This is a genomic window from Pseudomonas sp. 21615526 (assembly GCF_013386245.1).
Classification (GTDB): domain Bacteria; phylum Pseudomonadota; class Gammaproteobacteria; order Pseudomonadales; family Pseudomonadaceae; genus Aquipseudomonas.
Map to the genome: position 1 here is coordinate 1 of NZ_JACAOM010000089.1, position 41,834 is coordinate 41,834.

35 protein-coding genes are annotated in these 41,834 nt (G+C 60.4%); 25 read left to right on the plus strand and 10 right to left on the minus strand.

Translation table 11 applies throughout. From position 1 onward, the window contains the following. The 3 genes from HX786_RS23965 to HX786_RS23975 all read right to left on the minus strand — a co-directional run. A partial coding sequence (locus HX786_RS23965; RefSeq protein WP_372847349.1) for a putative RNA methyltransferase occupies positions 1–222 on the minus strand: 222 nt, incomplete at its 3' end. Further along, positions 222–1,373: a succinyl-diaminopimelate desuccinylase gene (gene dapE, locus HX786_RS23970; RefSeq protein ID WP_008430488.1), complete on the minus strand. Its 1,152-nt coding sequence runs from the start codon at positions 1,371–1,373 to the stop codon at positions 222–224. The genes HX786_RS23965 and dapE, both read right to left, overlap by 1 nt. Positions 1,374–1,610: 237 nt before the next feature. Further along, the gene (locus tag HX786_RS23975; RefSeq protein WP_003219347.1) at positions 1,611–4,202 is read right to left on the minus strand and encodes a glycosyltransferase; all 2,592 of its coding nucleotides are present in this window, start codon (positions 4,200–4,202) and stop codon (positions 1,611–1,613) included. Positions 4,203–4,421: 219 nt separating this feature from the next. Here HX786_RS23975 and tcdA point away from each other — a divergent pair, with 219 nt between their 5' ends. Beyond that, a complete protein-coding gene (tcdA, locus tag HX786_RS23980; RefSeq protein ID WP_003219345.1) occupies positions 4,422–5,231 on the plus strand; it encodes a tRNA cyclic N6-threonylcarbamoyladenosine(37) synthase TcdA in 810 nt (269 codons plus the stop codon). 117 nt (positions 5,232–5,348) lie between these two features. Here the strand turns inward: tcdA and HX786_RS23985 are convergent, their stop codons facing one another. The 4 genes from HX786_RS23985 to HX786_RS24000 form a co-directional block, all read right to left on the minus strand. Then, the gene (locus tag HX786_RS23985; RefSeq protein WP_177069010.1) at positions 5,349–5,762 is read right to left on the minus strand and encodes a SufE family protein; all 414 of its coding nucleotides are present in this window, start codon (positions 5,760–5,762) and stop codon (positions 5,349–5,351) included. Next, on the minus strand, positions 5,759–6,964 hold the full coding sequence (locus HX786_RS23990) for an aminotransferase class V-fold PLP-dependent enzyme (RefSeq protein ID WP_177080994.1): 1,206 nt from the start codon (positions 6,962–6,964) through the stop codon (positions 5,759–5,761). The genes HX786_RS23985 and HX786_RS23990 overlap by 4 nt, the downstream gene beginning before the upstream one ends. A 69-nt stretch (positions 6,965–7,033) precedes the next feature. Beyond that, positions 7,034–8,068: a 2,3,4,5-tetrahydropyridine-2,6-dicarboxylate N-succinyltransferase gene (dapD, locus tag HX786_RS23995; RefSeq protein ID WP_003219342.1), complete on the minus strand. Its 1,035-nt coding sequence runs from the start codon at positions 8,066–8,068 to the stop codon at positions 7,034–7,036. A gap of 33 nt (positions 8,069–8,101) precedes the next feature. Then, on the minus strand, positions 8,102–8,464 hold the full coding sequence (locus HX786_RS24000; RefSeq protein ID WP_003219341.1) for an ArsC family reductase: 363 nt from the start codon (positions 8,462–8,464) through the stop codon (positions 8,102–8,104). Between the two features lie 213 nt (positions 8,465–8,677). On the opposite strand from HX786_RS24000, the gene HX786_RS24005 reads away from it, so the two are divergent. Then, positions 8,678–10,321, plus strand: a complete 1,644-nt coding sequence (locus HX786_RS24005) for a Na+/H+ antiporter (protein ID WP_178912675.1) — start codon at positions 8,678–8,680, stop codon at positions 10,319–10,321. Positions 10,322–10,441: 120 nt separating this feature from the next. Here HX786_RS24005 and dapC read toward each other — a convergent pair whose 3' ends face one another. The 3 genes from dapC to map all read right to left on the minus strand — a co-directional run bounded on the left by dapC (position 10,442) and on the right by map (position 15,234). Continuing rightward, positions 10,442–11,641: a succinyldiaminopimelate transaminase gene (dapC, locus tag HX786_RS24010; protein ID WP_178912676.1), complete on the minus strand. Its 1,200-nt coding sequence runs from the start codon at positions 11,639–11,641 to the stop codon at positions 10,442–10,444. A 46-nt stretch (positions 11,642–11,687) separates the two neighbouring features. After that, entirely contained in the window at positions 11,688–14,390 is a 2,703-nt protein-coding gene (locus HX786_RS24015; RefSeq protein ID WP_178912677.1) for a [protein-PII] uridylyltransferase, read from the minus strand. Positions 14,391–14,451: 61 nt separating this feature from the next. Then, a complete protein-coding gene (map, locus tag HX786_RS24020) occupies positions 14,452–15,234 on the minus strand; it encodes a type I methionyl aminopeptidase (RefSeq protein ID WP_003219332.1) in 783 nt (260 codons plus the stop codon). Between the two features lie 385 nt (positions 15,235–15,619). Between map and rpsB the strand changes: the two genes are divergently transcribed. The 23 genes from rpsB (at position 15,620) to ispD (ending at position 41,798) form a co-directional block, all read left to right on the plus strand. Then, on the plus strand, positions 15,620–16,357 hold the full coding sequence (gene rpsB, locus HX786_RS24025) for a 30S ribosomal protein S2 (RefSeq protein ID WP_003219330.1): 738 nt from the start codon (positions 15,620–15,622) through the stop codon (positions 16,355–16,357). Positions 16,358–16,549: 192 nt separating this feature from the next. Next, positions 16,550–17,413, plus strand: coding sequence for a translation elongation factor Ts (gene tsf / locus HX786_RS24030; RefSeq protein ID WP_008432237.1), 864 nt, complete (start codon positions 16,550–16,552; stop codon positions 17,411–17,413). 211 nt (positions 17,414–17,624) lie between these two features. Beyond that, entirely contained in the window at positions 17,625–18,368 is a 744-nt protein-coding gene (gene pyrH, locus HX786_RS24035) for a UMP kinase (RefSeq protein WP_003219327.1), read from the plus strand. After that, on the plus strand, positions 18,365–18,922 hold the full coding sequence (gene frr, locus HX786_RS24040; RefSeq protein ID WP_003219325.1) for a ribosome recycling factor: 558 nt from the start codon (positions 18,365–18,367) through the stop codon (positions 18,920–18,922). Before pyrH ends, frr begins: the two co-directional genes overlap by 4 nt. Before the next feature lie 17 nt (positions 18,923–18,939). Next, the gene (uppS, locus tag HX786_RS24045) at positions 18,940–19,695 is read left to right on the plus strand and encodes a polyprenyl diphosphate synthase (RefSeq protein WP_003219323.1); all 756 of its coding nucleotides are present in this window, start codon (positions 18,940–18,942) and stop codon (positions 19,693–19,695) included. Beyond that, positions 19,695–20,501, plus strand: coding sequence for a phosphatidate cytidylyltransferase (locus tag HX786_RS24050; RefSeq protein ID WP_177020595.1), 807 nt, complete (start codon positions 19,695–19,697; stop codon positions 20,499–20,501). The genes uppS and HX786_RS24050 overlap by 1 nt, the downstream gene beginning before the upstream one ends. Beyond that, positions 20,498–21,688 carry a 1-deoxy-D-xylulose-5-phosphate reductoisomerase gene (gene ispC / locus HX786_RS24055; RefSeq protein ID WP_087694925.1) on the plus strand — a complete coding sequence of 397 codons (1,191 nt, stop codon included), beginning with the start codon at positions 20,498–20,500 and terminating at the stop codon, positions 21,686–21,688. The genes HX786_RS24050 and ispC overlap by 4 nt, the downstream gene beginning before the upstream one ends. 53 nt (positions 21,689–21,741) lie before the next feature. Beyond that, positions 21,742–23,094 (plus strand): sigma E protease regulator RseP, encoded by a 1,353-nt coding sequence (gene rseP, locus HX786_RS24060; RefSeq protein ID WP_178912678.1) that lies wholly within the window; start codon positions 21,742–21,744, stop codon positions 23,092–23,094. Positions 23,095–23,168: 74 nt separating this feature from the next. Beyond that, positions 23,169–25,556: an outer membrane protein assembly factor BamA gene (gene bamA / locus HX786_RS24065; protein ID WP_178912679.1), complete on the plus strand. Its 2,388-nt coding sequence runs from the start codon at positions 23,169–23,171 to the stop codon at positions 25,554–25,556. Between the two features lie 45 nt (positions 25,557–25,601). Continuing rightward, positions 25,602–26,105: an OmpH family outer membrane protein gene (locus tag HX786_RS24070; RefSeq protein WP_003219314.1), complete on the plus strand. Its 504-nt coding sequence runs from the start codon at positions 25,602–25,604 to the stop codon at positions 26,103–26,105. A 3-nt stretch (positions 26,106–26,108) separates the two neighbouring features. Next, on the plus strand, positions 26,109–27,164 hold the full coding sequence (gene lpxD, locus HX786_RS24075; RefSeq protein WP_102368229.1) for a UDP-3-O-(3-hydroxymyristoyl)glucosamine N-acyltransferase: 1,056 nt from the start codon (positions 26,109–26,111) through the stop codon (positions 27,162–27,164). A 110-nt stretch (positions 27,165–27,274) separates the two neighbouring features. After that, positions 27,275–27,715 (plus strand): 3-hydroxyacyl-ACP dehydratase FabZ, encoded by a 441-nt coding sequence (gene fabZ, locus HX786_RS24080; protein ID WP_003219309.1) that lies wholly within the window; start codon positions 27,275–27,277, stop codon positions 27,713–27,715. After that, entirely contained in the window at positions 27,712–28,488 is a 777-nt protein-coding gene (lpxA, locus tag HX786_RS24085) for an acyl-ACP--UDP-N-acetylglucosamine O-acyltransferase (RefSeq protein WP_003219308.1), read from the plus strand. The genes fabZ and lpxA overlap by 4 nt, the downstream gene beginning before the upstream one ends. A gap of 2 nt (positions 28,489–28,490) precedes the next feature. Then, positions 28,491–29,630, plus strand: coding sequence for a lipid-A-disaccharide synthase (gene lpxB / locus HX786_RS24090; protein ID WP_087694922.1), 1,140 nt, complete (start codon positions 28,491–28,493; stop codon positions 29,628–29,630). Next, entirely contained in the window at positions 29,627–30,259 is a 633-nt protein-coding gene (gene rnhB / locus HX786_RS24095; protein ID WP_003219305.1) for a ribonuclease HII, read from the plus strand. The genes lpxB and rnhB overlap by 4 nt, the downstream gene beginning before the upstream one ends. A gap of 75 nt (positions 30,260–30,334) precedes the next feature. Beyond that, the gene (dnaE, locus tag HX786_RS24100) at positions 30,335–33,856 is read left to right on the plus strand and encodes a DNA polymerase III subunit alpha (protein WP_178912680.1); all 3,522 of its coding nucleotides are present in this window, start codon (positions 30,335–30,337) and stop codon (positions 33,854–33,856) included. A gap of 139 nt (positions 33,857–33,995) precedes the next feature. Next, entirely contained in the window at positions 33,996–34,943 is a 948-nt protein-coding gene (locus tag HX786_RS24105; RefSeq protein ID WP_003219302.1) for an acetyl-CoA carboxylase carboxyltransferase subunit alpha, read from the plus strand. A gap of 176 nt (positions 34,944–35,119) precedes the next feature. Then, positions 35,120–36,439, plus strand: a complete 1,320-nt coding sequence (gene tilS, locus HX786_RS24110; RefSeq protein ID WP_178912681.1) for a tRNA lysidine(34) synthetase TilS — start codon at positions 35,120–35,122, stop codon at positions 36,437–36,439. A 273-nt stretch (positions 36,440–36,712) separates the two neighbouring features. Further along, positions 36,713–38,344 (plus strand): CTP synthase, encoded by a 1,632-nt coding sequence (locus HX786_RS24115; RefSeq protein ID WP_003219298.1) that lies wholly within the window; start codon positions 36,713–36,715, stop codon positions 38,342–38,344. Positions 38,345–38,349: 5 nt separating this feature from the next. Continuing rightward, complete coding sequence (gene kdsA, locus HX786_RS24120; protein WP_003219295.1) at positions 38,350–39,195, plus strand: 3-deoxy-8-phosphooctulonate synthase; 846 nt, start codon at positions 38,350–38,352, stop codon at positions 39,193–39,195. Positions 39,196–39,351: 156 nt separating this feature from the next. Continuing rightward, positions 39,352–40,641: a phosphopyruvate hydratase gene (gene eno, locus HX786_RS24125; protein WP_003219294.1), complete on the plus strand. Its 1,290-nt coding sequence runs from the start codon at positions 39,352–39,354 to the stop codon at positions 40,639–40,641. 171 nt (positions 40,642–40,812) lie between these two features. Continuing rightward, the gene (gene ftsB, locus HX786_RS24130; protein WP_003219292.1) at positions 40,813–41,091 is read left to right on the plus strand and encodes a cell division protein FtsB; all 279 of its coding nucleotides are present in this window, start codon (positions 40,813–40,815) and stop codon (positions 41,089–41,091) included. After that, a complete protein-coding gene (gene ispD, locus HX786_RS24135; RefSeq protein WP_003219291.1) occupies positions 41,088–41,798 on the plus strand; it encodes a 2-C-methyl-D-erythritol 4-phosphate cytidylyltransferase in 711 nt (236 codons plus the stop codon). The genes ftsB and ispD overlap by 4 nt, the downstream gene beginning before the upstream one ends. Positions 41,799–41,834 lie beyond the last annotated feature (36 nt).

Here is a 41,834-nt window from a genome sequence, read left to right on the forward strand (position 1 = left end):
GGCCAGGCGCCTGGCCACCGGGGCGTAATGCCCGGCGTTGAGAAAGTCGCGGCGCGCTTCCACCATCGCCAGGTTGTCGCCCGGGTCACGGCTGTTCTTGTGCTGCACCGGCAACAGGTTCAGGTAACCCTGGCGCGCCCGGTCGAAACGGTGCCCGGCCGGGCAGGCTACGCCGTTGTCCACTTCATGGAGCGGTGCGCTGCAAATGGGGCAAGCGAGCATCAGGCGAGCAACTTGATCAGGGTCTGGTAGTAGATTTCGGTCAGCACATCGAGGTCGCTGGCGAGGATGCGCTCGTTGACCTGATGGATCGTCGCGTTGACCGGGCCCAGCTCCACCACCTGAGTGCCGAGGGTCGCGATGAAGCGCCCATCGGAGGTGCCGCCGCTGGTGGACGCCTGGGTCTCGCGACCGGTGACGGCCTTGATGCTGGCGGAGACCGCATCGAGCAACGCGCCCGGTTCGGTGAGGAACGGCAGGCCCGACAGCGCCCACTCCACATGCCAGTCCAGGCCATGCTTGTCGAGAATCGCCGCGACCCGCTGCTGCAGGCCTTCGACGGTGGACTCGGTGGAGAAGCGGAAGTTGAACACCGCCGTCAGGTCGCCCGGGATCACGTTGGTGGCGCCGGTGCCGGAGTTGAGGTTGGAAATCTGGAAGCTGGTAGGCGGGAAGAAGGTGTTGCCATCGTCCCAGTGCTCGGCGGCCAGTTCGGCCAGGGCCGGAGCCGCCAGGTGGATTGGGTTCTTCGCCAGGTGCGGGTAGGCCACATGGCCTTGCACGCCGCGCACGGTCAGGGTGGCGCCGAGGGAGCCGCGACGGCCGTTCTTGACCACGTCGCCCACCAGGGTGGTGCTCGACGGTTCGCCGACGATGCACCAGTCCAGGCGCTCCTTGCGGGCTGCCAGGCGTTCGATCACGGCCTTGGTGCCGTGGTGCGCCGGGCCTTCTTCGTCACTGGTGATCAGGAATGCGACCGAACCCTTGTGGTCCGGGTAGTCGGTCACAAAGCGCTCGGAAGCGACCAGCATCGCCGCCAGGCTGCCTTTCATGTCGGCTGCGCCACGGCCGCAGAGCATGCCGTTTTCATCGATCAGCGCGTCGAACGGGTCGTTCTGCCAGGCCTTGACCGGGCCGGTCGGCACCACGTCGGTGTGGCCGGCGAAGCACAATACCGGGCCTTCGTGTTTGCCGTGGGTGGCCCAGAAGTTATCCACATCCTCGATGCGCATCGGCTCAAGCGCAAAACCGGCGTCGCCCAGGCGCTGCATCATCAGCTTCTGGCAATCGGCGTCGACCGGCGTCACCGACGGGCGGCGGATCAGGTCGATAGCGAGTTGGAGGGTCGGCGAAAGGTCGGCGTGGGCCGTCATGTAAAAACTCCAGAAGCATGTCAGGGCGCAAGGCTTATGTGGGAGGGGGGCTTGTGTGGGAGCGGGCTTGCTCGCGAATACGGAGTGTCAGTCAACAATGTATGAACTGACCCGGCGCATTCGCGAGCAAGCCCGCTCCCGCACAAAGCAATGGCCTGGGCCAAGTCTCACAAAATGGCCGTTATCTTATAGCAAAACGGCGGCCAGAGGCCGCCGTTTAGTGCATTGCGCAGGATTTTAAGCAGCGGCCACAGGCTCTTGCTTCGGTGCCGGTTTCGGCAGCGACGACAGGAACGCCATGATCAGCGCCGCCACATACGGCAGCGACTGCACCAGCAACATCACCACCCAGAAGCGCATGTCATTGCTCGGCAGGCCCTGCACCAGGTAAATCCCCAGTGCCGCACCCCACAACAGCAGCATGATGAACATCTCTTCCCGGGCTTCGGAAATCGCCACCCAGAAACCGTGGTTATCGGCGTTCTTCGGTGTACGGAAGAACGGAATGCTGGTGGTGAAGAACCCGTACAGCACCGCCTTGGCGATGGTGTGCGACAACGCCAGCCCGGCCAGTGCCGCGCAGAACGCATCTTTCAGGTTCACACCCACCGCACGACGGTAGAGGAAGATGATCTTGCCGACCTTGAACACGAACAACGCCAGTGGCGGGATCGCGAAAATCAGCAGCGGCGGGTCAACCCGCGTCGGCACGATAATCATCGCCGCCGACCACAACAAGGCGCCCACGGTGAAGAAGATGTTCATGCCGTCGGCCACCCACGGCAACCACCCCGCGAGGAAGTGGTAGCGCTGGCCACGGGTCAGCTCGGTGTCCTTGCCTCGCAAGAGGCTCGCAGTGTGGCGCTTGATGATCTGGATCGCGCCGTAGGCCCAGCGGAAACGCTGTTTCTTGAAGTCGATAAAGGTATCGGGCATCAGGCCCTTGCCGTAGCTGTCGTGGTAGTACGCCGCCGACAGGCCCTTCTCGAAGACCCGCAGGCCCAGCTCGGCATCCTCACAGATGCACCAGTCGGCCCAGCCCAGCTCTTCCAGCACCGAGCGACGGGTCATGGTCATGGTGCCGTGCTGGATGATCGCGTCACGGTCGTTGCGGGTGACCATGCCGATATGGAAGAAGCCTTTGTATTCCGCGTAGCAGAGCTTCTTGAAGGTGCTTTCGTTCTGGTCGCGATAATCCTGTGGCGACTGCACCACGGCGATTTTCGGGTCGGCGAAGTGCGGCACCATGTGCTTGAGCCAGTTTGGCGACACGCAGTAATCGGAGTCGATCACCGCGATCACTTCGGCATCCTTGGCGGTGTGCGGGATCAGGTAGTTCAGTGCGCCGCCCTTGAAACCGGCCAGGGGCGAGACGTGGAAGAACTTGAAGCGCGGGCCGAGGGTTTCGCAGTAGTCGCGCACCGGCTCCCACACGGCCGGGTCCTTGGTGTTGTTGTCGATGATCAGGACTTCGTAGTCCGGATAATCGAGGGCGGCCAGGGCGTCGAGGGTCTGTTTGACCATCTCCGGCGGCTCGTTGTAGCACGGCACGTGGATCGAGACTTTCGGGCGGTAGTCCGAATCCCCTTCAACCGGCAGGAATTCACGCCGGCGTTTGTGGGTCCAGACTGCTTCGGCCAGCTCATGGGCTTCGGTCAGCAACACGATAAATACGCCCAGGGCGCCGAGTGCCAGCAGGAAGCCCACCGTCAAGCTGAACCAGGTGCTGTATTGCTGGCTGTAGTCATAACCGATCCACACCAATACCGACCCGCACAGGAACGCGATAAAGGTCAGGAACGTACGGCCGCGCTGGCGCAGGGCCGAGCCGTCGATCATCAGCAGGGTCAGGGACAGCAGCGCAAGCACCACCGAGCCGATCGCCAGCACTCGCCATTGCGGAATCGCGACCACCGGGCCATCAAAGTTGAATTTCTGCTGGCGTGCGGCGTTGAACACGCCCCAATAGGCGCCTACAGAGCCTTCGTCGCTGGCTTTCCATGGCTGGTCAAACGCTTCGATCACGAAGTAGTTGTAGCCCTGGCGGTTCAGCGTGTTAACCAGCGTGCGCAGGTAAATCGCCTGGTCGGCGGGGGAGGCGTCAGCACCGCCACGCATCCGGCCGTTGCTCGGCCAGCCAACCTCCGACAGCAACAGCGGCTTTTTCGGGAAGGTCTTCTTCAGGTCCCGTGCGCGATCGAGGACGAACTGGCCGGCCTTGTCCACCGGGATATGTTCCCAGTACGGCAGGATGTGCGCGGCGATCAGGTCGACGTGCTTGGCCAGTTGCGGGTTGTGTTCCCAGATGTGCCATTGCTCGGAGGTGGTCACGGGCACCTTGACGGCGGCCCGTACCCGATCCAGCAGCACGATCAGCGCTTCCGGAGTGATTTCCTCACGGAACAGCGCCTCGTTGCCCACCACTACCCGCACTACGCTGCGGGAGCTGTTGGCGATTTCGATGGCGCGCTGGATCTCGCGCTCATTGCGCTCGAGGTCCGGACTGATCCAAATCCCCAGGGTCACCCGCAGGCCGAATTCTTCCGCCAGCTTGGGGATATCCCCCAGGGTGCCGTCGACCGAGTAGGTACGGATGTTGTCCGTCAGCTTGCTCATGATCGCAAGGTCCTGACGCATTTGATCGTCGGTCGGATACTGGTCTTTCTGTGGGTACTGGCCTTGCTGGAACGGCGAGTACGAAAAACCGGAGATCTGCTCGGGCCAGTTAGGGGCATTGACCGGGCGGTTGATCAGCGCCCAGAAGCCGGTGAACAGCGCGGCAATTGCCAGCACCACCACCAGGTTGAGTCCAAATTTACGCGATGACATGGCTATTTCGGGTTCCAAAGGGTGTGGAACGAAAAGAGGTGTCGGCCTGCGCCGAACGGCGCGCATCCTACACTGGCCTTTCACCGACCGTACAGCAAGCCGGGAAAAACCGGACATTGGGCAGTGCAACTCGTCGTAAGTTCTCTTACTTGTAGCTTGTAGTTTAAAACTTGTCGCTGTGTAGCCCTATAATGCGCGCCGGTTTTTGGGGTAATGGTCATGAGTACAGAAGATCCACGGTTTGCCGGCGTCGCCCGCTTGTATGGCATTGAAGGCCTGGAGCGCCTGAAGGCGGCCCATGTGGCCATCGTCGGCGTGGGCGGGGTGGGTTCGTGGGCGGCGGAAGCCATCGCTCGCTGTGGCGTGGGCGAGATTTCGCTGTTTGACCTCGATGATGTATGCGTCAGCAACAGCAACCGTCAGTTGCATGCGCTGGACAGCACGGTGGGCAAGGCCAAGGTCGAGGTCATGGCCGAGCGCCTGAAAGGCATCAACCCGGATTGCACCGTGCACGCGGTGGCGGATTTCGTGACCCGCGAGACGATGGCCGAGTACATCACGCCGAACATCGACTGTGTGATCGACTGCATCGACAGTGTGAACGCCAAGGCCGCACTGATTGCCTGGTGCAAGCGGCGCAAGATCCAGATCATCACCACCGGCGGCGCGGGCGGACAGATTGATCCGACGTTGATTCAGGTGTGTGACTTGAACCGTACGTTCAATGACCCGCTGGCGTCGAAGGTACGCTCCACGTTGCGTCGCGATTATGGCTTCTCCCGCACTGTGACCCGCCATTACAGCGTGCCCTGCGTGTTCTCCACCGAACAGCTGCGTTACCCGAAGCCGGACGGCAGCATCTGTTTGCAGAAGAGTTTTGTCGGGGATGGCGTGAAGCTGGACTGCGCCGGCGGGTTTGGCGCGGTGATGATGGTGACTGCGACCTTCGGCATGGTGGCCGCGACCAAGGCGGTGGACAAGATAGTGGCCGGGGTGCGCCGGCCTGCTGACAGGGTCAAGGCCCCTTAGATCTCAGTCTGGAATGAAGATCAAAATGTGGGAGCGGGCTTGCTCGCGAAAGCGGTGTATCAGTCGACATCTCCGGTGACTGACACGCCGCCTTCGCGAGCAAGCCCGCTCCCACATTTAGTTTTGTGTGAGGCTCAGATGCCGCATGCGCTGCAACACCGCATTCAACCCATTGCTGCGCGACGGCGATAACTGCCGCGACAGGCCCAGTTGCTCAAACCAGCCGGGCAAGTCGACGGCTTGCAGTTCGGCGGCAGACACACCGTTGACCCGTGCCAGCAACAACGCCACCAGCCCGCGTATCAGCCGTGCATCGCTGCTGGCGGCAAACTGCCAATGCCCATCCTGCAAGCGCCCCACCAGCCACACCAGGCTTTCACAGCCCTGCACCAGGTTGGCGTCGACCTTGTCTTCATCCGGCAAGGCGGGCAGCCGCTCGCCCCATTGCATCAGCAGGCGGGCTCGTTGCTCCCAACTGCCGACTGCCTGGAACGCTTCCAGCGCGACAACGGCCTCAGTCGGCAAGCTCATCGCAACATATCCAGGGCTTGATCCAGCGCTTCAAAAAAGCGCTCCAGGTCATCGGAGTCGTTGTACAGCGCCAATGACACCCGAATCGCCCCCGACAATCCCATCTGCTTGAGCAGCGGCATCGCACAATGATGGCCGGCGCGCACCGCAATCCCTTGTTCGGTCAGCAAGTGGGCGAGGTCGGCGTTGTGCACGCCTTCCACCACGAAGCTGGCCAGGGCGACGTGCGGCGACCCCAGCAAGCGCACGCCATTGCGCGCTTGCAAGCCACGCAACAGGTAGTCGTGCAGGGCGGCTTCGTGAGCCGTCACCGCCTGCTGGTCCAGGGAACTCAGGTAATCCAGGGTTGCCCCCAGGCCGATCACGCTGGCGATCGGCGGAGTCCCGGCTTCGAAGCCGAGGGGCGCCGGGCGGAAACTGGCGCTTTGATAATCAGCCTGCTGCACCATCTCGCCCCCAAACTGCCAGTGGCGCAGGTGATGCAGGGCTTCGGTGCGGCCATACAGCACGCCGACGCCGTCCGGCCCGTAGAGTTTATGGCTGGAAAACACGTAGAAGTCGCAGCCCAGGGCCTGCATATCATGGCGACCATGCACGATGCCCTGGGCGCCATCGACCACCGTCAGGGCGTCGTGGGCCTTGGCCAGTGCCAGCAAATGCGGCAACGGCTGCCAGGCGCCGAGTACGTTGGACAGTTGGCTCACCGCCAGCAGGCGGGTGCGCGGGCCGATCAGTTGGGCGGCGGCTTGCAGGTCGATCAAGCCGTCAGCGTCAAGCGGCAGTACCACCAGCGCCAGCTCGCGACGCTTGGCCAGTTGCTGCCACGGCAGCAGGTTGGCGTGGTGCTCCAGGGCGCTGATGACAATCTCGTCGCCCGGGTTGAATAGGTGCTCAAGGCCATAAGCCAGGAGGTTCAGCGCCGATGTCGCGCCGTGGGTGAAGATGATTTGCCCCTCGTCACCGACGTTCAGCCACTGTGCCACCTTGCTGCGACTGTCCTCGAAAGCCTGGGTCGCATGGGCGCCCGGCAAGTGCTGTGCACGGTGCACATTGGCTGCGCCATTGGCGTAGTAATGGCTGATGGCGTCCAGCAGGGCTTGAGGTTTTTGCGTGGTGGCGGCGTTGTCCAGATAGGTCTGGTCTTGCCGTTGCAGGGTGGCGATGGCCGGAAAATCGGCGCGCCAGGGAGAGGGCACAAGCATGGTGATCAAGACTCGTATAAACGGCCCGCACCGGTCAGGCGCGGGCCGTTAGTGGCATCGAGTCGCTGCTTAGTTGTGAGCGTGCAGCGCTGCGTTCAGTTCGATGGCCGATTTGTGGGTTTTGCACTCCACGGCACCGGTCTCGGAGTTGCGGCGGAACAGCAGGTCCGGTTGGCCGGCCAGCTCGCGGGCCTTGACCACCTTGACCAGCTGGTTCTGCTCATCCAGCAGCGCAACCTTGGTGCCGGCGGTCACGTACAGGCCCGACTCCACGGTATTGCGGTCGCCCAACGGGATACCGATACCGGCGTTGGCGCCGATCAGGCAGCCTTCGCCGACCTTGATCACGATGTTGCCGCCACCCGACAGGGTGCCCATGGTGGAGCAACCGCCGCCCAGGTCCGAACCCTTGCCGACGAACACGCCAGCCGACACGCGGCCTTCGATCATGCCCGGGCCTTCGGTACCGGCGTTGAAGTTGACGAAACCTTCGTGCATCACGGTAGTGCCTTCGCCCACGTAGGCGCCCAGGCGGATGCGCGCGGCATCAGCGATACGCACGCCGCTCGGCACCACGTAGTCGGTCATCTTCGGGAACTTGTCCACCGAGAACACTTCCAGCAGGTCGCCACGCAGGCGCGCTTCCAGTTGACGCTCGGCCAGCTCATTGATGTCGATTGCGCCCTGGCTGGTCCAGGCCACGTTCGGCAACTGCGGGAACACACCGGCCAGGCTCAGGCCGTGAGGCTTGACCAGGCGATGGGACAGCAGGTGCAGCTTGAGGTAGGCCTCAGGCGTGGAGGTCAGTGCGGCGTCTTCGGCCAGCAGGGTGGCGACCAGCGGCGTGTGGCTTTCAGCCAGGCGGCTCAACAGGGCGGCTTGGGCAGCGTCGACGCCCTTGAGCGCGTCAGCCAGTTGCAGGGCCTGGGTGACGGTGAAAGTGATCGCCTGGTTGCCTTCGGTGTAACCGAGGATCGGCGCGATGGCCGCGATGATTTCAGCCGATGGATTGAGCAGCGGTTGTGCGTAAAACACTTCCAGCCAAGCACCTTGGCGGTTCTGAGTGCCGACGCCGAAGCCCAGGCTGAACAGGGAATTGGACATGCTGTTACCTCTACAGAAATGGAGTGGGCTGGCCTACTTGAGGGCCGCCGAATAGCTATCTGGCTTGAAGCCAATCAGGGTTTTGTCACCGAGATCAAGCACCGGGCGCTTGATCATCGAGGGTTGCGCGAGCATCAATTCAATGGCTTTCGCTTGGTCGAGATCGGCTTTGCGTTCGTCTTCGAGTTTGCGAAAGGTGGTGCCCGCACGGTTCAAAACCACCTGCCAACCGTGCTCATTGCACCATTGGGTCAAGTGTTCGCGGTCGATACCGGCCGTCTTGTAGTCATGAAACTCATACTGGATAGCGTGCTCATCGAGCCAGGTGCGCGCCTTTTTCATGGTGTCGCAGGCTTTGATGCCGAAAAGGTGCAACGTTTTGCTTGAAGCGGTCAAGGAATTGCCCCCCTTTGGGCTCACGCAGATTAAAGGTCACGGATTATGCCATGGCCAGCGGCTTTCGGCGCCGCTCGTCACACTTACGTTTTGCTCGTGTGCGACTTTTGTGCAAAGGCCATCGCGCAGCATAGGCGGCTAATATGGCACTTCAACGGCGAGTTGTTGCCTGATGTGTGTTGTTGCAAGTTGATTGTCTGGGAATCCCGCGTTATGCAAACCGCCTACACCGTACTTATCCTGCTGATGCTGGTCAGCGTTTCGCGCCTTGTCGGGCGTGTGATCCCACTGCCGTTGCCACTGGTGCAGATCGCCGCCGGTGCGTTGCTGGCCTGGCCGACCCTGGGGCTGCATGTCGCCCTGGACCCTGAGTTGTTTCTTTTCCTGTTTCTGCCGCCGCTGCTGTTCTCTGATGGCTGGCGCATGCCCAAGCGTGAATTGTGGCGCCTGCGCGGGCCGATCCTGACGCTGGCGGTGGGGTTGGTGCTGTTTACGGTGGTGGGGGCCGGTTACTTCATTCACTGGTTGTTGCCGAGTATTCCCCTGCCGGTGGCCTTCGCCCTGGCGGCCGTGTTGTCGCCGACGGATGCCGTGGCGGTGTCGGCCATTTCCCAGAATCGGTTGCCGACGCCACTGATGCACATGCTCCAGGGCGAGGCGTTGATGAATGATGCCTCGGGCCTGGTGACCTTCAAGTTCGCCCTGGCGGCGGCGCTGACCGGCGTGTTCTCGCTGGCGGATGCGAGCCTCACCTTTGTGCTGGTGGCCGTGGGTGGGCTGGCGGTCGGTGTGGCGTTGAGCTGGCTGGTGGGCCGCCTGCGTGCCTGGATGATCGCCCGGGGCTGGGACGACCCGGCGACGCACGTGGTGTTCATGTTGTTGCTGCCATTCGCCGCCTACGTGCTGGCGGAACGCCTTGGCGCCTCGGGCATCCTGTCGGCGGTGGCTGCGGGCATGATGCAAAGCTGGCTCGACCTGCTGCCGCGCCAGACCAGCACCCGGTTGCTCAACCGCAGCGTCTGGTCGCTGCTGGAGTTTGCGTTCAACGGCTTGATCTTCCTGCTGCTGGGCCTGCAACTGCCTGACATCATCAAGGCGGTGGTCAGTCACGAGCCGACGCTGTGGCCGACCTTGTTGTATCGCTGCCTGGACGTGATCGCGATTTTCCTGGTGCTGGTGGTGTTGCGGTTTATCTGGGTGCAAAGCATCTGGCGACTGTCGGGTTTATTGCGCCGGATTCGTGGGAAAAGTGAGCTGACGCTGGTGCCCACCGCGCGGTCCTGCTGGTTGCTGACCGTCGGTGGCGTACGCGGTGCCGTGACCCTGGCGGGTGTGATGTCGGTACCGTTACTGCTTGCGCCGGGGCAGGATTTTCCCGAGCGCGACCTGCTGATCTTCATCGCCGCTGGTGTGATCCTGCTGTCGTTGGTCGCGGCCTGCATCGCTTTGCCGCTGCTGTTGCGCGGCATCGAGAAGAGCCCGGATGAGAAACGCCACAATGAAGTGCGCGAGGCCTGGAAGAAGACCGCCGTGGCTGCTATCCATGCCCTGGAAGCCGAAGAACCCGCTGAAGCTGCACCCCAGGATGCCGCCCAGGCAGCCTTGGCCGCCGAGCTCAAGGCGCGGTTGATGTCGGAGTATCGTCATCAACTGGAAGTGTTCAACGATTCGGCCGAAGCCCAGGCGCTGGCGTTGCAGATGGATCAACTGGAGCGCAAGTTGCGGCTCAAGGCCCTGCGGGCGCAGCGTCTGGAACTGTATAGCCTGAGCCGTCACCATCAGATTGGTGATGATGTGCTACGGGAGGTGTTGGCGGATCTGGATATGAGCGAGGCGAATCTGGGTCATATCAAATAACACTGCGGTGCTTACTTGTGGCGAGGGAGCTTGCTCCCGCTGGGCTGCGTAGCGGCCCCAAAAAAGCGGGAGCGCTGCGCACTCCAGCGGGAGCAAGCTCCCTCGCCACATTCAGCGCAGTTATTTATTGCGGGTAATAAAGTCGCGAATCCGCGTCGCCGCTTCCACGCACTCCGCCAGCGGCGCGACCAGCGCCAGGCGCACACGCCCGGCGCCCGGGTTGACCCCGTCCACTTCCCGCGACAGGTACGAGCCCGGTACCACGGTCACGTGTTCTTCCACGAACAAGTCCCGGCAGAACGCCGCATCGTCGCCCTTCACATTCGGCCACAGGTAGAAGCCGCCGTCCGGGTTTTGCACGTCCAGCACCGGCTTCAGGATCGCCAGCACGGCATCGAACTTTTCCCGGTACAGATCACGGTTGGCCTGCACGTGGGCTTCGTCCTGCCAGGCAGCAATGCTCGCCAGTTGGGTTTGCACCGGCATCGCGCAACCGTGGTAGGTGCGGTACAGCAGGAAGCCCTTGAGGATATCGGCATCGCCGGCCACAAAGCCCGAACGCAGGCCCGGCAGGTTGGAGCGCTTGGACAGGCTGTGGAACACCACGCAACGCTTGAAGTCCTGGCGGCCCAGTTCCACGCAGGCGCTGAGCAGGCCTGGCGGCGGGGTTTGTTCGTCGAAGTACAGCTCGCTGTAGCACTCGTCGGCGGCGATCACGAAGTCGTATTCGTCGGCCAGGGCGATCAGCTTTTTCAGGGTGTCGACGGGAATCAGTGCACCGGTCGGGTTGCCTGGCGAGCACAGGAACAGGATCTGGCAGCGTTTCCAGATGTCCGGCGATACGGCGTCGAAATCCGGGTTGAAGCCGTTTTCATCCAGGCACGGCAGGTAATGCGGCTTGGCCCCGGCGAGGAACGCAGCCCCTTCGTAGATCTGGTAGAACGGGTTCGGGCTGACCACCAGCGCGTCGTCGCCACGGTTGACCACGGTCTGGGTGAAGGCGAACAGCGCTTCACGGGTGCCGTTCACCGGCAGGATGTTGCGCGCCGGGTCCAGCCAGCCCGTGGGCACGCTGAAACGGCGTTCACACCAGGCGCCAATGGCTTCGCGCAGAGCGGGAATGCCCAGGGTGGTGGGGTACACCGCCATCTGGTCCAGGTTGTTGGCCAGCGCCTCGGCGACAAACTGCGGGGATTTGTGCTTCGGCTCACCGATGGACAGGGCGATGGGGCGTTTGTCCGGGTTCGGCGTGACGCTGCCCAGCAGGACGCGCAATTTCTCGAACGGGTAGGGCTGCAGCTGGTTCAGGGCGTTGTTCATCGATAAATCTCGTTCAATTCATTGGAAGCTGAAAATGGGCGGTCGGTCAGATGCTCAAGCGTGACATCTCGACGCCGGTCTCCTGATTGACGCTCAACTGCTGGACGATGGCTTCCTGCAAGCGTCGGCACAGTTCAGGGTCGGAAAGCGGCTGGTTGTCGGCATCGGTAATGAAGAACACGTCTTCCACCCGCTCGCCCAGGGTCGCAATCTTGGCGTTCTGCAACGACAGGTCGAACTCCAGGAATATCGTGCCGATCCGTGCCAGCAGGCCCGGGCGGTCCGGCGCGCTGAGTTCCAGCACCGTCACCGGGCGCTGGGCGTCGTTGTGGATGGTCACCTCGGGGGCAAAAGCAAAGTGCTTGAGCTGGCGCGGCACCCGACGCTGGATGATGGTCGGGTAGTCGTCAGGATTGCGCAGCGCGTCGGTCAGGCCTTTGCGGATCTTTTTCACCCGCTCCGGGTTGTCGCCGATGGACTCGCCTTCTGTGTCGAGCACGATGTAGGTGTCGAGGGTGAACTGGCTGCTGGAGGTGATGACCCGGGCGTCGTGAATGTTCAGGTTGAGCTGGTCCATCGCCGCCACGGTCACGGCGAAGAAGTCGTGCTGGTCGGGTGCGTAGATGAAGATCTGGGTGCCACCCTCGAACTCGCGCTGGGTGGTTTCCTTGATCAGCACCAGCGGGCCGCCATCGGCCGGCTGCTGCAGGATCGCGTCGCTGTGCCAGGCCACGTCGCCGGCGGTGTGGCGCAGGAAGTAGTCGTCTCCCAGTTGCGACCAGAGTTGCTCGACGTCGTCCGGGTCATTGCCGCCACGCACCAGAATATCCAGGGCCGCGCTTTGGGTGCGGCGGATCTGTTCTTCGCGGTCCACCGGGTTCTCCAGGCCGCGACGCAGCGCGCGCTTGGTCTCGGTGTAGAGCTGGCGCAACAGGCTGGCGCGCCAGGAGTTCCACAGCGTCGGGTTGGTGGCGTTGATGTCGGACACGGTGAGCACGTACAGGTAGTCGAGGCGGGTTTCATCGCCGACGGCCTGGGCAAAATCGTGGATCACCTGCGGGTCGGACAAGTCCTTGCGCTGGGCGGTGGTGGACATCACCAGGTGGTTCTGCACCAGCCACACGATCAGGCGGCTGTCCCACAGCGGCAACTGGTGACGCTGGCAGAACGCTTCGGCGTCCACTGCGCCAATTTCCGAGTGATCACCATGCCGGCCCTTGCCGATGTCGTGGTACAGGCCGGCGAGGTAGATCAATTCCGGCTTGGGCAGACGCGCCATGAGCTTGCTGGCCAGCGGGAATTTCTCTGACACCTGGGTGTACTGCAACTTACGCAGGTGCTTGATCAGGTTCAGGGTGTGGGCGTCCACCGTGTAGATGTGGAACAGGTCGTGCTGCATCTGCCCGACGATAAAACCGAACTCCGGCAGGTAGCGCCCCAGGATCCCGTAGCGGTTCATGCGCCGCAGGTTGCGGTGGATGCCGATCTTGCACTTGAACAGCTCGATAAACAGGCTGGTATTGCGGATGTCGTGGCGGAAATCGTCGTCGATCAGGTGACGGTTTTCCCGCAGCAGGCGAATGGTGTCGGCGCGTACGCCCTTGATTTCCGGCTGCTGGGCCATCAACACGAAGATTTCCAGCATGGCGAACGGCGTGCGTTTGAACACGTTGTCGTTGCGTGCCTCGATATAGCCATCGTGGAGCTGGAAACGCGCGTTGATCGGCTGCGGCGGTGCTTCGTCTTCCGGGGCCAGGATCACTTCTTCGAAGTGCTGGATGATCAGGTCGCTGAGCTGGGCAATGCTCATCACCACGCGGTAGTACTGCTGCATGAAACTTTCGATGCTGGTCTTCGCGTCTTCGCCTTCAAACCCCAGCAGGGTGGCGATGGAGCGCTGGTGGTCGAACAGCAGGCGGTCTTCGGAGCGCCCGGCCAGCATGTGCAGCGCGTAGCGCACTTTCCAGAGGAATTCCTGGGAGGAGGCCAGCAGGGCGTTTTCGCTCTCCACCAGGAAGCCTTCCCCGGCCAGGGCGCGCAGGTTCAGGGTGCCGTACTGGCGACGGGCGACCCACAAAATCGTCTGGATGTCCCGCAGCCCGCCCGGGGAGCCTTTGACGTTGGGTTCCAAGTTGTATTCGGTGTCGTTGTACTTGTGGTGCCGGGCTTTCTGCTCGGCACGCTTGGCCAGGAAGAAGTCCTTGCTCGGCCACATGTGCGCGGTGCTGGTGACTTCCAGCATGCGCTGGCGCAGGCGCTCGGGGCCGGCGATGGTGCGGCTTTCCATCAGGTTGGTGATCACCGTCAGGTCGGCGCGGGCTTCCTGGACACACTCGTCCACCGAGCGTACGCTTTGGCCGACTTCCAGGCCGATGTCCCACAACAGCGTCAGAAAACGCTCGATGGAGTCGCGAAAGATCTCGTGATCGGCGCTGTCCAGCAAGATCAGCAGGTCGATGTCGGAGTAGGGGTGCAGTTCGCCACGGCCGTAGCCGCCGACCGCCACCAGGGCGATATCGGCGTCTTCACTCCAGCTGAACTGTTCCCAGGCCTTTTGCAGGATGTTGTCGACGAACCAGGCGCGGTCCTCGATCAGCCGGCGGATATCGCGGCCGGTACGAAAGCGCCCGTCGAGCACCTCGCGGGCCTGACGAATGGCCTTCTTGAAGGCGGCGATGGGGCTGGCCTTCAGTGCCAGTTCCGCCTGGAACTGGCCACGGTCGAAGAGTTCGGGATCCACCTGGGGCATCGATCGGTTTTCCTTTCTATCTATGGGTCACAGCGTCGCTATTAGAAAACCGGTGCAAACATTACGCCGAAACGCGGGGAATCGTGTCGTCGGCACGCAGGGTGAAGATCTCGTAGCCGGTGTCGGTCACCAGCAGGGTGTGTTCCCACTGCGCCGAGAGCTTGCGGTCCTTGGTGATGGCGGTCCAGCCGTCGCCCAGCACCTTGGTGTCGGCCTTGCCCTGGTTGATCATCGGCTCGATGGTGAAGGTCATGCCTGCCTTGAGCTCCATGCCGGTGCCGGCGCGGCCGTAGTGCAGGATCTGTGGCTCTTCGTGGAACACCTTGCCGATGCCGTGGCCGCAGAACTCGCGCACCACCGAGAAGCCGTTCTTTTCAGCGTGCTTCTGGATGATTTCACCGATGTCACCCAGGCGGCAGCCAGGCTTGACGATCTCGATGGCCTTGTACATGCATTCCTGGGTGACTTGCGACAGGCGCTCGGCCCAGACCGGCACGGTGCCGACGTGGAACATGCGGCTGGTGTCGCCGTGGTAGCCGTCCTTGATGACGGTGACGTCGATGTTCAGGGTGTCGCCGTCCTTCAGCGGCTTGTCGCCGGGAATCCCGTGGCACACCACGTGGTTGATCGAGGTGCAGATCGACTTGGGGAAACCCTTGTAGTTCAGCGGCGCAGGGATGGCCTTTTGCACGTCGACGATATAGTCGTGGCAAATGCGGTCCAGCGCTTCGGTGGTGACGCCGGGCTTGACGTGTTCGGCAATCATTTCCAGGACGTCGGCAGCCAGTTTGCCGGCAACACGCATGCCAGCGATATCTTCGGCGGTTTTGAGGGTTACGGTCATACAGGCTCTCTCTAGCGCGACGCGCTGAAATCAATACGGTTTACGGGTGTGCGACAAAAGGTTGCAGAATTCGCACAAGCCCAAAAAACGCGATTCTAGCAGACGCAAGGGTGAAACCATGAGCGTCTGGCGATCGCTTCTGTCTATAAGGATGGGGGCATTCTGGCTCTATTCAAAGGCTTAGGCAAAAGCGACTGACGGCAAATGTGATTGCGGGTTTCGTTTTTGCAAGCTCTGTGGTATAAAATGCGCCGCTTTCCGGGGATACCCCGCAAAGCTTAAATCCACACACGTGTCGACACGATGACCTGGGTGCCGGAGGCGAATGCCGCTGGTTGGTCATTGGGATACGTGGAGGCCAAACCCGACTTATTAAGGAACTATCATGTCCCAAGTCAACATGCGCGATATGCTGAAGGCCGGTGTGCACTTCGGTCACCAGACCCGTTACTGGAACCCGAAAATGGGTAAATACATTTTCGGCGCGCGTAACAAGATCCACATCATCAACCTTGAAAAAACCCTGCCAATGTTCAACGAAGCTCTGACTTTCGTAGAGCGCCTGGCCCAGGGCAAAAACAAGATTCTGTTCGTCGGCACCAAGCGTTCCGCTGGCAAGATCGTTGCTGAAGAAGCAGCACGTTGCGGTTCGCCGTACGTCGATCACCGCTGGTTGGGCGGCATGCTGACCAACTTCAAAACCATCCGTGCTTCCATCAAGCGTCTGCGTGACCTTGAAGTGCAAGCCGAAGACGGTACTTTCGCCAAGCTGACCAAGAAAGAGGCGCTGATGCGCACTCGCGACCTGGAAAAGCTCGATCGTTCCCTGGGTGGTATCAAGGACATGGGCGGTCTGCCTGACGCACTGTTCGTTATCGACGTTGATCACGAGCGCATCGCGATCACCGAAGCCAACAAGCTGGGCATCCCGGTTATCGGCGTAGTCGATACCAACAGCAGCCCGGAAGGCGTTGACTACATCATCCCAGGCAACGATGACGCAATCCGCGCTATCCAGCTGTACATGGGTTCGATGGCTGACGCTGTAATCCGTGGTCGCAACCACGTTGCTGGCGGTACCGAGCAGTTCGTTGAAGAAGCTCCGGTAGCTGCAGCTGAGTAACTGACGCCTTGGCGTTGACTCAGTAAGCAAAAAGGGGGCTTGGCCCCCTTTTTGCCACCTCGAAAACCATTTGTCGGCAGCGCAGCTACAACATTTGTAACGTGCAGCGGCCTACAAGGGTGGTTCGGGAAGAATTGATCGCCCGTTCAATCGGGTGGAATGGTTGAAAACCTATCCAAGAGGATTTTGAAAATGGCAGAGATTACTGCAGCGTTGGTTAAAGAACTGCGTGAGCGTACCGGCGAAGGCATGATGGATTGCAAAAAGGCCTTGACCAAGGCCGGCGGCGACATCGAAAAAGCCATTGATGACATGCGTGCTTCGGGCGCCATCAAGGCTGCCAAGAAAGCAGGCAACGTCGCTGCTGAAGGCGCCATCGCAATCAAGGAAGACGGCAAATCGGCCGTTATCCTGGAAGTTAACTCGCAGACCGACTTCCTGGCCCTGCAAGACGACTTCAAGAACTTCGTCGCTGCCAGCGTTGAAAAAGCATTCGCTGACAAGCTGACCGACGCGGCTCCGCTGATCGAAGCTCAAGAAGCTGATCGTCTGGTTCTGGTGGGTAAAGTAGGCGAGAACGTTAACATTCGTCGCCTGACCCGCGTTGAAGGTGACGTTGTCGGTGCTTACCTGCACGGCAACAAGATCGGTGTTGTGGTTGCCCTGAAAGGCGGCAACGTTGAACTGGCCAAAGACATCGCTATGCACGTAGCGGCCAGCAACCCTGAATTCCTGCTGCCATCGGAAGTTTCTGCTGAAGCCATCGAACGCGAGAAAGCCGTGTTCCTGCAGCTGAACGAAGAGAAAATCAAAGGCAAGCCTGAAAACATCGTTGAAAACATGGTCAAGGGTCGTATCAGCAAGTTCCTGGCTGAGGCTTCCCTGGTTGAGCAGGCGTTCGTCAAGAACCCTGAAATCAAGGTTGGCGAACTGGCCAAGAAAGCCGGTGCTGAAATCGTTTCCTTCACCTACTACAAAGTAGGCGACGGCATCGAGAAGCCGGTCGACAACTTCGCTGAAGAAGTTGCTGCCCAGCTGGCTGCCACCAAGAAGTAAGACAGTTTTTAACTGTCGCCCAAAAGAGGCTGCCCGCTTACGCGCGCAGCCTCTTTTCAAATGGGGTGATCGATTTTTATTGGTTTCCCTTTGGAACTGGCTTACAAAGCCGTGTTCCGATGGCGCTGTGACAGCGTCAAGCTAGAGTGAACGCAGGCCGTAAACGGCTTGCCAAGAATTTTCAAAAAATACGCCGCAGGAGAGATTCGCAATGGCTCAGCAGGGCAGTGGTCATCAGGCTCGCTATAAACGCATTCTACTCAAGCTTAGCGGCGAGGCCCTGATGGGCTCGGAAGAGTTTGGGATCGATCCCAAAGTACTCGATCGCATGGCGCTGGAAGTCGGCCAGTTGGTCGGTATCGGTGTCCAGGTCGGTCTGGTGATCGGCGGCGGCAACCTGTTCCGTGGCGCGGCACTCAGCGCTGCCGGCATGGATCGGGTGACAGGCGACCACATGGGCATGCTGGCCACTGTGATGAACGCCCTGGCCATGCGTGATGCGCTGGAACGCGCCAATATCACCGCGATCGTGATGTCGGCTATTTCCATGGTTGGCGTAACGGATCACTATGATCGTCGCAAGGCCATGCGTCACCTGGATGCCAAGGAAGTCGTGATTTTTGCGGCCGGTACCGGCAACCCATTCTTTACCACCGATTCGGCAGCTTGCCTGCGTGGTATCGAGATCAACGCGGACGTGGTGCTCAAGGCCACCAAGGTTGACGGTGTCTACACTGCAGACCCATTCAAAGACCCGCATGCCGAGAAGTTCGATCATCTGACTTATGATGAAGTACTGGATCGCAAGCTGGGCGTGATGGACCTGACGGCAATTTGCTTGTGCCGCGACCACAAGATGCCGCTGCGCGTATTTAACATGAACAAGCCCGGCGCCCTGCTGAACATCGTACACGGCGGCGCGGAAGGGACTCTGATCGAGGAAATCGAACAATGATCAACGAAATCAAAAAAGACGCTCAAGAGCGCATGCAAAAATCCCTGGAATCCCTGAACCATGCGTTTGGCCAGATTCGTACCGGCAAGGCCCACCCAAGCATCCTGGGCAGCGTGATGGTGCCTTACTACGGCGCTGATACCTCGATCACCCAAGTGGCCAACATCACTGTAAAAGATTCGCGCACCCTGCAAGTCGTTGCTTTCGAGCGCAACATGCTCGGCGCCGTCGACAAGGCCATCCAGAGCGCCGGTTTGAACCTCAATCCGACCAACCTGGGCGAATTGCTGCTGATCTCCATGCCTGCCCTGACCGAAGAAACCCGCAAGGGCTTCACCAAGCAGGCGCGCAGTGCAGCGGAAGACGCGCGTGTTGCCGTGCGCAACATCCGTCGTGATGCCTTGGGTGACCTGAAGAAGCTGGTCAAGGACAAGGAAATCAGCGAAGACGAAGAGCGCCGTGCCGTTGCTGATATCGACAAGCTGACTAAAGATGCCGAGGCCCAGATCACCAAGGCCACGGAAGATAAAGAAAAGGACCTGATGGCCGTATAAGGGGTCAGGACGCCTTCATGGAAAAGACCAAGCAGACTGTGCCCTCCGTGGTGCCGCGCCATGTCGCGATCATCATGGACGGGAATAATCGCTGGGCGAAGAAGCGCTTTATGCCGGGCGTTGCCGGGCATAAGGCGGGTGTCGACGCTGTACGAGCCGTGATTGAGGTGTGCGCCGAGGCCAAGGTCGAAGTATTGACCTTGTTCGCGTTCTCCAGTGAAAACTGGCAGCGCCCGGCCGAGGAGGTCAGTGCCTTGATGGACCTGTTCTTCAAGGCCCTGCGCCGCGAGGCCAAGCGCCTGAACGAGAACAACATCAGCCTGCGTATCATCGGTGACCGTTCGCGGTTTCATCCGGAGCTGCAGGCGGCCATGCGCGAAGCCGAGGCGATCACTGCCGGCAGCAACCGTTTTGTGCTGCAGATCGCAGCCAACTACGGCGGCCAGTGGGATATTGCCCAGGCCGCGCAGCGTCTGGCGCGGGAAGTGCAGGCCGGCCATCTGCGCCCGGAAGACATCACCCCCGAACTCTTGCAAACCTGCCTGGTGACCGGCGACCTGCCGTTGCCGGACCTGTGCATTCGTACCGGTGGCGACCATCGCATCAGCAACTTCCTGTTGTGGCAGTTGGCCTATACCGAACTGTACTTCTCCGACCTGTTCTGGCCGGACTTCAAACACGATGCCATGCGCAATGCGCTGGCCGATTTCGCTTCCCGTCAGCGTCGCTTCGGTAAAACGAGCGAGCAGATCGAAGCTGGAGCCCGGGTTTAATGCTTAAACAACGAATCATCACGGCGCTGATCCTGCTGCCTATTGCCCTGTGCGGGTTTTTCCTGCTTGAAGGTGCGAACTTCGCGCTGTTCATCGGCCTGGTTGTGACCCTGGGTGCCTGGGAATGGGCGCGCCTGGCGGGTTTCGCCGCGCAGTTGCCTCGTGTGGTGTATGCCGCTGTCATGGCGTTGTTGATGTTCCTGATGTACATCCTGCCGGACGTGGCGCCCTGGGTGCTGGGTGCGGCGGTGTTGTGGTGGGCGTTGGCGACCTATCTGGTGCTGACCTATCCGGGCACCAGCAGTCACTGGTCCAGTGTTGCCTGCAAGCTGGTGATTGGCCTTTTGATTCTGTTGCCTGCCTGGCAGGGCCTGGTCTACATCAAGCACATGCAACTGGGTAACTGGCTGATCATGGCGGTGATGGTCCTGGTGTGGGGTGCCGATATCGGCGCCTATTTCTCCGGGCGTGCCTTCGGCAAGCGCAAGCTGGCGCCGGCGGTCAGTCCGGGCAAAAGCTGGGAAGGCGTATATGGCGGCCTGGCGTTGACCCTGGTGATTACCGTGGTGGTCGGTGTGGTGCGTGGCTGGACCGTCAAGGAAATGCTACTGGGCCTGGTGGGCGCAGCCGTGGTGGTGTTCATCTCGGTGGTCGGTGACCTGACCGAAAGCATGTTCAAGCGCCAGGCCGGGATCAAGGACAGCAGTAACCTGCTGCCGGGTCACGGTGGCGTGCTGGACCGTATCGACAGCCTGACTGCCGCGATCCCGATCTTTGCCGTACTGCTATGGATGGCTGCCTCGTGAGCCGCCTGCAACAGGTAACCGTGCTGGGCGCTACCGGCTCGGTGGGGCTAAGCACCCTGGATGTGATTGCCCGTCATCCCGAGCGTTATCAAGTATTCGCCTTGACCGGTTTCAGTCGCCTGAGTGAACTGCTGGCACTGTGTGTGCGGCACGCGCCGCAATACGCAGTAGTGCCCGAAGCGGCAGTTGCACGTGGTTTGCAGGATGACTTGCGCGCTGCGGGCCTGGCGACTCAGGTATTGGTGGGGGAGGAGGGGTTGTGCCAGGTTTCGGCAGACCCTGAGGTCGACACCGTGGTTGCGGCGATTGTCGGCGCTGCCGGCTTGCGCCCGACCCTGGCGGCCGTTGATGCGGGCAAGAAGATTCTGCTGGCCAACAAAGAAGCCCTGGTGATGTCCGGGGCACTCTTCATGCAGGCGGTGCGCAAGAGCGGCGCCGTGCTGTTGCCGCTCGACAGCGAGCACAACGCGATTTTCCAATGCATGCCTGGTGATTTCGCCCGCGGGTTGAGCCAGGTCGGCGTGCGCCGGATTCTGCTGACAGCCTCCGGTGGTCCGTTCCGGCAGACGCCGCTGGCCGATCTGGAGCATGTTTCTCCCGATCAGGCGTGCGCTCACCCGAACTGGTCCATGGGGCGCAAGATCTCGGTGGATTCAGCGAGCATGATGAACAAGGGCCTGGAGCTGATTGAGGCCTGCTGGTTGTTCGATGCCCGGCCGGACCAGGTCGAGGTGGTGATCCACCCGCAAAGTGTGATTCATTCCCTGGTGGACTATGTGGATGGCTCGGTATTGGCCCAACTGGGCAATCCGGACATGCGTACGCCGATCGCCAATGCCCTGGCATGGCCTGAGCGGATTGACTCGGGTGTTGCGCCGCTGGATCTGTTTGCCATTGCCCGTCTGGACTTCGAAGCGCCCGACGAGCAACGCTTCCCTTGCCTGCGTCTTGCGCGGCAAGCTGCGGAGGCGGGTAACAGTGCCCCGGCGATGCTGAATGCGGCCAATGAAGTGGCTGTGGCGGCGTTTCTGGACCGGCGCATCCGCTTTCCGCAGATCGCGGGTATCATCGAGGACGTTTTGAGCCTTGAGCCCGTCGTCCCGGTGAATGATCTGGGCGCGGTGTTCGAAGCGGATGCAAAGGCCCGGGCCTTGACCGAGCAGTGGTTGAGCCGCAATACGCGTTAGCCTCTGGGTGTGTTCAAGCCTTCAGGCACTGGATTGAAATGCGGAGAAATTAGATGAGTGCGCTCTACATGATTGTCGGCACCCTGGTTGCTCTGGGTGTGCTGGTTACCTTCCACGAGTTCGGCCATTTCTGGGTCGCGCGTCGTTGCGGCGTCAAGGTACTGCGCTTTTCCGTAGGCTTCGGCATGCCGTTGCTGCGCTGGCACGACCGTCGTGGCACCGAGTTCGTAATTGCGGCCATTCCATTGGGCGGCTACGTCAAGATGCTCGACGAGCGCGAAGGCGAAGTGCCGGCTGATCAGTTGGATCAATCCTTCAACCGCAAGACCGTTCGTCAGCGCATCGCCATCGTCGCGGCAGGCCCGATCGCGAATTTCCTGTTGGCGATGGTGTTCTTCTGGGTCCTGGCCATGTTGGGTAGCCAGCAGGTGCGTCCGGTGATCGGTGCCGTCGAGGCCGACAGCATGGCGGCGAAGGCCGGCCTGACTGCCGGGCAAGAAATTGTTGCAGTTGATGGCGAGCCAACCACCGGCTGGGGTGCCGTCAATTTGCAGTTGGTGCGTCGCTTGGGTGAAAGCGGCATCGTGAAACTGGTGGTGCGCGATCAGGATTCCACCACCGAAAGCTCGCGCGAGCTGGCCCTGGATCACTGGCTGAAAGGCTCCGATGAGCCTGACCCGATCAAATCCCTGGGCATTCGCCCATGGCGTCCGTCCTTACCGCCGGTGCTGGCGGAGCTGGATCCGAAGGGGCCGGCCCAGGCCGCGGGTCTGAAAACCGGCGATCGCCTGCTGGCCCTCGATGGCCAGGCGCTGGGTGACTGGCAGCAGGTGGTCGACCTGGTGCGTGTACGCCCTGATACCAAAATTGTGCTGAAAGTTGAGCGCGATGGTGCTCAAATCGACGTCCCTGTGACCCTGGCGGTTCGTGGGGAAGCCAAGGCAGCCGGGGGTTACCTGGGGGCCGGCGTCAAAGGTGTCGATTGGCCACCTTCGATGGTTCGAGAGGTCAGCTTCGGGCCGTTGGCAGCGATTGGCGAGGGTGCGAGACGCACCTGGACCATGAGTGTGCTGACCCTCGATTCCCTCAAGAAAATGTTGTTCGGCGAGCTCTCGGTAAAAAACTTGAGTGGACCGATAACCATTGCTAAAGTGGCGGGCGCTTCTGCCCAGTCGGGCGTTGTAGATTTCCTGAATTTCCTGGCTTATCTGAGTATTAGCCTTGGGGTTCTGAATTTGTTGCCCATTCCAGTATTGGATGGGGGGCATCTGTTGTTTTATCTGGTCGAGTGGGCGCGTGGTCGCCCCTTGTCGGATCGGGTGCAGGGTTGGGGGATACAGATCGGTATCAGTTTGGTGGTCGGGGTGATGTTATTAGCCCTGGTCAACGATCTGGGACGACTGTAACGCTTCGCTGAATTGCGAATCTGCCGCATTTTGCGGCAGTTTGTTTATTGCCAGTTGGAATAAGAAAGGACTTCATGAAACGTCTGCTGCTAACTGCGGTTCTCACCGTATTGATGATCGCCGAAGTTCACGCCGAGTCCTTCACCATCTCCGATATTCGCGTCAACGGCCTCCAGCGGGTTTCCGCGGGTAGCGTCTTTGGTGCCTTGCCGTTGAACGTCGGGGAACAGGCTGATGACCGTCGCCTGGTGGAATCCACTCGTGCGCTGTTCAAAACCGGGTTCTTTCAAGATATCCAGCTGGGTCGCGAAGGTAACGTCCTCGTCATCACTGTCGTCGAGCGACCTTCTGTCGCCAGTATCGAGATCGAAGGCAACAAGGCGATCTCCACTGAGGACTTGATGAAAGGCCTCAAGCAATCCGGCCTTGCCGAAGGCGAGATCTTCCAGCGTGCCACCCTCGAAGGCGTGCGTAACGAACTGCAACGCCAGTACGTTGCCCAAGGTCGTTACTCGGCTACCGTCGAGACCGAAGTGGTGCCGCAACCGCGTAACCGCGTCGGCCTGAAGGTCAACATCAACGAAGGCACCGTGGCGGCCATCCAGCACATCAACGTGGTGGGTAACACCAAGTTTGCTGATGACGACCTGATCGACCTGTTCGAACTCAAGACCACCAACTGGCTGTCGTTCTTCAAGAACGATGACAAGTATGCCCGTGAAAAACTCTCCGGTGACCTGGAGCGCCTGCGTTCCTACTACCTGGACCGCGGCTATATCAACATGGATATCGCTTCGACCCAGGTGTCCATCACCCCGGACAAGAAGCACGTCTATATCACTGTCAACGTCAACGAAGGCGAGAAGTACAAGGTTCGTGACGTCAAGCTCAGCGGCGACTTGAAAGTGCCTGAAGACCAGGTCAAGTCCCTGTTGCTGGTGCAGAAGGACCAGGTGTTCTCGCGCAAGCTGATGACCACCACCTCCGAGCTGATCACCCGTCGCCTGGGTAACGAAGGCTATACCTTCGCCAACGTCAACGGCGTACCGACCCCGCACGACGAAGACCACACCGTGGACATCACCTTCGTTGTAGACCCGGGCAAGCGTGCCTACGTGAACCGCATCAACTTCCGTGGCAACACCAAGTCTGCCGACGAAGTGCTGCGCCGCGAAATGCGTCAGATGGAAGGTGGCTGGGCGTCGACTTACCTGATCGACCAGTCCAAGGTTCGCCTCGAGCGCCTGGGCTTCTTTAAGGAAGTCAACGTTGAAACCCCGGCTGTACCGGGTGTGGATGACCAGGTTGACGTGAACTACGCCGTAGAAGAGCAAGCCTCCGGTTCGATTACCGCCAGTGTCGGTTTCGCCCAGAGTGCCGGCCTGATCCTCGGTGGTTCGATCACCCAGAACAACTTCCTCGGTACCGGTAACAAGGTTTCCATCGGCCTGACCCGAAGCGAATACCAGAGCCGCTATAACTTCGGTTATGTCGACCCCTACTGGACTGCTGACGGCGTGAGCCTGGGCTACAACGCCTTTTATCGCACAACCGACTACAAAGACCTCGACGTTGACGTTGCAAGCTATGCAATCGACAGCTTCGGTGTTGGTGCCAACATTGGTTACCCGATCAGTGAGACCTCGCGTCTGACCTTCGGCCTGACCGCGCAGCAGGACAAGATCAAGACCGGTGTGTACACCGTGGATGAGATCTTCAACTTCGTGCGTAAAGAAGGCGACCAGTTCCTGAACTTCAAGGCTTCGGCCGGCTGGTCGGAATCGACCCTGAACAAAGGCGTACTCGCGACCCGCGGCCATTCCCAGAGCCTGACCCTGGAAGCCACCACGCCGGGCAGCGACCTGTCGTTCTTCAAACTCGACTACCGTGGCCAGTTGTTCCAGCCATTGAGCGAAAACTACACCATGCGCCTGCACACCGAGCTGGGTTACGGCGACGGTTACGGTTCGACCAGCGGCTTGCCGTTCTATGAGAACTACTATGCGGGTGGTTTCAACTCGGTTCGTGGTTTCAAGGACAGCACCCTGGGTCCTCGTGGTACCCCAAGTCGTGGCGAGGCGGTAACCGGTAACCAGGGTACCGTGGCTGACTCGGACAACGACCCGCTGCCATTCGGTGGTAACGTGCTGATCCAGGGTGGTGCGGAAATCCTGTTCCCGCTGCCATTCGTTAAAGATCAACGTTCCCTGCGTACTTCGGTCTTCTGGGATGTGGGTAACGTGTTCGACTCCAAGTGCGAACAGGTCACCAACCCGAATGGCTCGAAGTCCAACACGCAGTGCAACGACGTGAGCTTCAGCAACCTGGCAAGCTCTGTCGGTGTCGGTGTGACCTGGGTTACCGCGCTTGGCCCATTGAGCTTTGCTCTGGCCATGCCGGTCAAGAAACCGGATAACGCTGAAACCCAGATTTTCCAATTCTCCCTCGGCCAGACGTTCTAAGCGTCTGACCCAAGATAACGACAACGGATTCTGTAGGAGTGCATCGTGCGTAAGTTGACTCAATTGGTTCTCCTGGCGACTGTCCTGGTAGCGACCCCGGCCTTTGCCGAAATGAAAATTGCCGTTCTGAACTATCAGATGGCGCTGCTGGAATCCGATGCGGCCAAGAAATATGCCGTAGATGCCGAGAAGAAATTCGGTCCTCAACTGACCAAGCTCAAGACGCTGGAAAGCAGCGCCAAGGGCATCCAGGATCGTCTGGTAGCCGGTGGCGACAAGATGCAGCAAGGCGAGCGCGAGCGTCTGGAGCTTGAATTCAAGCAAAAGGCCCGTGACTACCAGTTCCAGTCCAAGGAACTGAACGAAGCCAAGGCTGTTGCCGACCGCGAAATGCTCAAGCAGCTGAAGCCGAAACTCGACAGCGCTGTGGAAGAAGTCATCAAGAAAGGTGCCTTTGACCTGGTATTCGAACGCGGTGCAGTCATCGACGTTAAACCTCAGTACGACATCACCCGTCAGGTGATCGAGCGCATGAATCAGCTGAAGTAAGCCATGACTGCGACTATCAAGCTCGGCCAATTGGCCGAGTTCCTGGGAGCCACCTTGCGTGGCTCCGCGGAGAAGGAAATCACTGGGCTAGCCACCTTGCAGGAGGCTGGCCCAGCTCAGTTGAGCTTCCTGGCAAACCCCCAATACCGTAAATACCTGGGCGAAAGCCGCGCCGCAGCCGTGCTGCTGAAGGCCGCTGACGCCGAAGGTTTTGCCGGGGACGCGCTGGTTGTTGCCGATCCGTACCTGGCGTATGCCCGGGTGTCGCACCTGTTCGATCCGAAACCCAAGGCCCCCGCCGGTATCCATCCGACGGCGGTGATCGCCGATGACGCTCAGGTTGACCCTGCCGCGAGCATCGGTGCTTTTGTGGTGATTGAAAGCGGTGCACGCATCGGGGCGGGTGTAACGCTGGGTGCCCAGTGTTTTATCGGCGCGCGCAGCGAGATTGGTGCCGGTGGCTGGCTGGCTCCGCGTGTGACCCTGTACCACGACGTGCGTATCGGTGAGCGTGTGGTGATTCAGTCCGGTGCCGTGATTGGCGGCGAGGGCTTCGGCTTCGCCAACTCGAAGGGTGTCTGGCACAAGATTGCCCAAGTGGGCGGCGTGTTGATTGGCGATGACGTTGAAATTGGCGTCAACACTGCCGTTGACCGCGGGGCCCTGGCCGATACCGTCATTGGTAACGGCGTGAAACTGGATAACCAGATTCAGATCGCCCACAACGTGCAGATTGGCGATCACACCGCCATGGCCGCCTGCGTGGGGATCTCCGGCAGCACCAGGATCGGCAAGCATTGCATGCTCGCCGGGGGTGTTGGCCTGGTGGGCCATATCGAAGTGTGCGACAACGTATTCATCACCGGCATGACCATGGTGACCCATTCGATTACCGAGCCTGGGTCCTATTCATCCGGTACGGCCATGCAGCCTGCGGCCGAATGGCGCAAGAGCGCGGCGCGTCTGAGGCAGCTCGACGATATCGCTCGGCGCCTGAAACATCTGGAAAAGCGTGTTGGGGACGTGACCCCTGGCGGTAATGCTTCATCAGATGGCTGATACCATTTCCATATCAAGTGTGCACAGCCGCTAGACTGCCTCCTTGATTTGCTAGAGGGGCGTGCCTTAGTCCGCACGCTCCCAATCTTTATTACAGGCTTCCCCCCGAAATGATGGACATCAACGAGATTCGCGAATACCTGCCTCACCGTTACCCGTTCCTGCTGGTGGACCGGGTCACGGACCTCAATGTTGAGGAAAAGCGCATTCGTGCCTACAAGAATGTCAGCATCAACGAACCGTTCTTCAACGGTCACTTCCCTGCGCATCCCATCATGCCAGGCGTATTGATCATCGAAGCGATGGCCCAGGCTGCCGGTATCCTTGGTTTCAAAATGCTCGACCTGAAGCCTGCCGATGGCACGCTCTACTATTTCGTGGGCTCTGACAAACTGCGCTTCCGCAACCCGGTAACTCCGGGTGACCAGTTGATCCTTGAAGCCAAGTTCATCAGCTGCAAGCGCCAGATCTGGAAGTTCGAATGCCAGGCCTCGGTCGACGGCAAGCCGGTGTGCTCGGCTGAAATCATCTGTGCGGAACGCAAACTATGAGTTTGATTGACCCTCGCGCAATCATCGATCCGACGGCCGTACTGGCCGCCGACGTTGAGGTCGGCCCTTGGTCGATCGTCGGCGCAGGTGTGGAAATCGGCGAGGGGACAGTCATCGGGCCGCATGTGATCCTCAAAGGCCCGACGAGGATTGGCAAACACAATCGTATCTATCAGTTCTCATCGATAGGCGAAGACACCCCGGACATGAAGTACAAGGGTGAAGAAACACGTCTGGTAATCGGTGATCACAACATCATCCGTGAAGGCGTGACCATTCACCGCGGTACTGTCCAGGACCGTGCCGAGACCACCCTGGGTGACCACAACCTGGTGATGGCTTATGCGCATATCGGTCATGACAGCGTAATCGGCAACCATTGCATCCTGGTCAACAACACTGCGTTGGCCGGCCATGTGCACGTTGACGATTGGGCGATCCTGTCCGGCTTTACCCTGGTGCATCAGTACTGCCATATCGGCGCCCACAGCTTTTCCGGCATGGGTACCGCCATCGGCAAGGACGTTCCGGCGTTCGTCACCGTATTCGGCAACCCGGCCGAGGCCCGCAGCATGAACTTCGAAGGCATGCGCCGTCGGGGCTTCAGCGAAGACGCGATCCACGCCCTGCGCCGCGCCTACAAGGTGGTTTACCGCCAGGGGCTGACGGTCGACCAGGCCTTGATCGAACTGACGGAGCCAGCCGCATTGTTTCCGGAAGTCGCGATATTCCGTGACTCTATCCAGTCGTCGACTCGCGGCATCACCCGCTGATCATGGCCAGGCTGCGTATAGCGTTGGTGGCCGGAGAAGCTTCCGGCGATATTCTCGGTGCAGGCCTGATGCGGGCCCTCAAGCTCCAGCATCCGGCGGTTGAATTCATCGGTGTCGGCGGTCCGTTGATGCAGGCTGAAGGCCTGACGTCCTACTTCCCTATGGAACGCTTGTCGGTCATGGGGCTGGTGGAGGTGCTGGGCCGTTTGCGCGAGCTGCTGGCCCGTCGCAAAAAGCTGATCCAGACCCTGATCGAAGAAAAGCCCGACGTCTTTATCGGAATCGACGCGCCGGACTTCACCCTCAATATCGAACTCAAATTGCGTCAGGCCGGGATCAAGACCGTGCATTACGTCAGCCCGTCCGTGTGGGCGTGGCGGCAAAAGCGCGTGCTCAAGATTCGCGAAGGCTGCGACCTGATGCTGACCCTGCTGCCCTTCGAGGCCAGGTTCTACGAAGAGAAGGGCGTGCCGGTGCGGTTTGTCGGGCACACCCTGGCCGATACCATTCCTCTGCAGGCCGACCGTGCTGCCGCGCGTGCCGAACTGGGTTTGCCCGAAGGTCCGCTGGTGGCCTTGATGCCGGGGAGCCGTGGCGGCGAAGTCGGTCGTCTCGGCGCGCTGTTTTTTGATGCAGCCGAACGCCTGCAGGCGCTGAAGCCGGGTGTGCGCTTCGTATTGCCATGCGCCAGTCCTCAGCGCCGTGCACAAATTGAAGAATTGCTGGTAGGGCGCAACTTGCCGTTGACCCTGCTCGACGGCGGCTCGCACCTGGCACTGGCGGCGTGCGATGCGGTGCTGATCGCCTCCGGCACTGCGACCCTGGAGGCCTTGCTCTACAAGCGCCCGATGGTTGTGGCCTATCGCCTGGCGCCGCTGACCTACTGGATTCTCAAGCGTATGGTCAAAAGCCCCTACATCTCCCTGCCGAATTTGCTGGCCCAGCGTCTGTTGGTGCCCGAGTTGTTGCAGGACGATGCGACGCCTGAAGCCCTGGCGCAAACCCTTTTCCCGTTGATCGACGGTGGCGAAGAGCAGACCCGTGGTTTCGACGAAATTCACCGCACCTTGCGCCGTGATGCGTCGAACCAGGCGGCGGATGCCGTGCTGACGTTGATCGGTCATAAGCAGGAAGCCCTATGAAGACGCAAATGGGCCTGGATTTCAGCCTGGTCGCCGATGCCCTTGACCTGGTTGCCGGTGTTGACGAAGTCGGACGCGGCCCGCTGTGCGGCGCAGTCGTCACCGCCGCGGTGATTCTCGATCCAAACCGTCCGATCCTTGGCCTCAACGATTCGAAGAAACTCACCGAAGCCCGTCGCGAAAAACTCTACGACGAGATCTGCGAGAAAGCCCTGAGTTGGCACATCGCCCGCGCTGAAGTCGAAGAGATCGACAAACTGAACATCCTGCACGCCACCATGCTGGCCATGCAGCGCGCCATTGAAGGCCTGCATATCACGCCAAAAATGGCGATGATCGACGGCAACCGCTGCCCGAAGCTGACGATGCCCGCAGAAGCGGTGGTCAAGGGTGATAGCAAAGTGCCGGCGATTGCCGCTGCATCGATCCTGGCCAAGGTCAGCCGTGACCGTGAAATGGCGGCTTTCGAATTGATCTATCCCGGCTACGGCATCGGCGGGCACAAAGGCTATCCAACGCCCGTTCATCTGGAAGCTTTGGCTCGCCTGGGCCCGACCCCGATCCACCGCCGCTCGTTTGCCCCGGTTCGCCAGGCTTTCGAGGCTCGGGAAAGCCTGATCGAGGTTTAGCAGCAAGGCTGATGTTTTTGCCAAGGCCCGGTACAATCCGGGCCTTGTTGTCTCCACGTTTTGTACAGGATCACTATGCCGGCTTCATTCGTTCACCTGCGCCTGCACACTGAATACTCCCTGGTCGACGGCCTGGTACGGATCAAACCCCTGGTCAAAACCCTAGTGGGCATGAACATGCCTGCCGTGGCGGTGACCGACCAGAACAACATGTGTTCCCTGGTCAAGTTCTACAAGGCCGCCATGGGCGCCGGCATCAAGCCGATCTGCGGTGCCGACCTGTGGCTGTCGAACAAGGACCCGGATAACCCACTGAGCCGCATCAGCCTGTTGGCGATGAACGGCGTGGGTTATCGCAACCTCACCGAACTGATTTCCCGTGGCTTTATCGATGGCCAGCGCAATGGCTCGATCATCATCGAGCGCGAGTGGGTGGCCGAAGCCAGCGAAGGGCTGATCATGCTCTCGGCGGCCAAAGAGGGTGAAATCGGTATCGCGCTGTTGGGCGGCAATCCTCATGAGGCTGAAGTGCTCGCCCGTGAGTGGATGGAGGTGTTCCCCAACCGTTTCTACCTGGAAATCCAGCGCACCAACCGCCCCAACGATGAAGAGCAGTTGCACGCCGCTGTGGCCCTGGCTGAAAAGCTTGGCGCGCCGCTGGTGGCGACCAACGATGTGCGCTTTATCAAGAAGGAAGACTTCGAGGCCCACGAAACCCGCGTATGCATCGGCGAAGGCCGGGCGCTGGACGATCCGCGCCGCTCGAAAAACTACAGCGAAGAGCAGTACCTCAAAAGCGCCGATGAAATGGCCGAGCTGTTCAGTGACCTGCCCGAGGCCCTGGAAAACTCCGTCGAAATTGCCAAGCGCTGCAATATTGAAGTGAAGCTGGGCAAGCACTTCCTGCCCAACTTCCCGATTCCCGATGGCATGACCATCGACGAGTATTTCCGCAAGGTCTCGTTCGACGGTTTGGAGGAACGCCTGAGCGTCCTGCTGCCCAAGGACACCACTGAAGATTATGAAGCCAAGCGCCAGGTCTACGTCGACCGCCTGAATTTCGAGCTGGATATCATTATCCAGATGGGGTTCCCCGGTTACTTCCTGATCGTAATGGACTTTATCCAGTGGGCCAAAAGCAACGGCGTGCCGGTGGGGCCTGGCCGTGGATCGGGTGCTGGGTCGCTGGTGGCCTATGTGCAGAAGATCACCGACCTCGACCCGCTGGAATACGACCTGCTGTTCGAACGTTTCCTTAACCCGGAACGGGTATCGATGCCCGACTTCGACGTCGACTTCTGCATGGATGGTCGCGACCGGGTTATTGAGTACGTGGCCGAGAAATACGGACGCAACGCAGTAAGCCAGATCATCACCTTCGGTTCCATGGCGGCGAAAGCGGTAATTCGCGACGTGGCCCGGGTACAGGGCAAGTCCTACGGCCTGGCTGACCGCCTGTCGAAGATGATTCCGTTTGAAGTCGGCATGACCCTGGAAAAAGCCTACGAGCAGGAAGAAATCCTGCGGGACTTCATCAAGGTCGATGAAGAAGCGGCTGAAATCTGGGACATGGCGCGCAAGCTCGAAGGCGTGGTGCGTAACGTCGGTAAACACGCCGGTGGTGTAGTAATCGCGCCTACCAAGCTGACCGACTTTTCGCCGATCTATTGCGACGAAGAAGGCGACGGCCTGGTAACCCAGTTCGACAAGGACGACGTGGAGGCGGCCGGCCTGGTGAAGTTCGACTTCCTCGGCCTGCGTACCCTGACGATCATCGACTGGGCGCTGAAGACCATCAACCGCGACCGCGCCAAGGTCAATGAGCCACCGCTGGATATCGCGTTTATCCCGCTGGATGACAAGCCGACCTACAGCCTGCTGCAAAAAGCCGAAACCACGGCCGTGTTCCAGCTTGAATCCCGCGGCATGAAAGAGCTGATCAAAAAGCTCAAGCCCGACTGCCTGGAAGACTTGATCGCACTGGTGGCCCTGTTCCGTCCGGGCCCGCTGCAGTCAGGCATGGTGGATGACTTCATCAATCGTAAGCACGGGCGTGCCGAGCTGGCTTACCCGCACTCCGACTACCAGTACGAAGGCCTCAAGCCGGTACTGGCACCGACCTACGGCATCATCCTGTATCAAGAACAGGTGATGCAGATTGCCCAGGTCATGGCCGGCTATACCCTCGGCGGCGCGGACATGCTGCGTCGAGCCATGGGTAAGAAAAAGCCCGAGGAAATGGCCAAGCAGCGCGGTGGCTTCATTGAAGGTTGCGCCACCAACAACATCGATGCCGACCTGGCCGGTAACATCTTCGACCTGGTGGAAAAGTTCGCCGGTTACGGCTTCAACAAATCCCACTCTGCCGCCTATGGCCTGGTGTCTTACCAGACTGCGTGGCTGAAGGCTCACTACCCGGCGCCGTTCATGGCGGCGGTACTGTCTGCGGATATGCACAACACCGACAAGGTCGTGACCTTGATCGAGGAAGTGCGCACCATGAAGCTGCGCCTCGACGCGCCGGACGTGAACACTTCCGAGTTCAAGTTCACGGTGAACGACGAAGGCCGCATCATCTATGGCCTCGGCGCGATCAAGGGCGTGGGCGAAGGCCCGGTGGAGGCGATTACCGAAGCGCGTCAGGACGGGCCGTTCAAGGACCTGTTCGATTTCTGCGCCCGGGTCGACCTCAAGCGCATCAACAAACGTACTCTGGATGGCTTGATCCGCAGCGGCGCCCTGGATCGCCTGGGCCCGTACTTCCATGACGAGCCGAAGGCGTACCAGGCCAATATCGACCGCAACCGCGCGGTATTGCTGACCGCCATGGAAGAAGCGATCAAGGCCGCCGAGCAGACCGCACGCACCCACGACAGCGGCCACGCCGACCTGTTTGGCGGGCTGTTCGTCGAAGAAGATGCCGACGTCTACGCCAACCATCGCAAGGCCAAGGAGCTGACCCTCAAGGAACGCCTCAAGGGTGAGAAAGACACCCTGGGCCTGTACCTCACCGGTCACCCGATTGACGAATATGAAGGTGAAATCCGGCGTTTCGCCCGCCAGCGCATCATCGACCTGAAGCCGGCGCGGGATACCCAGACCGTCGCAGGCATGATCATCGCGCTGCGGGTGATGAAGAATAAAAAGGGCGACAAGATGGGTTTCATCACCCTCGACGACCGCTCGGGCCGGATCGAAGCCTCGCTGTTTGCCGATGCATTCCATTCCGCCCAGTCGCTGTTGCAGACCGACGCGATGGTGGTGGTGGAAGGGGAGGTCAGCAACGACGACTTCTCCGGCGGCCTGCGCCTGCGGATCAAGCGCGTGATGAGCATGGAAGATGCTCGCACCAACCTGGCCGAAAGCCTGCGCCTGAAGGTCAGGACCGATGCGCTCAAGGGCGATCAGCTACGCTGGTTGGGTGACTTGCTTAAACGCCACCGTGGCGCCTGCCCGGTGACCATGGAGTACACCGGCAACGACGCCAAGGCGATGTTGCAGTTTGGTGAGACGTGGCGAATTGACCCCGCCGATGGCTTGATTCAAGCATTGCGTGACCAGTTCGGGCGTGACAACGTCTTCCTCCAATACCGTTGACGGTCAGGCAGTACGAAGATCGCCTGATCTCGACCGAACATTTAATCTCGACCTAACCGCGCCTCTCCCTTAAGGTAGGGCGCGAATAGACAACCGGCTGGCCAGGCACTCCTTGGCCGTCGACCCAAGACGGACGCTTATGAACCCGAATTTTCTTGATTTCGAACAGCCGATCGCTGACCTGCAAGCCAAGATCGAAGAGCTGCGCCTGGTCGGCAATGACAATTCGCTGAATATCGGCGATGAAATCGCTCGCCTGCAAGACAAGAGCAGCACGCTTACCGAAGACATCTTCGGCAAGCTGACCAGCTGGCAGATCGCGCGCCTGGCCCGCCACCCGCGCCGTCCGTACACCCTGGACTACATCGACCATATCTTTACCGAGTTCGATGAGCTGCACGGCGACCGTCACTTCTCCGACGACGCCGCCATCGTGGGCGGTATCGCTCGCCTGGACGACCAGCCAGTGATGGTCATCGGTCACCAGAAAGGCCGTGAAGTGCGCGAGAAAGTCCGCCGCAACTTCGGCATGCCGCGCCCTGAAGGCTACCGCAAGGCGTGTCGTCTGATGGAAATGGCCGAGCGCTTCAAGATGCCGATCCTGACCTTCATCGACACCCCGGGCGCCTACCCGGGTATCGACGCTGAAGAGCGCAACCAGAGCGAAGCGATTGCGTGGAACCTGCGGGTGATGGCGCGCCTGAAGACGCCAATCATCGCTACCGTGATCGGCGAAGGCGGTTCCGGCGGCGCATTGGCGATTGGCGTCTGCGACCAGCTGAACATGCTGCAATATTCCACCTACGCGGTGATCTCGCCGGAAGGTTGCGCCTCGATCCTGTGGAAAACCGCCGAGAAGGCACCGGATGCCGCGGAAGCCATGGGCATCACTGCCGATCGCCTGAAAGGCCTGGGTATCGTGGACAAGGTGATCGCCGAGCCATTGGGCGGCGCCCACCGTGACCCGGCTGCCGCTGCCGCGACCATTCGTGCCGAACTCAGCTCGCAGCTGGCGATGCTCAAGAAGTTCGACAACGAGGCGCTGCTGGCCCGTCGTTACGAGCGCCTGATGAGCTACGGTCTCTAAGCCGACGCGTTACTAAATGTGGGAGCTGGCTTGTGTGGGAGCGGGCTTGCTCGCGAAGGCGGTGATTCAGTCAATATAGTTGGCGACTGACACACTGCATTCGCGAGCAAGCCCGCTCCCACATTTGCTTTGTGTATGCTGGGTTATCGCATTCCAGATTGATGGCGTACTTTGCTATGAAGCCCACGTTAACCGCCAAGCTCCTGCAAGCCGTCGCGCCCTGGCGCAACGCCCCGGCCTGGCACATCGCCTTCTCCGGCGGCCTCGACTCCACCGTCCTGCTGCACCTCCTGGCCACGCTGGCCAAAATCGACAAGCTCCCGCCACTCAGCGCTATCCATGTTCATCATGGGCTGCAAGCTGCGGCGGATGCGTGGCCGGCCCATTGCCAGTCCGTGTGCGACGCCTTGTGCGTGCCTTTGCGGGTGATCCGCGTGCAAGTGCAACAAGGTGCAAGCCTGGAGCGCGCGGCCCGTGACGCGCGGTATCAGGCGTTTGCCGAGGTCACCGGGGCAGGGGAGTTGCTGGTCACGGGCCAGCACCGTGACGATCAGGCAGAAACCTTACTGTTTCGGCTGTTGCGTGGGGCTGGCGTGCGTGGCCTGGCGGCAATGCCCGCGCAGCGCCCTTTGGCAGATGGCTATCTGGTGCGACCCTTGCTGGATGTGTCTCGCGCCGAGCTTGAAGCCTACGCCCGTGAACATCAATTGACCTGGATCGAAGACCCGTCGAACGCTGATCCGCGTTTCTCCCGCAATTACCTGCGCCACCATGTTTTCCCGCAGTTGACCGAACGTTGGCCCCAGGCCGTCAGCACCATGGCCCGCAGCGCTGAACACTTGAGCGAAGCCCAGGGCTTGCTCGACGAACTGGCGCAGATGGACCTGCTGGCCGCCAGCCAGCACCCGGTGTTTCCCTGGCTGGCATTGCCTTCGCTGACCCTTGAACCGCTTGCCGCGCTCTCCGAGGCCCGCCAGCGCAACGCACTTAGGCACTGGCTGATACCGCTGACACGCTTGCCCGACAGTGACCACTGGACCGGCTGGGCGACCTTGCGCGACGCCAAACACGATGCACAGCCACTGTGGCGCCTGGCCGACGGTCAATTGCACCGTTGTGGTGGACTTATCTGGTGGTTACCTGCCAGTTGGTCGGAATTTTCTGACGCATCGGTGAGCTGGCCGCACCCGCAAAACCCACTACAGTTACCCGGTAACGGCCAAGTGCGCTTCAGCGGCAGTGCACCCGAAGGCCCCCTGAGCATCCGTTATCGCCAGGGCGGTGAAATCATGGAATTGCCAGGCCGGGGCCGGCGCGACCTGAAGCGCTTGCTTAACGAAAGTGCGGTGCCAGGCTTCATCCGTGGCAGATTGCCGCTGCTGTATCAGGGCCAGCAATTGCTGGCTGTGGCCAACCTGCCGGGGCTTGCGGCGGGTGGCGGTACCGGCTGGCAATTACATTGGATGCCACCAACCTGCGATCAAGGTTTGAGCTGATAGAGCCTTTCCGGTAGACTACGCTCCCTTCTTGATACAACTTCTGTGGATTCGCCTGAATCGCAGCAGTTGCCGATTACCAAGCAGTCTTTGCTGGGCGATTCCAAAAAATGTGTAGCGATCAACGTACCGGTGTTTCATTGCTGGTCTGTCACAACGCGGCGGTTTTTTTGAAAGGTGCACTGTGATTAATGCAGGTGATCGGGGGCTTCGGCCTTCCTTCGCTTTCCCCGGCGGCTCGGACCGCTTTAACGCAGACTTCTAGGGTTTTTCATGACGCGCTACATATTCGTCACGGGCGGTGTTGTTTCTTCATTGGGGAAAGGCATTGCCTCCGCTTCATTGGCGGCCATCCTGGAGGCGCGGGGACTTAAGGTCACCATGCTCAAGCTGGACCCGTACATCAACGTTGACCCGGGCACCATGAGCCCGTTCCAGCACGGTGAAGTGTTCGTCACCCACGACGGCGCCGAGACCGACCTGGACCTGGGCCACTACGAGCGGTTCATCCGCACGACCATGACCCAGAACAACAACTTCACCACCGGCCGTGTCTACGAGCACGTGCTGCGCAAGGAGCGCCGTGGTGACTACCTGGGTGCAACCATCCAGGTGATCCCGCACATCACCGACGAAATCAAGCGCCGCATCATCAAGGGTGCAGGCGATGCCGACGTGGCGATGGTCGAGATCGGTGGCACCGTGGGTGACATCGAATCCCAACCGTTCCTCGAAGCCATCCGCCAGTTGCGTTTCGAAGTCGGCGCCAAGCGCGCGATGCTGATGCACCTGACGCTGGTGCCGTACATCGCCACCGCCGGCGAAACCAAAACCAAGCCTACCCAGCACTCGGTCAAGGAACTGCGTTCCATCGGCCTGCAGCCGGACGTGCTGGTGTGCCGCTCCGACCACGCGATCGACATCGCGTCCCGTCGCAAGATCGCCCAGTTCACCAACGTTGAAGAACGTGCGGTAATCGCCCTGGAAGATGCCGACACCATCTACAAGATCCCGGGCATCCTGCATTCCCAGGGCCTGGATGATTTTGTCGTCGAGCGCTTCGGCCTGCAATGTGGCGGCGCCGATCTGTCCGAGTGGGAAGCCGTGGTCGACGCCAAGCTCAACCCTGAGCATGAAGTCACCATCGCCATGGTCGGCAAGTACATGGAGCTGCTGGACGCCTACAAGTCGCTGATCGAAGCGATGAGCCACGCGGGCATCAGCAACCGTACCAAGGTCAACCTGCGCTACATCGACTCCGAAGACATCGAGAACCAGGGCACCGCGCTGCTGGAAGGCGTTGATGCCATCCTGGTTCCGGGCGGCTTCGGTCTGCGTGGCGTGGAAGGCAAGATCACTGCCGTCCAGTACGCTCGTGAGAACAAGGTGCCGTACCTGGGTATCTGCCTGGGCATGCAAGTGGCGGTCATCGAGTTCGCCCGTAACGTGATGGGCTGGAAAGACGCCAACTCCACCGAGTTCGATCGCACCAGCGGCCATCCGGTCGTGGGCCTGATCACCGAGTGGGAAGATGCCACCGGCGCTGTCGAAACCCGTACCGAAGCCTCCGACCTGGGCGGCACCATGCGCCTCGGCGCGCAGGATTGCCTGCTGGAGCCGGGGTCCCTGGTTCACGATTGCTACGGCAAGGACGTGATTGTCGAGCGTCACCGTCACCGCTACGAAGTGAACAACAACCTGCTGCCGAAAATCATGGAAGCCGGCCTGAAAATCTCCGGTCGTTCCGGTGATGGCGCGCTGGTTGAAGTGGTTGAAGCACCGGATCATCCATGGTTCGTGGCTTGCCAGTTCCACCCGGAGTTCACCTCGACCCCGCGCGACGGTCACCCGTTGTTCAGCGGCTTCGTTAAAGCAGCACTGACGCAACATCAGAAGAAGGCGTAAACCTGATGGCCCAGAAGATCATTCGCGTAGGCGACATCGAGATTGCCAACGACAAGCCCATGGTGCTGTTCGGCGGCATGAACGTGCTGGAAAGCCGCGACATGGCGATGCAGGTCTGTGAAGAGTACGTGAAGGTGACCGAGAAACTCGGTATCCCCTACGTATTCAAGGCCAGCTTCGACAAGGCCAACCGTTCGTCCGTGACCTCCTACCGCGGCCCGGGCCTTGAAGAAGGCATGCGGATCTTCCAGGACATCAAGCAAGCCTTCGGCGTGCCGATCATCACCGACGTCCACGAGCCTGAGCAGGCTGCCGTGGTTGCCGAGGTGTGCGACATCATCCAGTTGCCGGCCTTCCTGTCGCGCCAGACCGACCTCGTGGTCGCGATGGCCAAGACCGGCGCTGTGATCAATATCAAGAAAGCCCAGTTCCTCGCGCCTCAGGAAATGAAACATATCCTGAACAAGTGCGTGGAAGCGGGTAACGACCAGTTGATCCTCTGCGAGCGTGGTTCGAGCTTCGGCTACAACAACCTCGTGGTGGACATGCTCGGTTTCGGCATCATGAAACAGTTCGAATACCCAGTGTTCTTCGACGTGACCCACGCGCTGCAAATGCCCGGTGGTCGCGCCGATTCCGCTGGCGGGCGCCGTGCCCAGGTACTGGACCTGGCCAAGGCCGGCATCAGCCAGTCCCTGGCAGGTTTGTTCCTGGAAGCCCACCCGGACCCGGACAACGCCAAGTGCGACGGCCCATGCGCCCTGCGCCTGGACAAGCTGGAGCCATTCCTGGCCCAGTTGAAGCAGTTGGACGACCTGGTCAAGAGTTTTCCGACGGTAGAGACCGCGTAAGCGCCATTTCTCCGGTAGACTTTCCCTCGCTTTACGCTCAGGCCCGCAGGCCTGAGCCTTGTCGCCTGCAAGCCTGCCCGTTGTTCCACCCTTGCGGTCGGTCAAAAGATTTCCTTCAGCTGCGTCGTTTTCGTCAACTTTGGAGTGTTTACAACAATGGCAAAAATCGTCGACATCAAAGGTCGTGAAGTTCTCGACTCCCGTGGCAACCCTACCGTCGAAGCCGACGTGCTTCTCGATAACGGCATCATCGGCAGCGCCTGCGCGCCGTCCGGTGCTTCCACAGGTTCCCGCGAAGCACTGGAACTGCGTGATGGCGACAAGAGCCGTTACCTGGGCAAGGGTGTACTCAAGGCGGTGGCCAACATCAATGGCCCGATCCGCGACCTGCTGCTGGGCAAGGATCCACTTGACCAGAAAGCCCTCGATCACGCGATGATCAAGCTTGACGGTACCGAAAACAAAGGCAGCCTGGGCGCCAACGCCATCCTCGCCGTGTCCCTGGCCGCTGCCAAGGCCGCTGCACAGGACCAGGACCTGCCGCTGTACGCCCACATCGCCAACCTGAACGGCACTCCGGGTGTCTACTCGATGCCGGTTCCGATGATGAACATCATCAACGGTGGCGAGCACGCTGATAACAACGTCGACATCCAGGAATTCATGGTGCAGCCGGTTGGCGCCAAGACCTTCTCCGAAGGCCTGCGCATGGGCACCGAGATTTTCCATCACCTCAAGGCTGTGCTGAAGGCCCGTGGCCTGAGCACTGCAGTGGGTGACGAAGGTGGTTTCGCGCCGAACCTGGCGTCCAACGAAGACGCACTGAAAGTGATCTCCGAAGCCGTGGCCAACGCTGGCTACAAGCTGGGCACCGACGTGACCCTGGCCCTGGACTGCGCGGCCAGCGAATTCTACGAAGACGGCAAGTACAACCTGTCCGGCGAAGGCCACGTCTTCACCTCGGAAGGTTTTGCTGACTACCTCAAGGGCCTGACCGAGCGCTACCCGATCATCTCGATCGAAGACGGCCTGGACGAGTCCGACTGGGCTGGCTGGAAAGTGTTGACCGACAAGATCGGCGAGAAGATCCAGCTGGTGGGCGACGACCTGTTCGTGACCAACACCAAGATCCTGAAAGAAGGCATCGACAAAAAGATCGCCAACTCGATCCTGATCAAGTTCAACCAGATCGGCACCCTGACCGAAACCCTGGAAGCCATCCAGATGGCCAAGGCTGCGGGCTACACCGCCGTGATCTCCCACCGCTCCGGCGAAACCGAAGACTCGACCATTGCCGACCTGGCCGTGGGCACTTCGGCTGGGCAGATCAAGACCGGTTCCCTGTGCCGTTCCGATCGCGTTTCCAAGTACAACCAATTGCTGCGTATCGAAGAGCAACTGGGCGGCAAAGCCAAGTACAACGGTCGCAGCGAGTTTCGCGGCTGATTGTTAAATGGTAAAAGGTCAGCGGATTACGTCGGAAAAATCACGGCAGCGTGAATTTCGGCGCTAATCTCATGACTAACAAGCACAAGCCTGGTTTTTCCAGGCTTCGTGCTATCAGTTGCTGCAAAAGTTTTGCATGGCTGTCTTTTTTCACTGGATACCCGATATTCGATGCGCAGTCCCAATTGGTTGTTCCTCGTCTTGCTCTTGCTGCTGGCTGGCCTGCAGTACCGCCTTTGGGTGGGGAATGGCAGCTTGGCGCAGGTCACCGAACTGACCCAGCAAATTGCCGCACAGCACGCCGAAAACGAGGTGTTGCTGGAGCGCAATCGCGTGCTCGATGCCGAAGTACTTGAATTGAAAAAAGGCATGGAGACCGTTGAAGAGCGGGCTCGCCATGAGTTGGGCATGGTCAAGGAGGGCGAAACCCTCTACCAGTTGGCCCAATGAGCATTTCGTCACCGGCCTTCTGGGCCGTGATTCCTGCCGCGGGCGTGGGTGCCCGTATGGCCGCGGACCGTCCCAAGCAGTACTTGCAATTGGGTGGGCGCACTATTCTCGAACACAGCCTTGGCTGTTTCCTCGATCACCCGGGCCTCAAGGGGCTGGTGGTCAGCGTTGCGATGGATGACCCTTACTGGCCGACCCTGGCTTGCGCCACCGACCCACGCATTGTGCGCGTTGACGGCGGCGAAGAACGCTCGGGTTCGGTGCTCAATGCCTTGCTTTACCTGCACGGCCAGGGCGCCAGCGATGACGATTGGGTGCTGGTGCATGACGCCGCCCGGCCGAACCTCAGCCGCGATGACCTGGACAAGTTGCTCTTTGAACTGGCCGACGACAGCGTGGGTGGGCTGCTGGCCGTGCCGGCGCGGGACACCCTCAAGCGCGCCGACAAGCACGGGCGCGTGTTGGAAACGGTTGATCGCACGCCGATCTGGCAGGCCTACACCCCGCAGATGTTCCACCTTGGCGCGCTGCACCGGGCCTTGGCCGACAGCCTGGTCTCGGACGTGGTCATCACCGACGAAGCCTCGGCCATGGAATGGGCCGGGCATGCGCCTCGCCTGATCGAAGGCCGTTCCGACAACCTCAAGGTCACGCGCCCGGAAGACCTTGAATGGCTGCGCCAGCGTCGGACTTTCCAGTCTTCCTGACGGTCACACCGTCATCTGTTCAACCCCGGCCGGGGT

Coding starts and splice junctions, on each gene's coding strand:
- uppS (WP_003219323.1), top strand. CDS start 18,940: ATGGAAAAGACCAAGCAGACTGTGCCCTCCGTGGTGCCGCGCCATGTC.
- dapC (WP_178912676.1), bottom strand. CDS start 11,641: ATGAACAACGCCCTGAACCAGCTGCAGCCCTACCCGTTCGAGAAATTG.
- tsf (WP_008432237.1), top strand. CDS start 16,550: ATGGCAGAGATTACTGCAGCGTTGGTTAAAGAACTGCGTGAGCGTACC.
- fabZ (WP_003219309.1), top strand. CDS start 27,275: ATGATGGACATCAACGAGATTCGCGAATACCTGCCTCACCGTTACCCG.
- tcdA (WP_003219345.1), top strand. CDS start 4,422: ATGAGTACAGAAGATCCACGGTTTGCCGGCGTCGCCCGCTTGTATGGC.
- rnhB (WP_003219305.1), top strand. CDS start 29,627: ATGAAGACGCAAATGGGCCTGGATTTCAGCCTGGTCGCCGATGCCCTT.
- dapE (WP_008430488.1), bottom strand. CDS start 1,373: ATGACGGCCCACGCCGACCTTTCGCCGACCCTCCAACTCGCTATCGAC.
- ispD (WP_003219291.1), top strand. CDS start 41,088: ATGAGCATTTCGTCACCGGCCTTCTGGGCCGTGATTCCTGCCGCGGGC.
- tilS (WP_178912681.1), top strand. CDS start 35,120: ATGAAGCCCACGTTAACCGCCAAGCTCCTGCAAGCCGTCGCGCCCTGG.
- ftsB (WP_003219292.1), top strand. CDS start 40,813: ATGCGCAGTCCCAATTGGTTGTTCCTCGTCTTGCTCTTGCTGCTGGCT.
- HX786_RS24005 (WP_178912675.1), top strand. CDS start 8,678: ATGCAAACCGCCTACACCGTACTTATCCTGCTGATGCTGGTCAGCGTT.
- lpxB (WP_087694922.1), top strand. CDS start 28,491: ATGGCCAGGCTGCGTATAGCGTTGGTGGCCGGAGAAGCTTCCGGCGAT.
- dnaE (WP_178912680.1), top strand. CDS start 30,335: ATGCCGGCTTCATTCGTTCACCTGCGCCTGCACACTGAATACTCCCTG.
- HX786_RS23975 (WP_003219347.1), bottom strand. CDS start 4,202: ATGTCATCGCGTAAATTTGGACTCAACCTGGTGGTGGTGCTGGCAATT.
- HX786_RS23985 (WP_177069010.1), bottom strand. CDS start 5,762: ATGAGCTTGCCGACTGAGGCCGTTGTCGCGCTGGAAGCGTTCCAGGCA.
- rpsB (WP_003219330.1), top strand. CDS start 15,620: ATGTCCCAAGTCAACATGCGCGATATGCTGAAGGCCGGTGTGCACTTC.
- lpxD (WP_102368229.1), top strand. CDS start 26,109: ATGACTGCGACTATCAAGCTCGGCCAATTGGCCGAGTTCCTGGGAGCC.
- HX786_RS24105 (WP_003219302.1), top strand. CDS start 33,996: ATGAACCCGAATTTTCTTGATTTCGAACAGCCGATCGCTGACCTGCAA.
- HX786_RS23990 (WP_177080994.1), bottom strand. CDS start 6,964: ATGCTTGTGCCCTCTCCCTGGCGCGCCGATTTTCCGGCCATCGCCACC.
- HX786_RS24050 (WP_177020595.1), top strand. CDS start 19,695: ATGCTTAAACAACGAATCATCACGGCGCTGATCCTGCTGCCTATTGCC.
- map (WP_003219332.1), bottom strand. CDS start 15,234: ATGACCGTAACCCTCAAAACCGCCGAAGATATCGCTGGCATGCGTGTT.
- eno (WP_003219294.1), top strand. CDS start 39,352: ATGGCAAAAATCGTCGACATCAAAGGTCGTGAAGTTCTCGACTCCCGT.
- kdsA (WP_003219295.1), top strand. CDS start 38,350: ATGGCCCAGAAGATCATTCGCGTAGGCGACATCGAGATTGCCAACGAC.
- rseP (WP_178912678.1), top strand. CDS start 21,742: ATGAGTGCGCTCTACATGATTGTCGGCACCCTGGTTGCTCTGGGTGTG.
- HX786_RS24115 (WP_003219298.1), top strand. CDS start 36,713: ATGACGCGCTACATATTCGTCACGGGCGGTGTTGTTTCTTCATTGGGG.
- HX786_RS24015 (WP_178912677.1), bottom strand. CDS start 14,390: ATGCCCCAGGTGGATCCCGAACTCTTCGACCGTGGCCAGTTCCAGGCG.
- dapD (WP_003219342.1), bottom strand. CDS start 8,068: ATGTCCAATTCCCTGTTCAGCCTGGGCTTCGGCGTCGGCACTCAGAAC.
- bamA (WP_178912679.1), top strand. CDS start 23,169: ATGAAACGTCTGCTGCTAACTGCGGTTCTCACCGTATTGATGATCGCC.
- frr (WP_003219325.1), top strand. CDS start 18,365: ATGATCAACGAAATCAAAAAAGACGCTCAAGAGCGCATGCAAAAATCC.
- pyrH (WP_003219327.1), top strand. CDS start 17,625: ATGGCTCAGCAGGGCAGTGGTCATCAGGCTCGCTATAAACGCATTCTA.
- lpxA (WP_003219308.1), top strand. CDS start 27,712: ATGAGTTTGATTGACCCTCGCGCAATCATCGATCCGACGGCCGTACTG.